Below are 54,072 nucleotides of genomic sequence, written 5' to 3' on the forward strand. Positions count from 1 at the left end.
TCACGCTGGACATGATGATCGCGCACGGCGCGGCCGTCGTGCGCGGCGCGCAGCAGGCGTGCGTCGTCGTCGACCTGCCGTTCGCGACGTATCAGGAATCGCCCGCGCAGGCGTTCCGTTCCGCCGCGCGCCTGCTCGCCGAAACCGGCGCGCAGGCCGTGAAGCTCGAAGGCGGCCCGGAGATGGCCGACACGATCCGCTTCCTGACCGAGCGCGGCGTGCCCGTGATGGCGCACATCGGGCTCATGCCGCAACAGGCGAACGCGACCGGCGGCTTCAAGGCGCAGGGGCTGGAGCCGCGCACCGCCGAACGCATCTTCGCTGCCGCGCTCGCGGTCGAGCAGGCCGGCGCGTTCAGCGTCGTCATCGAGGGCACCGCCGAAGCGCTCGCGCGCCACATTACGGCCGCGCTCGCGATTCCGACCATCGGCATCGGCGCGTCGCCCGCGTGCGACGGCCAGGTGCTCGTGACCGAGGACATGATCGGCGGCTTCGACACCTACACGCCCCGCTTCGTCAAGCGCTATGCGGACGTCGGCGCCGTGACGCGCGACGCGATCGCGCAATACGCGCACGACGTCCGGCACAACGCGTTTCCCGAAGCGCAGCATTGCTTCGGGGCCGGCAAGCCGCTGCAGTTGGTCGGCGCGACGGACGACGCACGCGCAGCGTGATCCGGACCAACGCGCACCCGCATGCGCCTGCAGCGAGCGTCACTTCTGCCGGCGCAGCGCATGCGCGACCGGCGCATTCGCCTCGAACTTCGCGCGATGCGTCGAGAAGAACGTCCGCACGTTGCGGACGTTCGACGCCTCGGTAAACAGCCGTCTCGCGAACGCGTCGTAGTCGGCGACATCCGCAAGATCGGCGATCACGACGAAGTCCGGCCCCGGCGACACGCGGTAGCACTGCGTGACCGCCGGTTCCGCACACACGTAGCGCTCGAACGCGTCGCAGTCCTCCGCCGTCTGCCGGTCGAGGCTGATCTCGATGATCGCGGTGACCGCCGAGCCGATCATCTGCTGATCGAGGATCGCGATCTGCCGCCGGATCACGCCGGCGTCCCGCAGCCGGCGCACCCGGCGCAGGCAGGTCGGCGGCGACGATAGCGCACGCTCGGCCAGCTCCAGGTTCGACACCGACGCATCGTCCTGCAGGATCGCGAGGATGCGGAGATCGAGATCGTCGAGGGTCACGCTGGCCAAGGGGCCTCCCGTTCTTTCGGTGTGAAATTTAATTTCAGTATGATACGCGACGATCGTCACGTTTCAATATCACCTGTTTTTTGAAATTTAATTCCATTTCATCACCTCTACTATCGCTGTCACTGATCGAAACAGCACCTTCTACGGAGCGCGATATGTGTGGAATTGTCGGGGCGGTGGCCCAGCGGGACATCCTGCCGAATCTCGTCGACGGCCTGAAGCGGCTCGAATACCGCGGCTACGACTCGTGCGGCGTTGTCGTGTACCGCGACCGCGCGCTTGCGCGGGCGCGCAGCGTCGACCGCGTCGCCAACCTGCAGCGCGAGATCGCCGAGCGCGCGCTGTCGGGCTACACCGGCATTGCTCATACGCGCTGGGCGACGCACGGCGCGCCGGTCACGCTCAACGCGCATCCGCATTTCTCGCCGGGCGACGACGACGCGCGCATCGCGCTGTCGCACAACGGCATCATCGAGAACTGCGACGCGCTGCGCGCGGAACTCGAAGCGCACGGCTACGCGTTCGCGAGCCAGACCGACAGCGAGGCAATCGCCCACCTGATCGATCACCTGTACGACGGCGACCTGTTCGATGCCGTCCGGCGCGCGGTCACGCGCCTGCGCGGCAGCTACGCGATCGCGGTGATGTGCCGCGACGAGCCGCACCGCATCGTCGGCGCGCGCAACGGGATGCCGCTCGTGATCGGCGCCGGCGACGGTGAGAACTTCCTCGCGTCCGACGCGATTGCGCTGGCGGGCATCACGGACCGGATCGCCTATCTGGAGAACGGCGACGTTGCCGACGTCCAGCTGCATCGCTACTGGATCGTCGATGCGAACGGCCAGCGCGTGGAGCGCGCCGTGCAGCGCGTCGCCGCGCACAGCGGCGCGGCCGATCTCGGGGCGTACCGCTACTACATGCAGAAGGAGATCTTCGAGCAGCCGCAGGCGGTCGCCGACACGCTGCTCGACGTCACGTCGATCATGCCGGAGCTGTTCGGCGACCACGCGTGGCGCGTGTTCAATGAAGTCGATTCGGTGCTGCTGCTCGCATGCGGCGGCAGCTATCACGCGGCGCTGACCGCGAAGTACTGGATCGAGAGCCTCGCGAAGGTGCCGGCCAGCGTCGAGATTGCCAGCGAGTACCGCTATCGCGACAGCGTGCCGAACCCGAAGACGCTCGTCGTCGCGGTGTCGCAAAGCGGCGAGACGGCCGACGTGCTGGGCGCCGTGCATGCGGCGAAGCAGACGGGCATGCTGCATACGCTCGCGATCTGCAACGTCGCCACCAGCGCGCTGATGCGCGAGTGCGCATTGCAGTTCGTGACGCGCGCGGGCATCGAGATCGGCGTCGCGTCGACGAAGGCGTTCACCACGCAGCTGGTCGCGCTGTTCCTGCTTGCGCTGTCGCTCGCGCAGGTGCGCGGCCGGTTGAGCGACGACGACGAGAAGCAGCATCTGCGTGCGCTGCGTCACCTGCCGGATGCGATCGCGAAGGTGCTGGCGCTCGAGCCGCAGATCATCGCGTGGTCGGAGCTGCTCGCGCGCCGGGACAACATGCTGTTCCTCGGGCGCGGGATGCACTACCCGATCGCGCTCGAAGGCGCGCTGAAGATGAAGGAGATTTCGTACATTCATGCGGAGGCGTATCCGGCTGGGGAGCTGAAGCACGGGCCGCTCGCGCTGGTGAGCAATGAGATGCCGGTGATTGCGGTGGCGCCGAACGACATGCTGCTGGAGAAGCTGCGGTCGAACATGCATGAAGTCAGCGCGCGTAATGGCAGGCTGTTCGTGTTCGCGGACGTCGATTGCGGGCTGGCGCCGGGTGAAGGGATCGACGTGATTCGGCTCAACGAGTACTACGGGCCGCTGTCGCCGATTTTGCATACGGTGCCGATGCAGTTGCTCGCGTATCACGCGGCGATTGCGCGAGGGACGGATATCGATAAGCCGAGGAATCTGGCGAAGTCGGTGACGGTGGAGTGAGCAATCGTCTTGCGGGTCAAGCTGTGGAAACTTTGAATAGTTTCACTTAATACGCTCCCGAGAGGTTTCGCTTAACGTTGCGTGACTTCTCCCAAACCCAAGCGCGGCGGGGCTTAAGCGAAACTAATCGAAGTCCGAATTTTGCCGGTGACGGAACCGGCGCACGTCACGCTTCGGATTTTCTACGATCTCGCCGATACTCCGCCGGCGCCTTGCCCACCAGCTTGCGGAAGTCGCGCGTGAAGTGCGCCTGGTCGAAATAGCCGAGCGCGTGAGCCAGTTCCGCCATATCGATCGGCTCGCCGCTGGCGAGCTTGTCGGCGGCTTCATGCAGGCGGTAGCGGCAGATCACCCACTTCGGCGACACCCCCACATAATCGGCAAAGAGCTGCTGCAGCGTGCGCTCGCTTAGGTCTGCACGTTCGGCCAAGTCGCGCACCTGCGTAAGACCGATGTCCTGCTGCAGCATCTGCAGGATCGCGTGGATGCGCTCGACCTGCGGATCGGGCCGCGGCAGCACACGCAACAGCAGCGACTCCGCGGCCGACACCATGCCGGCATCATCCCGGGCGCCGAGCACGACGTCTTCCGCTTCGGCATCGCTGCAGCCGAGCAGCGTCGACACCGGCAGCACCTTGTCGGTCAGCAGATGCACGGGCTTGCCGAAGAACGCGCGGAAGGCACCGGGTCGAAAGCGCAGGCCGATCACGCGCCCCGCTTCGGCCAGCGTGGTCTCGAACGCACCCGACACCACGCCGAAGATGCCCGTCTGCCGACGGTCGAACACCAGGTTCACGCACGGATACGGCAGCGTGCGCTGCACATACGGCGGCTGGTCGCGCAAATCCCATTCGACAATCCAGTGGTGATCCAGCACACCGGCCAGTTCAGCGCACGGATAGTAGCGATTCAGGCGGAAGCGCTGGTGGAAGGCCCGTGGGCCGACCACGCCCTTGGGTGCGTCGGTGACGTTACGCAAGTCGGTCATGGTGCAGGCGGTGGATGTGATTTCGCGATGATGCACTGCCGCAGCGGATTTTTCCAAGACAACGGCGCGCGGCGGCCCTACATTTGGATCCCTCTTCCCGACCACACTCCGGAGCCCGTGATGCCGCAAGACCGCCACCTGATCCTCTACCACGCTGCGCGCAGCCGTTCGGCTGGCGCCCGCATGCTGCTAGAAGAACTGAACGCCGACTATGAACCGCACGCGTTCGACCTTTCCGGTGGCGAACACCACGAGCCCGATTACCTGGGCATCAACCCGATGGGCAAGGTTCCCGCACTGCGCCACGGCGACGTGGTCGTCACCGAACAGGCCGCCGTCTATATGTATGCGGCGGAACTGTACCCGGAAGCCGGCCTGGCGCCTGCGGTGGGTGACTCCCTGCGCGGACCGTACCTGCGCTGGATGGTGTTCTACGGTTCGTGCTTCGAGCCGGCCGTCGTCGACCGCTCGATGAATCGCCTGCCCGCGACGTACTCGACCTCGCCCTACGGCGACTTCGATACCGTCATCAACGCGGTCTGCGCGCAGTTGGCCAAAGGACCCTATCTGCTGGGCGAGCGCTTTACGGCGGCGGACGTGCTGTGGGGCTCGGCGCTGAACTGGACCACGATGTTCAAGCTGATGCCCGAGACGCCCGTGGTGCGCGCCTATATCGACCGCATCCTGGCACGCCCGGCCATCCAGCGCGCGCAGGCGGCGGATGCGGCGCTGGCAGCGGAGCATGACAAGGCCAGAGCGGCCGCTGCGCCCCGCTCTCCGAGCCGCGAACGCTGACTGCCGCTCAATCCCCGCCACCGCGCACATGAAAGAAAATGCGATCGCCGGATCCGGCGATCGCCAGGCCGCCTACATCGAGCCAATTCTAGATACGCAGGCGGGACGCAAGATCAGGGACTTGCGTCGAAACGTGGTACGCCAACTGCCGCTTAGGTGGATCGTCAATAACCGACGCCAGGCGGGTGTCGATGCGCCCAAACGGGCATCAACTCCCTGCGAGTCGGATTCCTCGCATCCTTCCCGCCTGCCGCCGATTCCTGTTGATTGTTTACAAAACAAATCCGAAAGACCCGAACAGTTTCAAAAAAAATCAACGGCAACAGGGTCGAATTACCTCAATAAATCCCGACTAAAAATCCACCATCCCGGCAAGGTTCGATTGATTTTCCACAGACGGCACCAGTAAGACATCCGCGAAAATTACTGATACAGTACCCGCGTGCGCATGCTAGATCGGAGTGTGGACGACAATTCCCCGAAACTATCCGGTAAATTTTCATTAAATTTGTTCACAATGCGCCCCCTTGCACCTCACCGGGCTACGCCATGAAATGCGACAGCGCAATTGCCAGCCTCATAGAAAACTTTCCGACTTCGGCAAGCCTGAAGGAAGCAGACACCGGCAGATACATAGTCAATAACCTGCACAACTCGCTTCAGTTCGGAATAAAAAACCCAAAGGATCTCCTGGGGCTGACGATACAGGACATCAGATTCAATCAACCCGACTGGGGAACGCAGTACGCAAAGTCGATCGAGCGCCTGGATTTATCCGCGCGCGAAAAGAAATCCCATGTGATCGGCAGACACCAGTTTCTCGACGCTTGCGGAGAGGCGCAGGTCGAGGAAATGGTCAAATTCCCTGTGCTGGGAACTCGCAAAAACATACTTGGAATCGTCACCTATCGGCACGACATTACGCGAACCCTCCCGCCGATCAATGTCTATCTGCTGAACAGGAAGTTTTACAACACGGCAACGTCGATCGAACGAACGCTCGCCTATTTCAAGGTCCACCAGTATTTCATTACTCCGTTGACGGATGCACAGGTCCGCGTTTTTCTTTTTAGGTCGGAGCGGCTCAGCACCAAGGAAATCTCCCGAGTCCTCCGCATCTCGGACAGAACGGTAGAGTGCCATTGCGCCGCGTTGCGCAACAAGGTCATAGACGGAAACCTTCCCTACGTCCTGTCGCTCATGAAGGAAAGCGTTTCATGCGATCAAGATTTGACCCAATTCTGAAAATAGCGCTCACGGCCAATCTGTTTGAATGGTATGAATTTTCACTCACTGCCTTCATGGCATTGGAAATCGGCCGTCTATTTTTTCCGCCCGCAAGCGACAAACTGGCGCTGGCGCTGAGTTTTTCGGTGTTCGCAAGCAGCTACCTGGCACGCCCTTTCGGCAGCCTGTTTTTCGGCGCCTTGGGCAATCGATACGGCACCGGCACGGCGCTCAAGTTCAGCATGCTGGGAATGGCAACGCCGGCGTCACTGATCGCATTCCTGCCGACTTATCAGGCAGCCGGCTATCTTGCGACTTCCCTGCTGCTGACCTTGAAAGTGCTGCAAGGCTTTTGCGCCGGCGGCGAAATGCCATTGAGCGGATATTTCGTGTCGCTCAACGCGAATGACCGGAATCGCGGACCTTATTGTGCGTTCGTCGTGGTCAGCGGATTCATCGGCATGCTGTTGGCGTCGGGCACCACGTTCGGCTTGCCGTATCTTGCCGGCGCATTGCACCCGCTCACGGACCGGCCGACTGCCGGGTACTGGGCCGAATCGTGGCGCTGGCCGTTTTTGCTCTGCATTCCCTTGTCACTCGCGATCTACTCGCTCAGGTCGTCGGTCGGCAAGGGCCTGAGCGCGCAGGAGCGCCGCACTTCGCGCCGGAAGCCGGCCTTGCCGCTGGCGCAGGCGTTCATCCTGGTTGCGTTCATGGAAATCGTCATCTACGCGTTGCTCGTATGGATGCCGAATTATTTACACAGCTATCTCGGCGCATCCAGCTTCGACGCGCATTTTTCCAATGTCGTCACCTTGATCGTCTTCTCTGCGTCGACGATCGCCGCAGGCTATGGCGCGCGCGTCACAAGCGCGGCCAATCTCGTCCTGGCCGGGATCGTCTCGCTGGTCCTCGGCAGCTATCCGCTGTTCCTCGTGTTGCAAACGGGCGATCCCATTTTGCAATTGCTTGCGCAAGCCGCTTTGGCAATCATGGCCGGCTGCATCGTCGGCGTCATTTTTGTCGTCCTGGCGGACTTGTTCAAGGAGAGTTGGGGGGATGTCGGCATGGCCAGCACCTACTCCTTTGCCACTGCGATTTTTGGCGGGACCGCGCCCGTCGTGTGCGCTTACCTGATCGAAGTCACGCATCGGGTGACTGCACCGGCAATCTATATTCTGGTCACGGGTTTGCTGGCCGCTCCCGTTGCGTATAGCCTGGCTTCGACGCAACGAGGCCGGATGCGTTTCCGCGTATCCGACTGATCTCCGACAACGATACTTTTCCGTCGCCTGCCCCCAAGCCCGATGCAGCATTCAACCAAGTTGCCGCTGACCTATCTGGTCACACCGGAACCCCCGGCCGACAAACCGTTAGCCGGTTTTCTCGTGGATCTCGAACGCGCATTGAAGGCGGGCATCCGCCTGGTTCAGCTCCGCGCCAAAACCGTGACTGCTGCGCAGTATGCGTGGCTGGCCGAGCAAGCGTTGACGTATTGCCGGCGCTACGATGCGCGGCTGCTGCTGAACGCGCCGCCTGAAGTGGCAGAGACGCTGCAGGCAGACGGCATGCATCTCACCAGCACCCGCCTGATGGCGTGCTCGAGCAGACCATTGCCCGCCGGGTTCCTGGTTTCCGCTGCATGTCACGACGCCAACCAGATACAGCATGCAAACCGAATAGGGGTCGATCTGTTGACCCTCTCGCCTGTTCTGCCGACTGCAACACATACCACGGCCGAACCGCTTGGCTGGCCGCGTTTTCGCGAACTCGCGGCGCTGACCTCGATTCCGATCTATGCGTTGGGCGGAATGTCCGCCGATACGTTGGCCGAAGCCCGCGACGCCGGTGCGTATGGCGTCGCGGCAATTCGCGCGCTGTGGGGAGGGGTCGTCGAAAAGTCGTAATCGATGAAGCAGAGATTCCTGATGCGCGCTGCTTTCGGTCATCGACTCCCGCGCATCGAAACTACCTGCCTCTGACTTTCAACTTCACCTGAAGCAAGGTCAGCACACCGAGCACGAACACGGCGAGGGTCCACGCGCCGTCATGGTGCAACAGCACGGCGGCAGTCGCGGCGATGCCGGCCAATCCTTGCTGCAGGAATCCGCACAAGGCCATCGCATGCGCGCCGTACTCGTGCGCATCGCTGACGGCCGTCGCCATGCTGTTGGGAAACAGCACCGCCTGGCCGAAAATCGTCAGGCAATACAGCGCGATGAAGATCCACAGCCCGGCGAAATGGTTCAGCAGGCCGCCCAGCCAGGACGCCAGCATCAGCGTAGTCGCGAGCGCCAGCAGCGTGGCGCCGGCATGCATCAATCGCACGCCGCCAAGCCGGCTCACGAGGCGATTGACCAGCATCGCACCGCTGAAATAGGCGACGCCGATCAGCAGGCCGATACTGCCGAAGCCCGTCACGGGCAACTTGAAATGCTCCTGGAACACGAAAGGACTCACTTCCTGCAAGGTCACGGTCGCGGCGAATCCCAACCCTCCCGCGCAGGCCGGCCACAGGAAACCCGGGCGCCGCAGCACGGCCCGGTATGTGCCGGCCATGCCCGACATGACGGCGGTGCGGCGTCCCGCCTTCAACGGCAGCGAATACGAGATGCCGATCGCCAGCGCGGCGGTGACGGCCATCAGCACGAAACCCGCTTGCCAATGGCTGTACTGACCGATCAGCCCGCCGATGAACTGGCCGCCGCCCAGTGCGGTGATGAAGGCGATCGACAGCACGGACAGCCGCCGCGCCAGTTCGTCGCCGCGCCAGTTGTCCCGCACGATGATTCTGGCGATGATCGCCGCGCCGCCGCCCGCGATGCCCTGAATCGCGCGCAACACCAGCAGCGCGAGCGCGGACGTGCAGCTTGCGAGCAGCAGGCTGCTGGCCGCGAACAGCAGCAAGGAGATCAGCAAAGGCGCGCGCCTGCCCCAGCGTTCCGCGGCGGCTCCCCAGAACAGCACGGGCAGCGCCGCGCCGATCACATAGGCGGAGATGGACAGCTCGGCGCTGCCCTGCGTCATCTTCAGCTCGCGCATGACGATGGGCAAGGACGGCAGATAAACCGTCGTCGCCATCTGCGCCATGCATACGATCAGGCACGCCAGCGCCATCGCGCGAAAAGCCGATGTGGCGCTTTCCAGCGGCGCATCGGCGGTGAGAGCCGGTTTGTTACTCATGAGCAGCCTTGGCAGGTCCTTCGCGGAGAAGCGCGCGGTGAACAAAGCATGGAATATCCGGAGTTGGCCAGCCGGTGCCGATCCGCACGCGCAAGAGACGAAATGCGCGTTGCGATATGGCTATTCATCGAACCCGACGGCCGCAAGCGGGGAATCAATTTAAATCAGAATCGCCGGACCCGCACGCAAAAGGCGAAGCAAAATTCGTCGCCATATAGAATGATTATTCTATTGGCGGGTTTCCGCCGCTCACGTGACGCGCGCTACTTTCCATCGGTAGAAGCACATGACCTCACCCATCACGCTACGCGCGGCAACGCCGGCTGACGTCCCGTTCCTCCTGAGACTGCGCAAGCTCACGATGACGGCACATCTGCAACGGGCCGGCGTACCCACCGACGACGACACGCATCACGGCCGCATCCGCGCGAACTTCGAGGACGCGAAGATCATCTGCGGCGGCACCGAAAGCATCGGGCTTCTCAAGTTGAGCCGCGCGCCGGATGAGTGGCACCTTCATCAAATCCAGATATTGCCCGCACACCAGGGCAAAGGCATCGGCAACGCGGTGCTGCGCGACGTATTGGCTGACGCGACACGCGCGGGCGTACCCGTCTCGCTGAGCGTTCTTCAGGGAAATCCGGCGCGGCGCCTCTACGAGCATCTCGGTTTCAGACTCGTCACGGAAACGCCCATCGATGCGAAGCTGACGTGGCATCCGTGATGCGTCGCGTCAGCGCGCTCGCAGCAGCGACGGCGGCACGCCCAGCAGCCGCAGGAAGCTGCGGCGCATGTTCTCGGCGTCGCCGAAGCCGCATTCGTTCGCCACACGCTGCAGCGACGACGCCCCGCTTTCGAGCGCGGCGCGCGCCGCTTCCACGCGCAGTTTTTCCACCGCCTTCGCGGGCGTAAGACCGGTTTCTTCCTGGAACGCCCGCGCGAAATGACGCGGACTCATGCACGCGCGCTCGGCCATGTCGCTGACGCGATGACGCGCGCCGAGGTTGCGGCGCACGTGATCGAGCAGCGGCTTGAAGCGGCCGCGCGCGCAGTCCATCTCGATGAGGGCAGAGAACTGCGACTGTCCGCCGGGGCGCCGGTAATAGACGACCAGCTGCCGTGCCACCGCGCGCGCGACACGCTCCCCCAGATCCTCGCCGATCAGCGCGAGCGCAAGGTCGATGCCGGCGCTGATGCCCGCGCTGGTCCAGAACGGGCCGTCGTTCACATAAATATGGTCGGGCTCCAGATGCACCTGCGGGAACGCGCGGGCGAATTGATCGCTGCGGGACCAGTGCGTGGTGGCGCGCCGGTTGTCGAGCACGCCGGCCGCGGCCAGCAGCAGGCTGCCCGTGCAGACGCTCGTCACGCGCACGCCACGCTTTGCGCAGCGCTGCACGAAGCGATGCAGGCGCACGTCGGCCATCAGCGCGTCCACGCCGTCGCCGCCGGCGATGAGCAGCGTGTCGACCGCGCTTGCCGGAGGCAGTCCTTCGGCTGCCCAGCTCACGCCCGACGAACTGCGCACGAGGCCGGCTTGCGCGGCGATGGTGCGCATCGTGTAGTGGCCGTCGCGATAGTAGCTGGCGACTTCGAACGCGGCCACGGGCCCGGCCGCGTCGAGCAGCTGGAAGTCGGGAAAGACGAGCACGGCGATGCGGTGAGGCATGGCAGAAAAAGCAGGATCAGCGACATTGCTGCCAAAACGATAAGGCGCGACGCTGTGGGGTGTCAATCCACCAGAAGGAGATTCACGACATGACAGCCGCACCCTACGTCGTCGTTTTCGCGCTGTTCGACAACGTGACGCAACTCGATTTCGCCGGCCCTTACGAGGTGTTCCTGCAACTGCCCGGCGCGCAATGCGTGATGGCTTCGTCCCGCGGCGGGACGATCGTCGCCGACGGCGGCCTCACGATCGCGAACGTCAAGCGGCTGGCCGACATCCCGCATGCGGATCTCGTGTGCGTGCCGGGCGGCCTGAGCGTGGTCGACGCGCTGGGCGACGCCGAATACTTGCGCGAGCTGCGCCGGCTCGCGCAGGGCGCGCGATATGTGACGTCGGTATGCACGGGATCGGTGCTGCTTGGCGCGGCGGGGCTGTTGCGCGGCAAGCGGGCGGCTTGTCACTGGTCATGGCGCGACCTGCTGCCGCCGTTCGGCGCGATCGTCGATGAAGCACGCGTGGTGCGCGACGGCAACGTGATCACCGGCGGCGGGGTGACGGCCGGCATCGACATGGCGCTGTCGGTCGTGGCGGAGATTGCCGGCGCGGAGCACGCACAGTCGGTGCAGCTTTGCGTCGAGTATGCGCCGGCGCCGCCGTTCGATTGCGGGCGCCCCGAGCGCGCGGCACCCGAGCTCCTGGAGGCGGTGACGGCGAAGCTGGACCGGATGCGGATCGATCGCTACGCGGCGGTGCAGCGGGCGGCGCAAGCGCTCTGACGCAAAGCCGGCCGCGCTTTCCGCGCGCGCTCGGTCGGGCTCGTTCCTTTGCCGGGCAGGCCCACCGATGTGCGCGCCGAAGGCGCATACGCCACGCATCCGTCACCGCCGCGAACCGCGAACGCCCGCGCATCAATGTTGCGCCGCCCACACCGGTTCGCGCAGGCTGTGGAGTTCCTTGTTTCGCGCAATGGTTTCAGCACTCGGCGGATAGTCGTGGTTGCTCGTCGGCAGCAGACCATCGTGATACGCGCGAATCAGCTCCTGACGGACTTCCTCGCGCGTCTTTCCGGACGGAGCCGAATTCCCGGACGGGCCGGCCGGCGCAACGGCAGCAGCGCCGCGGGTGCTCGACGCGCTACTTGCCGCGTATGCGCCGGGGTAATCGTGACCGCCATCCGCGAAGGCGGACGTGGCAGCGGTGATGGCAACAATCATGGCGACTGCAGTTCGAATGTTCATGTGATCTCTCCGGTTCGAAACCCGGAATCGCGACAGGCGACTCCAATGGTTTGCATTCTGGAGAGCGGGCCCTGAATGGCCCGTGACGCATGCATGATCTTTCGGTCACGCCGCTTTCATCCGCCACGGAGCTCAACCGATGCCTGCCGCCTTCAATGCGTCCGTGGTCATGTGCGCGCCAAGCGCAAGCAGCATCACGCCCATGCTCCAGCGTTGAGCCAGCAGGAGTCGCGGGCGACTGGCGAGGAACGTCGCCATGCCGCCGGAGCAGACTGCCACGAAGCCATTGACCGATGCGAATGCGACGATCAACGACGAACCGAGCACGAGCGACTGCCTGAGAACGCTGCCGTCATGATCGTTGATGAATTGCGGCAGGAGCGACAGAAAGATCATCGCGAGCTTCGGATTCAACAGGCTCGTCGTGGCGCCCATCGCGAAGAGCCGGCGAGGCTGTTCCCGGGGCAGATCGCGAACCTCCAGCGGAGAACGGCCGCCGGGCTTCACGGCCTGCCACGCCAGATAGAACAGATACACGGCGCCCACCGCCCCCAACACACTGCCTGCATAAGGCACGCTCAAGAAAAATGCCGTGATGCCGAATGCAGCGCCAAACATGTAGAAGAGGTATCCGAGCATGACGCCCGCAAGCGAAATGAGCCCGGCCGTGCGGCCTTGCGCAATCGAGCGCGACATCACGTAGACCATGTTCGGGCCCGGTGTCACGGCAAGCATTCCGGCAACCGTCAGAAATCCGTACATCGATGCGGAACCGTACATTGCTGTGCTCCCGAAGTGTTCGTCGATCGCAGTATCGGTTTGATGCAAGCCCCAGTAAAACGAATTAAACTGAATCCATTGATCAGATTTTCTGAAGAAGATGAAGAAGCTCGATCTGGACGTGCTCGAAATGCTCGTGGCGATTGCCGATACGGGGTCGTTTGCTCGAGGTGCGGAGTCCGTGCATCGGTCGCCGTCGGCGGTCAGCATGCAAATCAAGGCGCTCGAGGAAGCGCTGGGCAAGCCGCTTTTCGTGCGAAGCACCCGTAACGTAACGATTACCCCGGAAGGCACGACGCTTTTGGACTATGGCCGTCGCATGCTCGCGATGCGGGATGAAGCGTGGGCGTCGGTCGTTCGCCCCGAAATGAAGGGCCGCGTCACCATCGGCGTTCCCGATGACTACGCGTCGTCGCTGCTGCCGCAGGTTCTGGGAAAGTTCGCGGTGGCGCATCCGCGTGTCGAAATTCGGGTAATCGGCCTGCCTAGCCACGCGCTCGTGCCATTGCTGAAGGACAACACGCTGGACCTCGCCTGCATCACGAAAGCGAAGGGCGTTGCGGGCGAATTCCTCCGTTTCGAGCCCATGGTGTGGGCCGGGGCGCCCGCAAGAAAGGTGTGGAAGGAGCGCCCGCTTCCGATCGCCGTTTTTGCCCATGGCAGTACGGCACGCGCGCATGCCATCAGCGCGCTTCAGCGGGCCAACATCAAATATCGGATGTCCTACGAAAGCCCGAGCCTGATGGGCCTGATCAGCATGGTCGAAGCAGGGCTCGCGATAGCGCCCCTCGCAAAATGCAGCGTGCCGGGGCACCTCGTTCAGCTATCGCAGAACGAAGGGTTGCCGCCGCTGGACGAACTCGAAGTCGTCCTTGCCCGCAGTGCGCGGTCGGGCCGGCCGCCCTGTGATTTTCTCGCTGGGCAGATTCTGGCTGAACTGCGTATTTGAGCGGGTCGCTCGATGGTCTGGCCTGCAAAACCAGATCGCCGACAGACGGCGTGGATGTTGACCATCTTAACGATGCCGATTCGACCGCATGACGCTAGGCGCTTTCGTCCGTCATGCCGAAGACATCCGCAGCGACACCCAACGCGTTGTTCACGGCTGCTCCCCCTGCGTAAAACATCGTCTGGAGAATGGCTTCCACAATCTGCTCACGGGAAGCACCCGCGACGATCACCGCCTCGATATGCGCGCGCAGTTGCGGGAGTGCGTAACCGAGCGTGACGCAGCTCGCAATGGCGACCAGTTCGCGTGTCGCCAGATCAAGCCCGGGGCGGTCCAGCACGCCTGCAAACGCCCACTGCATGGACATCGTCAAAAAATCCGGGCAGAGTTCCTCGCGCGACATGGCGAGTTGCTTGCCGCTGTGTTCGCCGTGCAAGTGCTCGAACAGCGCGAGGCCTCACGCATAGGTTTCGTCTCTGGGAAGCAGTTGTTCTGGCATGTCTATCCTCATCAATCGTTGTCGAACCGTTAGCGGTCAAGCGAAGTCTGCCCGAGCGGGATTTCCGGAAAAATACTGCTGCAGTGGTTTGACTTCCCACTCAGGGTGTGGGATCGACAATGCACTCGTTTTCGGCTGTCATGGGGCTGGTCGACAACGACGGTCAGATCGTCGACAATCCACGCCGACTGGGCGAATCACATTTCACAGCCATCCCAACATGAATGCAGGCATGCTCAGCCCACTGCACGACACCATGAACAATCACCGATTTTCGTCATTTCAATTTTGTATATGGCTGGCATTTGGCGCGCTGATTTATTTCTCTGACCAGCTAGACAGATCGCTGAACCTTTCGTTCTTTTTGATTCCCGTACTCTTCATTCCTGCCGCAATCATCGGCATCATCTGGTTGATTAGTTTCGGCAGGTGCGTATGGAACGGCCAATGGCGAACACTTGCGTCAGTTATCCTGGCCCCCGTGTTGACGTTTGCATTTTTTGGAACATTGTTGAAGTTTAAAATCGATCCGGATTGGATTCATTTTCAGGTCGTGCGGACAGACTATCTCCGGGAAATCCGTGAAAGTCCGGGGCAGTCGCCCAAGCACCATCGATGGTACTGGGGCGATACCGGTTCGGCGATCGGTCCGAATATCTTTCACACGCTTATTTATGACGAGGCCGACGACCCCCTTCGAGGACAAACGATGGCTGAGGAGCAAGACGACTCTACCGATGTACGACCGATGGGTGATCACTTCTTCCTGGTCACCCAGTACCGGTAGCGATCACCCGCTTGCAGCGCGCTGGAAGATCGGCTCACGCTTACGTCGTACCCGGCAGCGCACTCGAGACGAGCACGGCCGCGACCAGCAGCACGCCGGCCAGCAAGAACGATTCGACCTTGAGCACCGCGCCGAAACGGCGCAGCGCACCCGCCGGCGAAGCCGCCGCAGGATGCTTCAACGCGGACAGCAGCTTCGGCATTTCGAAGAACCGGTTGTGCCCCCCGAGCGCCGCGGCAATCAGCACCAGTGCGAGCTTGAGCAGCAGCACCTGCCCATAAGCGGACGCCAGCAGGTTCGAAGGCGTACTGACTCCGCGCCATCCGTTGTACGCGCCCGTACTGAACAGGACGATCAGCGCCCAAGTCGATGCGTCGGAAAGCGACTGCACGAACGACGCGCCGTTCCGGTATTCACTTCCCGGAGCGCGAATCAGAGACGGCATCACCGCATACGTCGTCACCAGCACGAGGCCGACCCACGCGCTGATGGCCAGCAGATGCAGCCAATCCACCCAGACCGGCACGCTGAACAGCCCGGCATCCACCGGATGCCCGCCGTTGCTGCGCGCCAGCGCGACACCCGCCAGCGCAATCCACATCGCGAACGGAACACGCGCGTCGCTTCGCGACGGTAGAAACGACAGCACGACGATACAAAGCGTGAAACCGGCGCCGACCAGCCACGCATGCCCAAAGCCGGTTCCCGCGAGCATCGACCACACGGCCGGACCGGCGTCGAACAGCGTCGACTCGCTCATCAACGCGCAGTGCGCCCAGAACGACAGCATGCTCGCCAGCAGCGACACGACGGATGCGATGCGCATCGTCGTGACCAGACGTCGAGCCATGCCCGCCTGCCAGTCGGATGCGCCGCGAGCGAGCCATCGGTTGCCGAGCAGCGCACCGACGACGACGGCGAAGCCGACGTTCTGCACGGCGACCGCGACCAGCCTCAAGATGCCGAGGAACCCGTCGTTCATCACTTCACCTTGAACACGTAGGTGCCTTTGGTCTTGTGCGCATCCGCGGTCATCGCGGTCCACTGGACCGTGTATGTACCCGACGCCAGCTTCGGCACTGCGACCGTCATCACGCGCGGCGCGGACGCGTCGACCCTGGCCTTCTCCTTCGTGACGGCGGCGCCGCTCGCGTCGGATACCTTGACCGAACTGAAGGTCGGTTCGAGGTCTTCGTTGAAGGCCAGGCGCAACACGTCGGGCGCGGCATCGACCGTGCTGCCCGATGCGGGCACCGCGCTTTCCAGCTTGCCGTGCGCGAGCGCGGCGACCGGCGCAAGCGCCAACGCGCCGGCCGCGGCCAGTCCGGCGAAATGCTTGAGGGTGAATGTCTTCATGTTGAGGCTCGTCTCGTCACTGCTTCTGCAGCTTCGTGACGGTGAGCGCACCGTTCACTTCGTCGGCGACGAAATCGATCTTGTCGCCGGTCTTCACCTGCGACAGCATCGCCGGGTCCTTGACCTTGAAGACCATCGTCATCGCGTCCATGCCGAGGTTCTCCAGCGGGCCGTGCTTGATGGTCAGCTTGCCGGCGGCCGTGTCGACCTTCCTGATTTCGCCGTGCGACATGCCGCTCGCGGCTTCGGCGCCCTGCTTCGCACCGCCGCTCATGTCCATGTTGCCCATCTCGCCGGCGGCATGCGACGCGGCCGAGAACGCGAGGGCCCAGCCCATCGCAATCGAAACAAGTGCTTTTTTCATCGTCTTTCTCCAGGGTTGAGGGGGTGAAGCGGACGGCCGGGTCAGCCCGGCCTTGTCATGTAATTCAGCCGTCCGGCAGCTCGCCGGTGTATTCGTAGGCCACGGTTCCCTTCGGATGCCTGAACCAGCCCGGGTCGCGGTAGTCGTTCCGGCCCAGCCCCTGCCGGACCTTGACGACGGTGAACATGCCGCCCATCTCCAGCGGCCCGAACGGCCCGGTGCCGGTCATCATCGGCAGCGTGTTGTCGGGCAGCGGCATCTCCATCTCGCCCATCGCGCCGCCGGTGCTGCCCATCGCCATGTAGTCGGGCACCAGCTTGTTGATGCGTTTCGCGAGATCCTTCTGCGGCACGCCGATGAGGTTCGGCACCTGATGGCCCATCGCATTCATCGTGTGATGCGACTTGTGGCAGTGGAACGCCCAGTCGCCGGGGCGGTTCGCGGTGAACTCGATCGCGCGCATCTGGCCCACCGCGACGTCGGCCGTCACCTCCGGCCAGCGCGCGGCCGGCGGAATCCACCCGCCGTCCGTGCCGGCCACCTCGAAGCTGTAGCCGTGCAGGTGGATCGGGTGATTCGTCATCGTCAGGTTGCCGAACCGGATGCGCACGCGGTCGCCCGCGCGCACCGGCAGCGGGTCGATGCCCGGGAACACGCGCGAATTGAACGTCCACATGTTGAAGTCCGTCATCTCGTTGACGCGCGGCGTGTAGCTGCCCGGGTCGATGTCGTAGGCCGCCAGCAGGAACACGAAGTCCCGGTCGACCGGCATCACGCCGCGGTCCTTCGGGTGCACGATGAACATGCCCATCATCCCCATCGCCATCTGCACCATCTCGTCGGCGTGCGGGTGATACATGAAAGTCCCGTGCTTCTCCAGCTCGAACTCGTAGACGAACGTCTTGCCGGGCGGGATGTGCGGCTGCGTGAGCCCGCCGACGCCGTCCATCCCGCTGGGCAGCAGCATGCCGTGCCAGTGAACGGTCGTATGCTCGGGCAGCCGGTTCGTGACGAAGATGCGGACCTTGTCGCCCTCGACCGCCTCGATGGTCGGGCCGGGCGATTGCCCGTTGTAGCCCCACAGGTTCGCCTTCATGCCGGGCGCCATCTCGCGCACGACCGGCTCGGCCGTCAGGTGGAATTCCTTCCAGCCGTTCTTCATCCGCCACGGCAGGCTCCAGCCGTTGAGCGTCGAGACCGGCGTATACGGGCGTCCGCTGGGCGGCACGAGCGGCGGCTGCGTCGCCGCCTTCGCCATCGTCGGTGCTTCGGGGAGCGACGCGGCGCCCGCCTTGCTGACCATCGCGGCGCCAAGGAGTGCGGCCCCGGAGCCGCTGAGGAATTGTCGACGGGACACCATGTTATTGACCTTCCGAATGCGTTGCCGGCGCCGGTTGCGCCGTGTTGGCCGAAGCGGGCTGCGCCGCGCCCGCGCGGGGCAGATGGCCGCCGACCGCCTGCTGGAGATCGGTTTGCGCGAGCCAGTAGTCCTTCAGCGAGTCGATGTAGCTGTTGACCGCGCCGACCTGTTCGCGCGAATCCGCGAGCAGCTCGAAGACGCTGGCGAGCATGCCGTTGTAGCGGAGCATCAGCTCGTCCGAGATGGTCTTGCGCAGCGGCACGACCTCGTCGCGATAGTGCTTCGCGACGTCGTAGCTGGTCACGTACGCCGAGTACGACTCGCGAACCTCCGAGCGCGCATCGATCGCGGTCCGGGCGAGCTGGTTCGCCGAGCGCATGTAGATGGCTTCCGCCCGGGCAACCTTCGCGCCGCCCCAGTCGAACACGGGAATCTCGATGCTGATCTCGTAGCCGTGCTCATGCCCCTTGTCGGTCTCGTAGTTGTTCACGTAGCCGACATCGAGCGCATTGATGAAGCGCGTCGCCTTGGTGAGCCCCAGCGATGACGCGACGCCCTGCGTTTGCAGCTTCGCCGCCTGAATGTCCAGGCGGTTCTGCATCGCGTAGCTTTCGAGGTCGCCGAGATTCGGGCGCGCCTTCGGCAAGTCCGGCAGGCGCTCGGGAAGCGCGTACTGCGCGCCCGCTCCCCACAAGCCCATCGTGCGCGTCAGCTTTTCGCGCGCGGCGACGGCCTGCTGCCGCGTCCTGGCGAGCTGTGCGACCGAATCGGCATAGAACGCCTGCTCGCGTGCGTAGTCGAGCTTGCTGAAGTTGCCGGCCTGACGCATGCGTGAGGCCAGTTCGGCGCCGGCGTCCGCGGAGTCCTTCACCTGCTCCGCGTACCGGGCGGCCTGCTCGGCCGCAACCGCGTTGACGTACGCGCGGCGAGCGTCGGCGGCGACCTTGAGCATGCCGTCCGCCGTCTCCAGCTTGGTCTGCTCGAAGCGGCGCCCTTCGATGCGCGTGGCGAACGGCAACGTCAGCAGGCCGAGCACGTTCGCCGAGAACGTGCGGCCGATACTCAGGTCGCCGTTTCCCGCGCGGGTCCGGCTGAACGTGAATCCTGGATTCGGGAGGCGGCCGGCCTGCACCAGATCGGCCTCGGACAGGCCCAGTTCCGCGTAGGACGCCTGAAGGCCGCGATTGTTCAGCAGCGCGACCTGCACCGCGTCGTCCATCGTGAGCGGGCCGGCGAGCAGCTCCTGCGTCCGTTTTGCCACGGTATTCCGGTCGTCGTCCGTCCTGACGATGACCGCGTCCTTGCCGAGCCGCTCCCTGGCGGTAGAGGACACCGTATCGAACCCGCCGTCCTTTGAGAACGTGGTGCAGCCGGCGAGCAACGCCATCACCGCGATGCCCGCCCCCATTCGAGCGGAAAGGAATCGTCGCATCATTTGGCAGCTTCCTCGTGCTTCGCGTGGTTCGAACGGTTGTCGCCCGGTTGGGCCGGCGCGCCGCCGTGCTTCATGCCGCCTTTGGCCGGTTTGTCGACGACGGCCTTGTTCAGTTGCAGCCACGTCGGTCCATCGCCGTCGCGGTAAGGCTGATAGCCGTCGAACGCAGAGGGAATGGTCATCGCCGGCACCGGGGCCGCTGCGTCGGTCGGATCGGGAAAGGTTGTCGCGGCTTGCGCGAGCGACGGCAAGGTGGCCGCCGCGCCAAGCAGCGCTACAGAAATCAGTCGCATACGTGTTCTCGTCGTGAATCAACGGACAGGCGCGAATCAGCGCGCCGGGTCGAATGGCGTGCGCGGTTCATCAACCGCGAACTAGACCGATAAGCGGCGAGGCGGCCGCTCGATGCCGTCGGTCAGGAACGACACGACGCCGGCGGGAGGCGGAATGGGGCTGGCGACGCGAGCGGCGTCCGGTGCGGCGGCCACGGCAGGCATCGCCGGCAATCCCGTGCCGATGCAGCAGGATGCACAGGTCGAACACGCATGCGCGTGGTGCGCGCCGCCGTGATGTCGCGGGTGATGCGCGTCGTCCGCACGCGCGATGCGTTGCATGTCGGGGTGGTATTCTGGCGCGGCCTGTTCCAGGTGCCGGGGCGCATCGCCCTGCGCGGCGGCGCATTGCGTCGAGACGGCCGCAAACGACTGAACCGGAAGGCTCAGCGCGAGCAAGACGACGATGAAGAATTTGCGCCAGTACGACATGGAAGCGGAATCCGGCAAGCGGCAATCGAGTGAGTCAGGACAGAACGTGGGCCGCAGCTTATCGCCGCGCGCGTGACGCCGGCATGGCCATAAAATGACCGGAATTTCATGCAGGCGCGTTGTCCGGACCGTCGACGGCCGGCGCTTCATGAAAAAAATGTCATCCAGCCGTCATGCCCGGCGCGCCCGCGCCGCCCCAAGCTCGGGCCCTGGACCGACCCGCCTCACTACAGACAGCACGACCCACTCAGCAATGCGGATACTCATAGTCGAAGACGAGCCGAAAATGGCGTCGTATCTCCGGAAGGGATTGATGGAGGCGAGCTACACGGTCGACGTGGCCGAGAATGGCCAGGACGGCCTGTTCCTGGCGCTGCACGAAAACTTCGACCTGATCGTGCTGGACGTCATGCTGCCCGGCATCGACGGCTTCGAGGTGCTCAAGCGCGTGAGGGCACAGAAGCAGACGCCGGTGCTCCTGCTGACGGCGCGGGAAGCCATCGAAGACAAGGTGACCGGCCTCGAATTGGGCGCGGACGACTACCTGCCCAAGCCGTTTGCCTACGCCGAGTTCCTGGCCCGCATTCGCGCGCTGCTGCGGCGCGCGCCGCGCCACGTCCGGGACATCCTGCTCGTCGCCGATCTCGAAGTAGACCTCATCCGGCGGCGCGTGAAGCGCGGCGACACGCGCATCGATCTCACCGCGCAGGAGTTCGCGTTGCTGCAGCTCCTCGCCGAACGCGAAGGCGAGGTGCTCACGCGCACCTTCATCACCTCCCAGATCTGGGACATGAACTTCGACAGCGACACCAACGTGGTGGACGCCGCCGTCAAGCGCCTGCGCGCGAAAATCGACAACGCATACGAGACGAAGCTCATCCACACGATACGCGGGATGGGCTACGTGCTCGAGGACCGCTCGTGACCGACGGCCCCGCACCGTACTCGCTGCTCCGGCGGCTGACGCTCGCATTCGCGCTGGTCGCGGCGCTCGTGTTCGCGTTGACCGGCACCTACCTGTACCGGTCGTTGTCGGCGGAACTGCAGCGGCGCGACGACATCGAGATCGGCGGCAAGCTGAACCAGTTCCTGCAGCTTGCGCGCGCGAGCGGCTCGACCGAGGCCGTCCGCACGAACCCGGCCGTCGTTCACGAAGTGCTGCTGTCCCATCCCGGCGTCTATCTGGGCATCTACGACGGCCGCAACACGCTGCTGGTCGAGCACACCGACAAGCCGGGCGTGAAGCTCGACGCACTCGTCACCGGCCGGCATCCGGGCCGCCGGCCCTTTACCTGCTCGCCCGACGGCATCGGGCCGTCCCGCTGCATCGTCGCCGAAGCGACGCTGCCGTCCGGCGAAGCGATCCGGGTGGCGCTGGTCCGCACGGCGACCGACCGGCAATCGCTGCTCGAAAGCTACCGGGTCGATATCTGGGTCGCGGTTGCCGTCGGCGCGATCCTGGTCGGCGCGCTCGGCTATGCGGTTGCGCGCCGCGGCCTGCGTCCGGTCGAGAGCCTGGGCCGGCAGACCTCCCGCATCGAGGCGCACAACCTGAACGAGCGGCTCGACATCGGCGGCGGCCCGATCGAGCTGCGCGAACTCGCCGTCGCCGTGAATCGCATGCTCGACCGGCTCGAACGCGCGTTCGTCCGCCTGTCGCAGTTTTCGTCGGACCTCGCGCACGACATGCGCACGCCGCTGGCCAACGTGATCAGCTCGTCGCAAGTCACGTTGTCTCGACCCAGGACGACCGACGAATACGAAACGCTGATCGACTCGAACATCGAGGAATGCGAGCGTCTGCAGCGCATGATCGAGAACATGCTGTTCCTCGCGCGCACCGACAACGCGCAACAGCACCTGAAGCTGTCGGACCTCGACGCGGCGAACGAGCTGGGCCGGCTGGCCTCGTACTTCCAGGGCATCGCCGACGAAAAGGACATCAGCATCGTGGTTCAAGGCGACGCGCGAGTGGCGGCCGATGCCACGCTGTTTCGCCGCGCGGTCAGCAATCTCGTGTCGAACGCGCTGGACCATGCGCTGGCCGGCTCGACGATCGAACTGGCTGCGCTTTCGTCCGCGGGTTTTTCCGTCGTCAAGGTGACGAATCGCGGACGCCCGATCGCGCCGGAGCACATCGACCGCATCTTCGAGCGCTTCTATCGCGTCGACGCGTCGCGGCACGGGTCGTCCAGAAATGCGGGCCTCGGTCTCGCCATCGTCAAATCGATCATGGAACTGCACCGCGGCAACGTCGAGGCGGTGAGCGACGACGCAGGCACCACCTTCATCCTGCGCTTTCCCGTTCCGGCCACGGCCTGAACCGTTCGTCACTCGCCTCGCCGCGCGGCATGACATGCACGCCGCGCGGCGAGGCCACCCGGCCGGCGATCAGCGGCCGCCCGGCAGCGCGATGTCGACCAGCACCGGATCGTGATCCGACGAGCGGTACGCGTCGGGCGCGTAGTAGGTCCGTTGCTGCTCGGCGCTCTTGTACGCGAGCGTGTACTGCAGCGCGACCGGCTCGTCCGCGTTGATGTGCCATTCGTGCACGGCCTTCACGTGCGCCGCGAGCGGCAGCGACGCGAGCGCGTGATCGAGATAGCCCGCTTCGCCGTTGTAGACGTAGCTGTACGCATTCGCGCCGATCCAGCGCGACACGAGGTTGCGGTAGCCGCGCGACTCGAGCAGGCGGATCGGGTCTTCATGCGTGTAGCTGTTGAAATCGCCGATCAGCAGCACGCCCTGGCTCGACGCGCCGGTCGGCGTGCCGGCGAGCCAGTCGGCGAGCTTGGCGGCCGCGCGCGTGCGCGTCGCGTTCCAGCAGCCCTGGCCGTCGCCCTGGTCGAGATCGTCGCTCGCCGCGTCCGGGCAATTCTTCGACTTCAGATGGTTCACCGCGACCGTCAGCGCATGCTTGCCGCCGACGCGCCGGAACGTCTGCGCGAGCGGCTGGCGGTTCTTGTCGTCGATCGCGAGCGTCGCCGCGCGGCCGACCGGTTCGACCTTGCTGCCGTCGTAGATCAGCGCGACCGCGATCGCGTCGCCGCCGAGCCGCGCCGTGCCCGGATCGACGACGCGCCAGTTGGCACCTAGCTTCGCCGCGAGCTGGCGCACCGCGCTCAGTTCGCCGTAGCCGTTGTTCTGGATTTCCATCAGGCCGATCACGTCGGCGTCGAGCGCCTTCAGCGCGCTGACGATCTTCGCGTCCTGGCGCTGGAACTCCTGATAGTTCTTCGCGCCGCGGTTGGCCGGATCGTCGAAGCCGCCGCCGAGTCCGTTACCGTTGAAATAATTGAGGACATTGAACGAAGCGACGCGCAGGTTCGCGTGCCGATCGCGCGCGGGCGCCGCGGTGCGCGGATTCGCGCGCGCATCGAACGCGGGCACGGCCGCACCCGGCACCGGCTGCACGCGCCAAGCGCCGTAGCGCATCTCGAGCACGCCTTCGACGTTGCTGACCGTGTAGCCCGCGCGCAGCGTGTTCGCGGCGGAAAGCCCGGGCGCCGGATACGGGACGCTCGCCGGGTTCTGCTTGTTCGAGCCGTCGTCGAGGACCAGCCGGTTGCGCGCGTTCGCGTCGATTTGCGACTGCGCCTGCGCGGGCGGCACGACGCTCGTCGGCGTGCGCAGGCGGCCGTTGCTGAGCAGCACGCTGCCGTAGCGGCCGAGCTCGTAGTTGTCGGTGACGTTCAGCTTCTGCGGCAGCCGCACCAGCATGCCTTCATACGCGGCGAACGTGTTCACGTTGTCGACGGGCAGCGCGAGCGTCGCGGGCGTGACCGACTGGCCGTTCGCGCACACCGCGATGGCGCCCGACAGCGTGAGCTGCGTCTGCCCGTATTTCTCCTCGACCTTGCCCGTCACGTGGACGAGGTCGCCCGCCTTCGCGCGCGCTTTCGGCGCATAGACGAACAGCCCCTCGGAAACGCCCGGCTGGTTGCGCCGCTGCGCATCGGCCTGCTGGACGAAGAAGCCGCCGAAGCCGTCGGCGCCGCCGAAATCGGCGGTGACGACCGCTTCGATCGAGACGTTCTGGCCGGCGAGCGGCGACGGCCCGCCCGGCCCCTGAATTTCGGCGATCGGCGTCGCACTGCCGCCGCAGGTCGCGCTGACGGGCGCGGCGGTGGCCGCGAGCGCCGGCGCGGCGGCAAGGGCGGGCAGGAGCAACAGGAGGGCAGGCACGGGAATCGGAGCACGCATGACGGAGAGTCCGGTTGTGAGGGTGCCGAAAGCTTAGCGGTGCTTGGTGACAGTTTGTAGTAAGCGAACGATGGATGAATGTAATGTCGTCGATCCAGCCGGACGGACTGCCGAGCGGCGGATGCTCCGGGTCGCCGGAAAGCGTTCGCAACCGGCGCGGCCCGACGGCAGCGGGCCCCGCGCCATTCCTTGCGCGATCCCCGGGCCGAAACCCGGCGCCGCCAATTACTACGAAAAATTACATGTGCTATCGTTCGGCCCACTCGTGCCGTGGGTCGCTCATCACTCGCGCACGACTCGCTACGCTACGCCGGCCGCTTTTGGCCCCAGATAAATCACGCCCGGTCCGCCGGCGAATTCCAGACTCATGCAGATCCAGAACGCCCGCCGCTGGGCGCCACGCGGGCCACGGCGATGGGTTGTCGCACTCGCCGCGCTGGGCCTGGCGAGCGGTGCGCGCCTCCTGTTGCACCCGCTGCTCGGTCCCGTCATGCCGGGCACCGCTTTCAGCGTCGCCGCCGTGCTGATCGAGTACTACTTCGGCCTCGCGCCCGCGCTGACCGTGATGCTGGCCGGCCTGTGCATCGCCGACTACCTGTTCGTGCCGCCTTATGGCGTGTTCGACGTCATCGATCGCTCCGACATCCTGTTCGTCGTCTCGTACCCGCTGGTCGCGCTCGTATTGATTACGCTGATCGAGCGCCTGAGGCGCGCGCAATTCCGCGCGGAATTGATCGCCTCCGTCGCGCAGTCGCGCTACGAGATGCTGCTGCGCCATGACAACGAGCGCTTGCTCGCGCGCCGCGCGATCGATGAAACGCACCGGCTGCTGCATCACCTGTCGCAGTACCACCGGACCTTCGTGCTGATGAAGGCGCTCGAACACAACCCCGCATGGAGCGGCAGCGCCGACGCCGGCGGCACGAGCGGCCCGGCGGGCGACGCCCGCGCCGTCCTGCCGCCGCCCGCGGAAATCGCGCCCGGCCCCCGCTTCGACGACGTCGATCCGGACGATCTCCGCCGCCTGTCGAAGACCCTCTCGGCCGGCCGGCACCGCGTGCGGCTGCGCCGGTCCGGCCCGCCCGCCACGCGCGCGGCGGGCGATGCGGCGGGCGACGGCGCCAGGCGCTTCGTCGATTGCGTCTGCGAACGCTTCACGACGCATGCGGGCGATTTCCTCGTGCTGCGCATCGACGACTGACGCAAGGGCCACACATGTCAATCTCCGCCAGAACGGTTTTCAACGAAGGCGACGGCCACGCCGTGCTGATGCTGCACGGGCTGTCCAGCTCGCCGCTCGAATTCCGTTATCTCGCGCGCTTCCTGAACGACGAGGGCTTCACGACGTGCGCGCCGGTGCTGGACGGCTATAGCGCCGGCACGCCGGAACAGGCGATGGAGCAATGGCTCGACGCCGCGACGCGCGAATACGATGCGCTCGCCGCACGCTACGAACGCGTGTCGATCTGCGGGCTGTCGATCGGCGCGGCGCTTGCGCTCGCGCTCGCGCATCGCCGTCCGCAGGCGCAGGCCGTCGCGCTGCTGTCGCTCACCCTCGCGTACGACGGCTGGGCGATTCCGTGGTATCGCTTCCTGCTGAACTGGGCGTATTACTCGCCGATGCGCCACCGCTACCGGTATCGCGAATCGGCGCCCTACGGCCTGCGCAACGAGGCGCTGCGCGCGAAGATCGCGCGTGCGATGAGCCGCGACAACTTCAGCGAAATCGGTCCGTCGACGATCTCGCTCCCCGCGCTGCACGAGGCAAGCCGGCTCGCGGCCTGCGTGCGCCCGAAGGTGCGCGCGATCCGCAACGACTGCCTGATCATCCATGCCATCGACGACGAAACGTCGAGCCCGCGCAATGCGCGCTTCATTGCTTCGTCGATCGGAGCCGGCTTCCTGCGAACCATCTGGCTCGACGACTCGTATCACATGATCACTTCCGACAACGAACGCGAAATCGTCGCGCGGGAAACCGCGCTGTTCCTGCGCGAAAGCGAAATGGCAAGCCGCACGGGCGACGCCGGCGCCAAGCCGGTCGTCTCGAAAGCGCTGGCGCGCCGCCTGCGGCAACTGGCGACACTGGGCAACGGGCGGACGTCGTGATGAAGCTTCCTGCGTTCCTCACCGCGAAACCGGCTGCAAGGCGGGCTGCAAAACGGGCCGCGCTGCTGGCGGCGGGATTGTCGCTGACCGTCTGCGCGCTCGACGCATCGGCCGCCGACGCCGCAACCGCTGCCGACGCGGCCGTCCAGCCCGCCGGCAAATGGAAGATCGCGTTCGGGCCGGGCCTGTTCGTCTCGCCGCAATACCCGGGCTCGCGGGACCTGCGCGTGTTCCCCTATCCCGCGCTCGACATTTCCTACGACGACCGCATCTTCTCGCAAGGCCCCGACGTGCTGGGCGTGAACGTGCTGCGCGGCGACGACTACCACGTCGGCGCGGCCATCACGCTCGATTTCGTGTCGCGCCACGAGAGCGACGATCCGCATCTGCACGGGCTCGGCAACGTGAACGCCGGCCCGAAGCTGAAGCTCTTCGCCGATTACACGGTCTGGATGTTCACGGGCTCCGTCGCGATGTACCAGGACATCGCCGGACACCACCAGGGCAAGACCGTGCTCACCGATCTCTACGCGTCGCTGCCCGTCGGCGGCTGGCTGTTCTCCGCCGGGCCCGGCTTCACGTGGGCGGACGCCGTCTATACGCGCACGTTCTTCGGCGTGTCGAACCAGCAGAGCGCCGCGTCGGGGCTGCCCGTCTACAACACCGGCGCGGGCATCCGCGACGTGCATCTGAACGGCTACGTCAGCTACGACTTCTCGAAGCACTGGGTCGGCTCGGTCGCGGTGACGCTCGGACGCTTGCAGCACCATGCCGCGTCGAGCCCGATCACCGAGCGCAGGACCGAGCTCAATACGCTCGCGTCGGTCAACTACCGCTTCTGACCGCGCGTGCGGCCGCGACTTTGCGGCTCAGCGCCTGGCCTTCGACCGGTTCAGCGCCGCCGCATCGCGAACGAGCGTCTTCAACGCGCGTTCGTTGATCGCTTCGCCTTCGCGAAAATCGATCGCGCGCCGCGTGTTCCCTTCGAGACTGGCATTGAACAGGCCGGCGGGGTCCTGCAGCGCCGCTCCTTTCGCGAAGGTCATCTTCACGACGCTCTTGTAGGTCTCGCCGGTGCAGAGGATGCCCGCATCCGACCACACCGGCACCCCGCGCCACTTCCACTCCTCGACGACGTCGGGATCGGCCTCCTTGACGAGCGCCCGGAGCCGGCCGAGCATCTCGCCGCGCCAGTCGCCCAGCTCCTCGATTCTCGCGTCGATCAGTTGCGAAGGCGACTGGACGTTCTGTTGCTGCGACTCGCTTTTCTTCATGCGCGCTTCTCCATCGGCAAGCGTTCCAAAGAGCACATCGTGTTAATTCGGCATGCCGGATTCGTCACTCGCGAGTAGAAACGACTCGATCGCCGCCACCAGCGCGAGCGGGGTTTCGTTCATCGGATAGTGGCCGGCGTTCGCCAGCACCTCGACCGTGGCAAGAGGATACCGCCGCAGATAGGTCCTGGCCATCAGCGCCGCGTTGAACGTCGGATCATGTTCGCCCACCAGCACCTTCACCGGATGCCGCCCGGCAATCTCGTCGCTGAAGTCCGTATCGGCCCATGCGTGGAAGTAGGCGGCAAACGCTTCCGGCGACGAATGCGATGCCGAATACGCCGCTTTCCATTCGACCCACGACGACGGCAATCGGCCGCCGGTGCTGCGATCGATGATGGCCCGCCGATTGCCCGGATGCTCGGCGGCGCCTTCGAACAGCGCGCGCCTTTCGGCATCGAACGCGATGCCCCCGCACGGAACCGGCGCGACCGGCACCAGCGAACGCACGCGCTCGGGCGCGCATGCGGCAATCTTTTCGATTGCCATGCCGCCCATCGAATGACCGACGAGGCTGAACGTGCGAAAGCCGAGCGCATCCGCGAGCGCCAGCGCATCGGCGGCAATTTCGTCGATCGTGTAGGCGCCGCGCATGTCGCGCCTTTCGCCGTAGCCTCGATGATCGACGAATACGTAGGAGAACTTGTCCTGTGAGAGCCATGCTTCGATCGGCTCGAACGAGCGCGCGTCACCGAACCAGCCGTGCAGCACGAGAACAGCGTGAGGGCCATGTCCCACGCGATGAAAGGGTTGGGGCATATCGACTCCGGAAGAATCACGATCAGGCGTCCGGCGACTTGTTCGATGCGCCGTCGCACTACGCAAGAAACGGATCGTAGGCCGGTCGGCCATGGCCCGCCTTCGACGTCGGGCCATTCGCTATAGAATCCGGGCCATGCGAAATACCCTGCTCGATCCTTACGAGAACATCCCGCGCAGCGTGGTGGTGACCGCGAACGACTATCCGGCCGGCCTGACGTTTCCGCCGCACGCGCATCGACGCGGACAGTTCGCGTTTGCTTCGCGCGGCGCAATCAGCATCGCCACCCCGCAGGGCCGCTGGCTCGTGCCGCCGCAGCGGGCGTGCTGGGTCCCGGCCGGCGTCGAGCATGAAATGACGATGAGCGGCCCGGTCACGATGCTCAATACCTTCGTGTCGGGCGACGCGGCGCATGCAGCGGGACTGCCCGACCATTGCTGCGTGTACGGCGTGTCGCCGTTGCTGAAGCAGTTGCTCGACGGCGCGATCGATCTCCCGGCGCTGTACGACGTCGACGGACGCGCCGGCAAGCTGATGGCTTTGCTCGTCGCGGAAATGGCGGCCATGCCGCGCCTGTCGCTGCATGCGCCGTTGCCGGACGATCCGCGGCTGGCAAGCGTGTGCCGGCGCCTGTTCGAAGCGCCGTCGATCGCGATCGATCTCGACACCGTGGCAGCCGACGCCGGGATGAGCAGGCGGACCTTCACGCGGCTCTTCCGCGCGCAGACCGGCGTGAGCTTCGCCGCATGGCGGCAGCAGGTCTGCCTGCTCGCGGCGGTCTCGCGGCTGAGCCAGGGGCAGCCGGTGACCCGGGTCGCGCTCGACCTCGGCTACGCGAGCCCCAGCGCGTTCACGTCCGCGTTTCGCCGCGTGCTTGGGGAAACGCCGAGCCGGTATCTGGAAGTTCGTCCATCGGGCGAGAACGCGAACGGAACCTAGTCCAGCAGCCCGTCCGCCGCCAGCACATGCTGCACCGACGCGCGGCGCCGGACCCGCTCGTACCATGCCTCGAGATGGCGATACGCGCCAAGGTCGATATCCGCGTCGTACACCGACCGCAGCCACGCCGCCTTGCCCCAGCCCGTCAGCGCGAACAGATACGCGTCCGCGATCGTGAACGTGTCGCCCAGCAGGAAGGTTCGCCCGGCCAGTTGCCGATCGGTCCACGCATAGCGGCTGTCGAGCTTTTTCCGCGCGGGCTCCACGTACTTGCCGGCCAGGCCGGCATACAGCAGCGGGATGAATCCCTTGTGGATTTCCGCCGTCAGGAAATTGAGCCACTCGAGCAGCCGATAGCGTTCCATCGTGCCGTGCGCCGGTGCGAGCCCCGCTTCCGGGCGCTGGTCGGCCAGGAATTGCGCGATGACCGGCCCTTCCCTCAGGTACGTGCCGTCGTCGAGTTCGAGCAGCGGCACGTAGCCGAGCTCGGCGACGTCGTAGTAGTCGCGGCCGTCTTCGGTCACGTGCTTGCGCGGATCGACCTTGACGATGTCGATGTCCAGTCCGAGCTCGCGGAGCACGATTTGAACGGCTTGCGAACAGCTGCCGGGGGCGTGATAAAGCTTCATGGCGTTCCTTGACGTTTCGACGTGAATGTATCGATATGCGACGATGCGGACGCTAATATCACGCATCGAAACGCCGATGAGAAGACGGCAGGTGTTTGTGCCGTAGCCACAAAAATTTCACCGACCGAGCCTGACCGCATGAAAACGAGTGCAACCGGATGTTCCGTTGAGGAAGCGATGCGCCTGCTGGGAGGACGCTGGCGATTGCTGCTGGTGTCGTACCTGCTCGACGGGCCGAAACGCTTCAGCGACCTGCGCCGCGACGTGCCGGGCATCTCGCAGCGGATGTTGACCCTCGATCTCCGGGCGCTCGAAGAAGCCGGGCTCGTGCGGCGGACCGTGTATCCGGAAGTGCCGGTCAAGGTCGAGTACGATCTGACCGCCGACGGCGACCGGCTGCGGCCCGTCGTCGAAGTCATGCGCGACTTCGGTTTGTGGCTGAAGGCGCGCGACGCCGAAGCCGCATGCGTGGAGACGTCATGACGAACCTGCTCGCTGCAATCCCGCCAACTATTCGGCCCAGTGTCATGAACCAGACCGAACGCGCCTGTATCGAGAAAGTGGCAACGCTGTCCGTCGACGAACTGAACGCATGCGACTTCACGCTGGACATTGCGCACGAACTGAATGCGCCGTATCAGGACCTTCTCGATTGCCGCCCTGTTCCGCTGCGTCGAAAGGACTACGGCTTCGATCCCGCCGGATGGGCGCAGGAAGCCACCAGCCGCAACGCGCTGTTTCAGGCGACGACGCGCGGAAGGCTCGCCGGATTCGTCGCGATATCGGAGAGCTGGAACGGCATGGCGGAAATCGCCGAGATCGCCGTCGATCGAGCGCATCGCGGGCGCGGGATCGGGCAATTGCTGCTGTCAGCCGCGGCAACGTGGGCAAGCCGCGAGCGATTCGATTTCATGCGGCTGGAGACTCAGGCCGACAACGTGCCGGCATGCCGCGCGTATGCGCGTGCGGGCTTCGTTCTGGGCGGCCACGATCGCTTCCTTTACGCAGGCGGGGAGAATGACGGCGAGGTCGCGCTGTTCTGGTACAAGGACCTGCGCAACGCAGCCGCCGGGCAAGCCTGACATTCTTGCAGACAGCGTATGCGACAGGCCGACCGGATGCTGCGATCCCGCTCGGCCTTCGACGCTCAGAGTTCCTTGACCATGAACACGCGCGCGGCCCCGGCCGGCTGGCACGGCACTTCGCCGAATACGCGGTAGCCGTGCTTCTCGTAGAACGCGGGCGCCTGGAACGTGATCGTGTACAGCACCGCGCGAGCGCAGCCGCGCTGCTTCGCCTCCGCTTCCGCCGCGTGCAGCAGCTTGCTGCCGAGGCCGTCCTTGCGCAGGGATTCGGGCACGTACAACAGGTCGATGAAGAACAGCCCCAGCGACGTCCGGCCGACCAGCCCGCCGAGGGTCTCCCCGGTCTTCGGGTCGGTCACGTACACGTCGAGCGCCGTGTTGTCGGGCTGGCCGGTTATCGCGTCGTTGTATTCGTTGAGCTTGCGGCTGATCAAGTCTCGGGCCGTCGGCTGTCCGACAGCGGCCAACTGGATTGCAACGTCTGATGGAGCGGTCATATCAATGTAGTTATCGGCGAAAGAATGTCGGGCCGGTTGATCCGGCCCCCTCGGAAACTGCCGTGCCATTCTGCCTGAAATGCACCGCTCCGGGTCGTCCGCCTGCCGCGCCGGAGATGCAGGTCAGTTGTAGCCGAGGATCGCGGACGTCGCGACGTCCGGCCGATCGGTCGTGCTGCCGACGAGCGACGCGGTCGGCTCCTGCAGCACCGCCTGATACGACGACACGCGCGCGTCGTCCCCATTGTCGGCATTACCCGCGTCGTCCCACGCCGGCTCGGCGAAATCGTCGATGCTCGAGAAGAACCCGGGTTGCATTTGCGAAAAAGTCATCTCCACTCCTTACGTTGTCGTTGATTTTCCGAACATCTTCGCCGCACGCGCCGGCTCGCCGTCGCGGCCGGCATCCGCATGCGCCATCTGCGCGCGGGTGCGCCGTGTGATGTGGATCACCGCGAGCACGACCGGCGCGATCAGCAGCCCTTCCGCCAGCTCGGGATCGACCGGCAGGCTCAGCACGTGCAGGGCCTTGAACGCGGCCGCCGCGAGCGACAGCACGTAGTACGAGATCGCGGCAACGGACAGCCCTTCCACCGCATGCTGCAGATGCAGCTGGTTGCGCGCGGTGCGCTCCATGCCGGCGAGCAGCCGCGTGACGTCCTTTTCCTGCGCGAGATTGACGCGGGTGCGCAGCAGGTCGACCGCGCGCGCGATGCGGTCGGCGATCTGCTCGCGACGCGCCCATACGCTGCGGCACGTCTCCATCGCGGGTGCGAAGCGCCGCTCCATGAACTCCGCGATCGTCGGCATCCCCTCGATGCGCTCCTCGCGCAGCTCCTGGATGCGCGCGAGCACGAGCTTCTCGTATGCACGCGACGCGCTGAAGCGTCCGCCGGACCCCGACAGCGATTCGACGCGCACCGCCAGGTGCGTGAGCTCGACCAGCAGCGCCGTGTCGTCGCCCTGCGCGCCGTGCGCGTCCATCCGCTGCATCAGCGCCTGCAGCGACGCGTGGATTTCGTCGAGATCGCGGCCCATCCGGCGCGCGACCGGCAGCGCGAGCAGCGCCATCATCCGGTAGGTTTCGATTTCATACAGGCGCTGCAGCAGGCGGCCGCCCTGCTCTTCGCGGAAGTCGTCGTCGACGACGAGAAAACGCATGAAGCCGTCGTGCCGCACGTGCCAGTCGCAGAACACCTTGCCGCCGCCGAGCACGTTGCCGCCGACCATCATCGGCCCGTCGAACCAGCGCCGCACGTCGCGGCACGCGAGCTGGGCGGCGTCGCCCGACAGCAGCTCCATGCGCACCGCGACGAAGCGGATCCCGGCCAGCCGCGCGAACCACGCGGCCGGGATGCCTTCGATCGCGAGATCGTCGAAATAGCCGGTATCGCGGCGCGGCGCGACGAACGTGAAGGTCGAGAACTCGGTGTGGCGCTCCCACTTCAGATGCCAGCCGCTCGGCGACTGCACCGTGTAATGCGTCGCGCCTTCGTGCGGCGCCGCGATGCCGGCGTCGCGGCACAGCGCGTGCAGCAGCGTGTCGTGAATCGCCGGTTCGCCATCCGAATAGATCGCGTAATGGGTCAGCGCCACGGATTCGGCCAGCCGCAGGAACGGCCGGGCATGCAATTCCGCGGCCAGTGCGGCGCGCAATGGATGGTCCATCATCTGTACACCGGGTTTTCCTCGTTCAACCTCGCGGCTTCGGCATGCCGGCAACCGTGGTCCGGCATGGCCCGACGCACCGGCGGCCGCAGCGGAATCGCTTGCGTGATCGCACTATCGCATGCACGTAGCGACAATAAAAACGCATAATGTTGATCGTTACATTCAGTTTTCCTGATACCTATGAAGATGCTCGATCACGACGTGCTCGCCACCGTTGTCGCGGTTGCCGAGACCGGCAACATGACCCGGGCCGCCGAAGCCGTGAACCGCTCGCAATCCGCCGTCAGCATGCAGATCAAGAGCCTCGAGGACGCGCTGGGGCGGCCGCTGTTCATGCGCCGGCCGCGCAGCATCGTGCTGACGCGCGAGGGCGAGGTGCTGCTGGGCTTCGCGCGGCGCATGCTCGCGCTGCGCGACGAGGCGTGGGCCGCCGTGGTGCGGCCGGAGGTGACCGGCAAGGTGGTGATCGGCGTGCCGGACGACTATGCGTCGTCGCTTCTTCCTTCAGTGCTTAAGAAATTCTCGGCGTCGTATCCGAAGGTCGAGATCCAGGTGATCGGGCTGCCGAGCAGCGCGCTCGCGCCGCTGCTCAAGGACGGCACCGTCGATCTCGTGTGCGGCACGCGCGTGAAAGGGCTGTCCGGCGATTTCGTGCGCCACGAGCCGATGGCGTGGGCCGCGATGACCAACGGGCCGCGCGTGTGGGAAGAGCGGCCGCTGCCGATCGCGGTGTTCATGCCCGGCAGCGTCGCGCGCGAGAACGCGATCCGCAGCCTCGAACGCGCGAAGCTGCCGTACCGGACCTCGTATGAAAGCCCGAGCCTGCTCGGGCTGATCAGCATGGTGGAAGCGGGGCTCGCGGTCGCGCCGCTCGCGCGCTGCGCGATTCCCGCGCAACTGACGGTGCTCGGGCGCTCGCACGGGCTGCCCGATTTGCCGCCGCTCGAGATGATCCTCGCGCGCAGCACGAAATCGAAGCGGCCGCCGTGCGACTTCCTCGCCGAGCAGATCATGGAGGATCTGCAGCGGCAGACGGGGCAGGCCGGCGACGCATAGGCGCCGGCGCGAGTGCGCGGGCGAACGGTGCGCCGGCCGCCGCCGATTCCGCGCGTTCGTTATGTGAGCGTCACGCGGCCGGCTTCATGGCGAGAAGCGCAGACTCCCCTTTCAACGCGGCGACTTTGCCGACCGTGTCGACGCACGCGCGCGCAAGCTCCGCGCCCTTCACGACGAAGTGCTCGTGGAAGAAGTTGGTGTGTTCGCCCGAGCCGTGAAAATGATGCGGGGTCAGCACCGCCGACAGCACGACGACTTCGGTTTCGAGCTGGACCTGCATCAGCCCGGAAATCACGGCTTGAGCGACGAACTCATGGCGGTAGATGCCGCCATCGACGACCAGCCCGGCACAGGCGATGGCCGCATACTTGCCCGTTTTCGCGAGCAGCTTTGCGTGCAACGGAATCTCGAAAGCACCCGCCACTTCGAAGAAGTCGCAGTCCGAACCCATGTTCGCATCGTTCAGTCCCGAGACAAACGCGGCTCGGCACTGGTCCACGATCTCCTTGTGCCAGCAAGACTGGACGAAAGCGATACGACGGGAAGCGGTTTGGGAAATGCTGGGAATCTGGGTCATGAGCTGATCCTGTGTCTGAGTTAAACGGGCGCACAGGGACGAGCCGCGTACCTTGCGTACGCAACCAACCCCGCTCTCTCTCATCCGGACTTTAACCGTCGGCCCCGGAATCACACCGGGTCTGCTGACCTTGCCATCGGGAAACCTCGGCAAGCGCTCGCGGGCTACACGCAACTGCCGTGATTACCGCCGGTGGAGAATTTCACCCCGCCCTGAGAACGTTCGCGGCATGACTGCCGCGCGAGGAATCTACCACAAACCCGGCGCGGAATGGGTCGAGGCCGGGTTGGCGGGGAACCGCCTGCGTGCTACGCGAACGCGTCGACCGACGCGCGCCGCCGCTCGTCCACCATCGCTTCGATCAACGAAACGAGATCGTCGGTCAGCGGATCGCAGATGCCGGGCGAGCGATGCAGTTCGAGATCGGCGGGCGGCAGCGGCGGCAACCCTTCTTCGTCGCCGAGCACGCGCCAGTTCCCGGGCAGCGTGCAGCGATCGATCATCGTCACGGCCGCGCCGTGGTTCACCGCGATCTTGATGCCGGTCGGGCTCTGGCTCGTATAGATGACGTGATACGGCCGCTCGGCCGTCGCCAGCGCATGCAGCCCGCGCTGCCGGTAGCAGCACGTCTCCGGAAACAGCGCGAGCGGCACCGACGCATGCCGGTCGAGCCGGAAATCGCGATGCGCGGCCCACACGACGTCGTCGCGGCCGAGATGCCGGCCGCCCGCTTGCTGCCCGTGCCGCACGACGAGCGCGACGTCGAGCTCGCCGGCCTGCAGCCGCTCCAGCAGTTCGAGCGACATCCGGCACTGCACGTGCAGGCGCGCGCCCGGCCTCAGCGCGTAGAACGATTTCAGCAGGTCCGGCAGCCACAGTTCCGCGTAATCCTCCGGCAGCCCGAAGCGCACCGCGCCGCGTTCGCTGCTGGTCTGCTTCAGCGCGATGATCGCGTCGTTCTGCACCTGGATGATCCGCCTCGCGTGGATCAGGAAGTTCTCGCCGTCGCGCGACAGCTCGAGCCGCCGGCTGTTGCGCAGGAACAGGTGCGTATCCAGCCGCTCCTCGAGCGTGCGGATGCGCAGGCTGATCGTCGACTGCGTGCGGTGCAGTTGCCGGGCCGCCGCCGTGAAGCCGCCGCTTTCGACGACGGCGACGAACGCGCGGATCAGCTCGGGATCGAGCGAACTCAATTTCGACCAATCGGGCCTTTGAATGGCAGCCATCGGAATTACTCGCTTTCGAAAATGGCCGAGCCGACCAAAGATAGGGCTCGGAGTACGCCGATTGTTGTCCAAACGCGCTCGGCCCTCCAAGCCCTGACCGGGTATGACAAACCCGGAGCCGGCGGGCGTTTTCGCGGCCGGATCAGGGCTTTCCCGGAGACGACGAACACGCAGCCCCGATCAGGAACCCGCGATCCACGGGCCGCCGCGCGGCCGCCCGCCATCGCCCCACCCTCTATCGACGAGACATCGCAATGACCGCACCCCAACCCAGAACGCTGTACATCGGCGAAGGCTTCGAAGGCCCCGGCGTCAACCTCGCGCACATCAACGTGCTGATCGGCCCGCGCGACGGCCCCGCGGGCCAGGCGTTCGCCACCGCGCTCGCGACGCCGTCGGCCGGCCATGCGCCGTTCGTCGTGATCGCGCAGCCGGGCGTGCCGACCAAGCCGCTCACGCTGTACGTGAACAAGGCGCAGATCGCGGGCGACTTCCACGGCAACGCGACGTGGGGCGCGTCGCAGGCCGGCATCGCGAAGGCCGTGGCCGAAGCGCTCGAGAACGGCACGCTGCCGCCGGAAGCGGAAAACGACTGGGTGGTCGTGTCGGCGAACTGGGTGAACCCGCAGACCGACGACCTCGACGCCGTGTTCGAGCACAACTACCGCGCGTGCCGCACCGCGATCGTCGCCGCGATGGAGGGGCTGCCGCATCGCGACGCCGTGTTCGCCGCCGCGCGCGACGTGTCGAACCCGTTCTACACGCCGAAAAAATAACTGACGGACAACGAACGGCCGGCAAGGCCGCATCAGGAGGAAGCATGGAATACGTCCGCCTCGGCCAGTCCGGCCTGAAGGTGTCCCGCCTGTGTCTCGGCACGATGAACATGGGCACCCCGCAATGGAAGCCGTGGATCTTCGACGAGGCGCAGAGCGAGCCGATCGTGCGCCGCGCGCTCGACGCCGGCGTCAACTTCATCGATCTCGCGGATTTCTATTCGACGGGCGTCGGCGAGGAAGTGGTCGGCCGCATCCTGAAGCGCAACGCGCGCCGCGAGGAGCTCGTCGTGACGACCAAGGTCGGCTACGACATGGGCGCGTACCCGAACGCGGGCGGCCATTCGCGCAAGCACGTGCTCGACGGCATCGACGGGTCGCTCAAGCGCCTCGGGATGGATTACGTCGACCTCTACATGCTGCACTTCTTCGACGTGAACACGCCCGTCGACGAGACGATGAGCGCGCTGCACGACATCGTGCGCGCCGGCAAGGCGCGCTACATCGGCGTGTCGACGATGTACACGTGGCAGTTCGCGAAGATCATGCAGGCGTGCGAGCGCAACGGCTGGGACAAGCCGATCAACATGCAGCTGCAGCTGAACCTCGCGTATCGCGAGGAGGAGCGCGAGATGGTGCCGTACTGCATCGACCAGGGCGTCGGCGTGTCGGTGTTCAGCCCGCTCGCGCGCGGCCTGCTGACGTGCGAGCCGCAATCGACGCGCAACCAGACCGATTTCTTCACCGCGCAGATGTACGGCGACCCGGCGTCGCGCGCGATCGCCGCGTCGGTTGCGCAGGTCGCGAAGCGGCGCGGCGTGCCGCCCGCGCAGATCGCGCAGGCGTGGGTGCTGGGCCGGCCCGGCATCGCGAGCATGCTGGTCGGCGCGGATTCGGTCGCGCAGTTCGACAGCGCGCTCGGCGCGCTCGAAACGCAGCTCACCGACGACGAGCTGCACGAACTGGAACGCAACTACACGCCGTGCGACCTGATCAACGACTACACGGCCGGCAAGCGCATCGCGCGCGAACCGCGTCCGGCGCAGGGCAGCTTCGCGGCAGACTGAAGGATTGAAGGAACACGACACGATGAGCGAATTTCTGAGGACAGGCCATTACATCGGCGGCGAATGGCATGAACCGCACAGCGCAAGCGACGCCACCTATCCGGTGCTGAACCCGGCGACCGGCGAGACGATCGCGCAGGTCGCGAAAGGCGGCGACGACGATGCGCAGCGCGCGATCGCCGCGGCCGAGCACGCGTTTCCCGCATGGCGCGCGCTGACCGCGAAGGAACGCGGCGCGCGCGTGAAGCGCTGGGGCGAGCTGATGCTCGAACACCGCGACGCGCTCGCCGAGCTGCTGACGCGCGAGCAGGGCAAGCCGCTCGCGGAAGCGCGCGGCGAGGTCGCGTATGCGGCGAGCTTTCTCGAATGGTTCGCGGAAGAAGCGAAGCGGATGTACGGCGACGTGATCCCGAGTCCGAAGCCGGATGCGCGGATCGTCGTCACGCGCGAGCCGGTAGGCGTCGTCGCGGCGATCACGCCGTGGAACTTCCCGCTCGCGATGATCACGCGCAAGGCCGGCCCCGCGCTCGCGGCCGGCTGCACGATGGTACTGAAGCCGTCCGAGGAAACGCCGCTGTCGGCGTTCGCGCTCGCGGTGCTCGCCGAGCGCGCGGGCGTGCCGGCCGGCGTGTTCAACGTCGTATCGGGCGACGCGGTCGCGATCGGCGAAGCGCTGACGCGCTCGCCCGTCGTGCGCAAGCTGTCGTTCACGGGCTCGACGCGCGTCGGCAAGCTGCTCGCGCAGCAATCGGCCGACACGCTGAAGAAGCTGTCGCTCGAGCTCGGCGGTAATGCGCCGTTCATCGTGTTCGACGATGCCGATCTCGATGCGGCGGTGGTCGGCGCGATCGCGTCGAAGTTCCGCAACACGGGCCAGACCTGCGTGTGCGTGAACCGCTTCCTCGTGCAGGACGGCGTCTACGACGCGTTCACGCGCAAGCTGGCCGATGCGGTGCGCACGCTGCGGGTCGGCAACGCGCTCGCGGGCGACGTCGACCAGGGGCCGCTGATCAACGACGCGGCGCTCGCGAAGGTCGAGAAGCACGTCGCGGACGCGACCGCGAAAGGCGCAACCGTCATTACTGGCGGCAAGCGTCATGCGCTCGGCGGCACGTTCTACGAGCCGACCGTGCTGACCGGCATGACGCCCGGCATGCTGATCGCCGAGGAGGAAACCTTCGGCCCGGTCGCCGCGTGCTTCCGCTTCGCGACCGAGGCGGAAGCGGTCGCGGCGGCCAACGACACGCCGTTCGGGCTGTCCGCATACTTCTATACGCGCGACCTCGGCCGCGCGTGGCGCGTGGCAGGCGCGCTCGAAAGCGGGATGGTCGGCGTGAACGACGGGATCATCTCGACCGAAGTCGCGCCGTTCGGCGGCGTCAAGCAATCGGGGCTCGGCCGCGAAGGCTCGAAGTACGGTCTCGATGAATACGTCGAGCTCAAGTACACGCTGATGGCCGGGCTGGGCGGCTGAGCGCCCCGCGCAAGCGACCCGTGCCGATCGCATGGGTGCCGGAGCGAAACATCTGACGCTCGGGGAGGCGTCGGGGCATTGACGACGGAAGGCGGGCGGGTTCCGGCCGACTGGCTCGGCCGCCCCGCCTTCGCGGTGGTCGTTTGGCCGAATGGGGCGGCCGGAACAGCGGTGATACCTGGGTTCTTTCCGCTCCGTATCCGCAGCCATGCCCGCCCCATGCGTCGATCTCAGCCATGTTCTCCCATACGAAACGACGTACTTCGACGATCGGCTGGCGGTCAATCGAAACGATCTGGACATCTCGTCGTTGCTTGGCGTATACGGCGACGTCGGCGCGGTCGCGTGGCGAGCGAAAACCGGCCCATTCGTCTCTCGGAAATCAAACAGCTCATTGGCGAGCTCATCACGAGCGAACGCCACCATCACGGCCAAGCACATGCCATGCTCGCACCGGCCGGCAAGCCGGCATCACCGCCGCAAAGAAAGGTATTTGACGTGGGGCGCATCGATCGCTCAAAGAGCAAGTTGCGCGTCATATCGATGGCCGACGGCGAGGCGCGTTGTCGCCGGCAAACGCTCATGCACTTCGGGCTGAATCCCGATCAGTAACTCGTCGCGGCAACGAGAAGGCCGCAGCCGTCATGCCGTTCGGTCAAGCGACTGAACGGCAGTTTTGTTTGCGGTGGCAACGACGGACAGGGCGATGCGACAACCAATCGAAAAGCTTCCGCATGCGCGACGCCATGCGGCGAAGCCCTTTCCGCACGCCAGATATCAGGTAACCCTCGAACTCATTCAGAAAAGAACGGCCGCATAGTCCCGCGCGCCATGCAGCACGTGAAGAATGTCGATCCGTGTGGGCGGGTCGCCTTCGACCCGATAGAAGATCTGGTAGTTTCCGTACACACGGTGCCGCACGCCGTGACGCTCGAATCGGGGAACCAGCGGAAACGCAAATGGCATCTCGGCAAGGCTGACGCACTTGTCGCGGATCTCCCGCACGAATGTCATGGCCCGTCGCGGGTTGTCCCGCGCAATGTAATCGGCAATCGCTTCGAGTTCGGCAATCGCCAGGTCCGACACGCGGACGATCATGCCTGACGATCCGCCTGTGCCCGATACTTCGCCTCGAGGCGATCGAATACTTCCTCCGCATCGGCGCCGCGTCCTGCTTGCGCATCGGCAAGGCTGCGCGCGATCACGGCGTCCAGCGCATCCAGTTGCGCCTCGCGATCCTGAATCAGACGCACGCCTTCCCGAAGCACTTCGCTCTTGGACCCATAGCGCCCCGATTCGACCAGCTTCGCGACGTAAGTCTCCAGTTGCTGGCCCAGTTCGGCACTGATCATGTCGACCTCCCGACGGCGTTGAACTCAATGCACGTAGGGTAGCCCGGTTATCAACTATTATCAAGGCGACATCTCCAGACGGACCGGCGCAAATGCAGGCATCGCCGATCGAATGAATGGACCGCACGCGACTCGTATTGGGCACATCCCGATAACGCCCGGCCGTCATCGGTCGATCGCTTTCGCTCGTGTTGCCCTGCCGAACCCATGCCGTGCGAACGCCGATCATGATCGAAGACTTCGTCACGCCACAACCCGGCCTGAAGGTCTACCCGTCCGATTCCGACGTCGTCGCCGAGCCCTCTGCCGCGCTCGCGCGGCACTCGTATTCGCTCGTGTCGATCGATCTGTCGGCAGTCGACCTCCCCGCCTTCGATCTGGCCATTCGGCGGACTCGGCCAGCCGGGTTCGGGGCGATATGCTGGGTTTTTCTGCTCCCTGTGCTGCCATGCCCGCCCAATGTGTCGATCTCAGTCATGTTCTGCCATACGAAACGACGTACTTCGACGATCAGCTGGCGGTCAATCGAAACGATCTGGACATCGCCGCGCTGCTTGGCGTGGCGAGCGAAATTTCCAACGCACTGCTCGTCTCGTTATGCGGCGCGCCGGCCGGATCGGACGTTCAAACCTGTCTCGACAGTGCGGGCAGACTGACGTTCGCCGTCACCCACCCAACGTTGATCCGATCCGAGAATCGCGTATCCGTCCTACGATCCCCCGACGTGTCCGTACTCGAACTCGGGACAATCGATCTGGCCGACAACGCTGTCGCCGGACTCGGTGCTGCAATGCTCTGGAGAATCGTTCGAGCATGTGATACGTTGGGGATCGCCCGAATCGGCGCATTGGCAGTGGGTGGCCGCAAGTCAGCGCCGGAACCCGGCGGGCCTCGGCTCTACGGATACTACGCGTGGCCGCGATTCGGCTTCGATGCGCGCATTCCCGCCGCGCACGGCGACGAAGCCGCGCTGTTCCAGTATTTCCAGGGATATCCGATCGGGTTGGCCGACGGGTCGCTTCGATCGCTGCGCGCCCTCTACGCGACGCGATTCGGGCGAGACTTCTGGCGGGCAGCCGGCTCACAACGGTGGGTGACATTCGACGTTGCGCCGCATGGTACGTCGCTGCTGACGTTGCAGGAATACTTGATCGAAAAGGGGATTTACGAATGAGCGAAAGGCACAGTCCGATCACGGGATTCCGGATCGCCCAGCCTGCGGCGAAGCGCGGTCGCACGACAAGCGGGCATCGTCCCATTCGTCTCTCGGAAGCCAGGCAGCTTATCGAAGCGTTCGTCACGAACGAACTCCATCACAGCCTGGCGCGCGTCATGCGCAAGTCCGTCGACGAGCACAACGCACAGCCGGCCGCCGAACCGACACCACTGCCGCAAAGAAAGGTCTTCAACGTAGCGCGCATCGACCACTCGAAGAGCCAGTTGCCTATCATATCGGACGCCGATGCGGAGGCCATCGGGCGCCGGGAAACGCTCATGCACTTCGGGCTGGATCCCGATCAATGATCGATAGCCGGCGGAGTAACCACCTGCTCCCTCAGCCCCGCGCCCTTTCGTGCCGCACTGATCGCCTGTTCGAGCGTCGGGAATTCGATCCCGCCGCCGATCCGTTCGACCGGCCACGCCGGCCCACAGCGTCAAGCGCTTGCCCCCTACAATAAGCATCCCGCACCAACCGAAAACACCGCTCCGTGAGACGCAAGATGCCGGCGCTGAACGCGCTGAAAGCCTTCGAGATGGCCGGCCGCACCGGCAGCTTCACGCGCGCGGCCGAGCTGCTCAACGTGACGCAGAGCGCCGTGAGCCGGCAGGTCCGGCAGCTCGAAAGCCAGCTCGGCGAAACCCTGCTCGAGCGCCGTCATCACCAGCTCGAGCTGACGGCGGCCGGCCGCGTGCTGCTGCGCGCGCTGCGGCAGTCGTTCGACAAGATCGAGCTGACCGTGCGCAGCCTGCAGGAAAAAACCCACCTGAACCGGCTGCGTGTGAACGTGCCGCCGACCTTCGCCGCGCGCTGGCTGATGCCCCGCCTCGGGCGGCTGCGCGACGCGCACCCCGAATTCGAGCTGACCCTCACCACCCGCATCCACGACAGCCTCGGCCAATCTCGCGTGCTCGACTGCGCGATCCGCTTCGGCGACGGCGAATGGGACGGCTTCGACAACGCGCTGCTGATGCAGGAGCAGCACATCGCCGTCTGCTCGCCCGCACTGTATGCGCGGCTGCGGCAGGACGGCGCGCCGATCGACCTGAACCGCTTCACGCTGCTGCACGTGCTCGCGACCGACGAGCAGCGCTACCTGACCTGGCAGCACTGGCTGAAAGCGGCCGGGATCACGGACGTCGACACGCGCGGCGGCTACGAATTCGACCTGCTCGACCACGCGATCCGCGCGGCGATCGACGGCCTCGGGATCACGATCGCCGACCGCCACATGGTCGCGCGCGAGCTCGCCGCCGGCCAGCTGATGCAGGTGCTCAACGTGCACGTCGACGGCCACCAGTCGTACTGGTTCGTCACCCGCCCCGAGCAAACCAGCCTGCCGCACATCGTGCAGTTCCGCGACTGGCTGCAGCAGGAAGTGTGGCTGTCGAAGCGCCACCTCGAACCGTCGTCGCCGCTGCCGCAGCCGCCGCTGCGCTGAGCGGACGACAGCTTGGCCGGCGCGCCGCGCGCCGGCCCCGCCCCATCGGGAAATACCCGCAGGCCGCCGCGCCCCCGCTCGCGCGCCGCCATCGCCCTGCCGTTGCGTGGCGTGCGAAGCCGCCCGACCCACCGACCAACATGCGTTTTTCTCACGCTCCACCCGAAAATAAGTCGTTTGTCGTGCATTAAACGCATGACCAGAATGGCCCCTGTCCCGTGACGCGCGTTTCGCCATCCGAAGCGATCCGCCCGCCACCCATCGGAGGAGCCACTTCATGCGCACCGAACGCAACTACGTGAACGGCCGTTTCGTCGCCCCGGAAAGCGACACGTTCATCGCCGTCCGCAATCCCGCCACCGGTGCGACGTTCGCGCGCGTGCCCGCCGCGTCGCCCGCCGAAGCGCTCGCCGCAGTCGATGCGGCAGCCGCCGCACAGAAAGCGTGGCGCAAGCTGCCGAGCGCCGCGCGCGCCGCGTACCTGCACCGGCTCGCCGACGCGCTGACCGCCCGCGCGCCCGAGATCGGTGCGGCGCTCGCGCAGGAATCCGGCAAGAGCGTCGAGGACGCGTCGAGCGAAGCCGTCTACGCGGGCCAGATCACCCGCTATCACGCGGAATGGGCGCGCCGGATCGAAGGCGAGATCATCCCGAGCGATACGTCCGACGAAAACCTGTTCCTGCACCGCGAGCCGATCGGCGTCGTCGCGTGCCTGATCCCGTTCAACTATCCCGTCTACACGCTGCTGCGCAAGGTCGCGCCCGCGCTGATCGCCGGCAACACGGTGGTCGTGCGCCCGAGCAATCACACGCCGGTGTCCGCATTCGAAATCGCGAAGGCCGTCGACGACGCAGGGTTCCCGGCCGGCGTCGTCAATATCCTGACGATGGACCACGCGACGGCCGAAACGCTGTGCACGCATCCGGCGGTCGGGATGATCACGCTGACGGGCAGCGTGAACGCGGGCCGCACGGTGCTCGACTACTGCAAGGCGAACATCGCGAAGCCGTCGCTCGAACTCGGCGGCAAGACGCCCGCGATCATCGAGCCGGATGCCGATCTCGAACGCGCGGCCGCCGCGTTCGTCGCGTCGAAGACGACGCACTGCGGCCAGCTCTGCACGGCGATCGAGCGCGTGTACGTGCACGACAGCGTGCACGACCGCTTCGTCGCGCTGCTGAAGGAGCAGATGGGCGCGGTGCGCATCGGCGACCGCGCGGCTGATCCGGCGCGGATGGGGCCGCTCGTCAGCGCATCGGCGCGCGAGCACATCCACGGGATGGTCGAACGCGCGATCGCGGCGGGCGCGACGCTCGAAACCGGCGGCGTCGTCCCCGACGGCCCCGGCTTCTTCTACCCGGCCACGCTCCTGACCGGCTGCCGGCAGGACATGGAGATCGTGCAGGAGGAAACCTTCGGCCCGGTCATGCCCGTGCTGCGCTACCGGACGATCGACGAAGCGATCGCGTTCGCGAACGACCACCAGTTCGGGCTGTCGTCCGTGCTCTACACCGAGCACTACCGCACCGCGATGCGGGTCGCGAACGCGATCGAGGCGGGCGAGCTGTACGTGAACCGCACGCCGGCCGATCCGTACCAGGGCTTCCACGCGGGCTGGAAACGCTCGGGCCTGGGCGGCGACGACGGCAAGCACGGGATGCTCGAATTCACGCAGACGCGCCTCGTCGTCATGAAGTACTGACGTTCCCTGCCGGTGCGCGGCGGGAACCCGCCGCGCACCGGCCACGTTCCATCGAGACCAAGACACAAGGAGACGTCCGCAGCGCGGCGATCTCCCGGAGGAAGACATCATGCCGACCCAACCGTCGACGCACGCGCCGTCGCTCGCGTCGCACGCCGATGCGCACACGTCGCACGACGCGCGCGCGCAACGCTACCTGCAACTGCTGCTGCTCGTGATCGCCGCGGGCGCGATCTACCCGATGCTGTACCTGCGGCAGGTGTACCAGCCGACGATGCTGCAGTTCTTCCGCATCGACGACGTGCAGCTCGGCTACCTGTATTCGTCGCTCGGCACGATCTTCCTCGTCAGCTACCTGCCGAGCGGCTGGCTCGCCGACCGCCTGTCGCCGCGCCGGCTGATCTGCTTCTCGCTGCTCGCGACGGGCGCGCTCGGGTTCGTCTACGCAACCGGGCCGTCGTTCCCCGCGCTCGTGCTGATCTTCGGCGGCTGGGGGCTGACCACGGGCCTCACGTTCTGGGCCGCCGTGATCAAGCGCGTGAACACGATCGCGGGCCCCGACGAGCAGGGCCGCTTCTTCGGTCTGCTCGACGGCGGGCGCGGCCTCGTCGAGGCGCTGCTCGCGACGATCGCGATCTCGCTGTTCGCGTACGTGACGCAGACGCACGGCGGCACCGACGCGGCCGGCTTCACGCTCGTCGTGCATCTGTATGCGGGCAGCTGCATCGCGCTCGGCGTGCTGCTCGCGCTCGTGAAGGAGCCGGCGCGCGACGCACGACGCGCTGCCACCGCAAAAGTCCGACGTGGCAACGTGCTGACCGACCTGAAGACGCTCGCGTCGATTCCCGAGCTGTGGCTCGTCGCGGCGATCGTGTTCTGCGGCTACCAGGTGTTCTGGGCGACCTTCAGCTTCTCGGCCTACCTGCACGAAGGCAACTTCGGCCTCAGCGTGACGGCGGCCGGCTTCATCACGACGCTCAAGCTGTGGATGCGCCCGATCGGCGGCATCGGCGGCGGCTACCTCGGCGACCGCGTATCGAAAGTCACCGTGCTGTTCTGGGCGCTCGTGCTCGCGGCGCTGTCGCTCGCCGGCCTGATCGCCGCGCCGCCGCACAGCCCGCAGGCGATGCTCGTCGTGCTCGTGCTGTTCATCGGCATCCTCACCTACGCGGTGCGCGGCCTGTACTGGTCGCTGCTCGACGACTGCCGCGTGCCGCCCCACTGCGCAGGCCTCGCGATCGGCCTGATCTCGGTGCTCGGCTATTCGCCCGACGTGTTCGTGCCGCTGATCAACGGCTACGTGACGCAAACCTGGCCGGGCGCGCACGGCTACCAGCTCTATTTCGGCTACATCGCGGCCATCGCGCTCTGCGGCGCGGGCGCGGCCGCCGCCCTCAAATATCGTCTCAATCGCATCAAGGAGTCCGCATGAAGATCGTCTCGCTCGACACCCACGTCGTCGCCGTGCCGCCGCCGCACGTCGGCGGGATGTACTGGATCTTCGTGAAACTCACGACCGACGACGGCATCGAAGGCGTCGGTGAAATCTATTCGGCGACGTTCCACCCGAAGGCGATGGGCCCGATCATCGACGACGTGTTCGACCGCTACCTGCTGAACCACGACCCGCACCACGTCGAGCGGCTGTTCCGCCAGGCGTATTCGAGCGGCTTTACGCAGCGGCCCGACCTGACGATGATGGGCGTCGTCAGCGGCCTCGAGATGGCGTGCTGGGACATCATCGGCAAGGCCGCCGGCAAGCCCGTGTACGAACTGCTCGGCGGGAAGATCCACGAGCGGCTGCGTTCGTACACGTACCTGTACCCGAAGAACGCGAACGGCGAATACGACTACGACGATCCCGACCTTGCCGCCGAATGCGCGGCCGAGAACGTGAAGCTCGGCTTCACGGCCGTCAAGTTCGATCCGGCCGGGCCGTACACGGCCTATTCGGGCCACCAGCTGTCGCTCGAAGTGCTCGATCGCTGCGAACTGTTCTGCCGTCGCGTGCGCGAGGCCGTCGGCAGCAAGGCCGACCTGCTGTTCGGCACGCACGGGCAGATGGTGCCGTCGTCGGCGATCCGGCTCGCGAAGCGGCTCGAGAAGTACGACCCGCTGTGGTTCGAGGAGCCCGTGCCGCCCGGGCAGGAGGAAGCGATCGCCGAAGTCGCGAAGCACACGTCGATCCCGATCGCGACCGGCGAGCGCCTGACGACCAAGTACGAATTCCACAAGCTGCTGCAGGCAGGCGGCGCGTCGATCCTGCAGCTGAACGTCGCGCGCGTGGGCGGCCTGCTCGAAGCGAAGAAGATCGCGACGCTCGCCGAGGTGCACTACGCGCAGATCGCGCCGCACCTGTACAACGGGCCGGTCGGCGCGGCCGCGAGCATTCAGCTCGCGACCTGCACGCCGAACTTCCTGATCCAGGAAAGCATCATGACGTGGGGCGGCTTTCATTCGGAAGTCGTGAAGACGCCGATCCGCTGGGAAAACGGCTACATCGTTCCGTCGAACGAGCCGGGCCTCGGCATCGAGCTCGACATGGACGTCGTGAAGCGCCATTCGCCGTATACGGGCGAGCGGCTGCACCTGCAGATGGGCACGCAGCCCGTCGACGTGAAGGACCTCGCCCCCGCGAAGGGCTGACCGCGAAGGACGCGACATGACCTATGACTACATCATCGTCGGCGCGGGCTCGGCCGGCTGCATTCTCGCGAACCGCCTGAGCGAATCGGGCCGGCACTCGGTGCTGCTGCTCGAAGCGGGCGAGCGCGACGCATCGTTCTGGTTCAAGGTGCCGGTCGGCTTCACGAAGACCTATTACAACCGCCGCTACAACTGGATGTACTACAGCGAGCCCGAAGCGCAGCTCGCCGACCGCAAGCTGTACTGCCCGCGCGGCAAGGTCGTCGGCGGGTCGGGCTCGATCAACGCGATGGTCTACGTGCGCGGCCAGCGTGGCGACTACGACGACTGGGCCGCCGCCGGCAATCCGGGCTGGGCGTACGACGACGTGCTGCCGTATTTCCGCAAGCTCGAAACGCACGCGGCCGGCGCGGCCGATCCGCAATACCACGGGACGACCGGGCCGATCCACATCACGTCGATGCAGGCCGACGTGCATCCGATCGTCCACGAGTTCCTGACGGGCTGCGACCAGCTGAACCTGCCGCGCACCGCCGACTTCAACGGCGCGCAGTTCGAAGGCGCGGGCATCTACGACCTGAACACGAAGCACGGCGAACGCTGCTCGAGCAGCTTCGCGTACCTGCGGCCCGCGCTGGGCCGCGCGAACCTCACGCTGCGCTCGGGCGTGCTGGTACGGCGCGTGACGTTCGACGGCACGCGCGCGACGGGCGTCGTCGTCGCGGGCCCGAACGGCGACGAGACGATCGCCGCCGCGCGCGAAGTGATCCTCGCGGCGGGCGCGGTCGATACGCCGAAGCTGCTGCAGTTGTCGGGCGTCGGTGATCCGGCGCTGCTCGCGCGGCACCGGGTGCCGGTCGTGCATGCGTTGCCGGCCGTCGGCCGCAACCTGCAGGACCACCTGTGCGTGAGCTTCTACTTCAAGGCGAACCGTCCGACGCTCAACGACGAGATGGGCACGCTGTTCGGCAAGCTGAAGATCGGCCTGCGCTACCTGCTGACGAAGCGCGGCCCGCTCGCGATGAGCGTGAACCAGGCGGGCGGTTTCTTCCGCGGCGCGCGCGATGCGCGAGAGCCGAACCTCCAGCTCTACTTCAACCCGCTGTCGTACCGGATTCCGAAGAGCGACCGCGCGAGCATCAAGCCCGAGCCGTATTCAGGTTTCCTGATCGCATTCAACCCGTGCCGGCCGACGAGCCGCGGCACGATCGAGATCGCATCGAACCGCGCGGAGGACGCCGCGACGATCCGCATCAATGCACTGACGACGCGGAAGGATCTCGACGAAGCCGTGCAGGGCAGCAGGCTGATCCGCGCGCTGATGCAGGCGCCGGCGCTGAAGGCGATGACCGTCGAGGAGATTTCGCCGGGGCCGCAGGTCGACTCCGACGAAGCGATGCTGCGGTATTTCCGCGAGCAGTCGGGTTCGATCTACCACCTGTGCGGGTCGTGCGCGATGGGGCCCGATGCGGCGACGTCGGTCGTCGACGTGTCGCTGCGCGTGCACGGGCTGCAGGGGCTGCGCGTCGTCGATGCGTCGGTGTTCCCGAACATCACGTCGGGCAACATCAACGCGCCGACGATGATGGTCGCGGAGAAAGGCGCGGATCTGATTCTGGCCGATGCGCTTCGCGAGGAAACGGCCGATGCACGAACCGGCGAGCGTGAAACCGTCGCGCACTGACGCGGCGGCCGCGCACGGCGAACGGATACGCGAACGGACAAAAGGCAAGAGGGCGCGCAAGCAAGGTCTGTTGCATCGCGTCGCCACCGATCAAGCCAAGGCGGTCGAAGTCATCCAGGATGTTTTTCGGTCAGCTTGAGTTCGCCGCAGTGCGCGTACGGCGGTTGGCGCTCGCTCAGGCGTCGGCGACCTGATTCGCCGTCAACGCCTTGCCCAGAAAATTCGCCACGCGCGTCAGCACGCTGAGCAATTCGAACGCGACCTCGGCCGTCCACGCGTCGCTGAAGTCGAAGTGCGCGGTCTCGACGTTGCGCAACCACGCGTTGGGCCCCGGCTCGTCGCGCAACACGCACACGGCCGTCACCTGGAAATATCCCGAGCCGCGTGCGGGCATCCCCGTCTCGAGGACGAAGCCCAGCAGGGACGCCAGGCGAAAACGGAAGCATGCGTCGCGCCACCGGAAGCCGGCCCACTCGGCGTCGCGCGAACGGAACACGAAGAAGTGCGCATCGTCGTCGGTCGACGCGACCCATTGCCACGACGCGAATCCGTTGAATTCGGCGTCGTTCGTCATCGACGCCGGCGAGCCCATCGGCCCCTCTTCGATTTCGGTGATCGAGCCGAACACCTTCTTCAATCCCGCGAACATTTCTCCATTGAGACGTCCGCCGAAGCTCTGCCACTCGCTGATGGCGCGAGTGCGAATGTTCGGACGCAGCCCGATGTGCTCGAACACGGCCTGGTCGCCCAGCAACCCGTAAAGACGGTTGTCGCCGGCGGGGTCGTCGGCGCGGCGGCTGCCGAGCGGATACGGCAGATCCTCGACCGGCATGCGCTTGTCGGTGGTCCGGGGGAGCGGTCGGCCTGGCGGCACAGTCGGGTTGGAGTTCATCTGGCGAAGGGGGTCGGCGTAGCGTCGGGATCGATGGTATGCGCATGCCGGCACGAACCGGCCGTGCGGAATGCTTGCGCGCCGACATACTGCCAGAAAACCGACGCAGCGAACGACGACAGCGAACGCGAAACGCGGTCGTCAGCCGACGAACGGCAGGCGCACACACAAAAACAACGCGCGCCCCACAGGCGCGAAACATGCATGCGGTTTTGACGGAAGACCCCGCGAAACAGGTGCGCCCGTGTCGCCGCCGTACGCGATCAAGGGTTTGTCTGATTGGCTTTCGAAGTCTGCCTGAACTAGCCTCGTGAAGTCTGCCGCTGCGTGGTTCGGGTGGCGGCAACTGACGTCGTGGTGATGTTGTGCACATGACAATCCTGCGTCGGCGCGCGGCCTCGCTGCCGAAGTTTCATTGCGCTCGATCGCACGCGCATCGACGCCGCCGGAGAGACATTCTTTGGCCTGCCGTCGGTGCACATTGGGGTGAATCTGCAAGCCTGATCATGGAGACGCACCGTGAAGCGCATGCCATTTCGCCACATCCGTGCCATCACCTACGCAAGCGTGCTGCTCTTTCAAGCCGAGGCGCAGGCGCAGTCGCTCGACACCCAGTCGACCCAGGAGAACATCTCCGCGCTGCGCCAGGAAGTCGATCACCATCTGAAGGAACTGGACGCGCTCAAGCGCAAGCTTGCCGATGAAGAAGCGAATCTCACGCGCCTGAGCCGGGCGCTGGACAACCGGGAACTCGCGGCCAAACGTGGGGCGGGCACCGGCGACACCGGCGGCGCAGCGCCAACCGACGCCGGCACAGCAAGCACCGGCGGCGCAATGACAGCCGGCGCCCCCAGCCCTGAGCCCAGCCCCGGCAACGTGCAATCCGCGGCCACCCCCGCGCCGAGCCAGCCGGTCGGCCAGGCCCCCGTGCCGGACACCGCGCCGCCGCCCGTCGCGCCGATCTTCGATCAGCCCGGCGTGCTGACGCCCAAGCACAAGTTCGTCGTCGAGCCGTCGTTCCAGTTCGGCTATTCGTCGTCGAACCGCGTCGCCCTCGTCGGCTACACGATCATCCCGGCGCTGCTGATCGGCCTGGTCGACGTGCGGGAAGTCAAGACGACCACGCTGACGGCCGCGGTCGCGGCGCGCTACGGGATCACCAACCGGATGGAAGTCGAAGTCCGCATCCCCTACGTGTACTCGACGAACGACACGGTCAGCCGCGAGATCTTCACCGGGTCCGCCCAGGACAACGCGTTCAACAGCCACGGCAAGGGGCTCGGCGACGTCGAAATGACGCTGCGCTACCAGTTCAACACCGGCGGCCCCGACAAGTTCTATTACATCGGCTGGCTCCGCTTCAAGACCGCCACCGGCAAGAGCCCGTTCGACGTCGTCACCGACTGCGTCACGCGCTGCGTCGGCAACACCACCGGCACCGGCCTGCCGCTCGAACAGCCGACCGGCTCCGGCTTCTACGCGATCCAGCCGGGCCTCACGTGGCTCTTCCCGTCCGACCCGGTGGTGTTCTTCGGCAACGTCAGCTACCTGCACAGCTTCGGCCGCGACAACCTCAGCCTCACGATCCGCAACGGGCAGAAGGACTTCGTCGGCAGCGTGCAGCCCGGCGACATCTGGGGCTTCAACATCGGCATGGGTCTCGCGCTGAACGAGAAGGCGTCGGTGAGCCTCGGCTACGACCAGAGCATCGTGCTGCCCACGAAGGAGAACGGCCAGACGGTGCCGGGCTCGGTGCGCGTGATCCTCGGCACGCTGCTGGTCGGCTACTCGTACCGGCTGTCGCCGAAGACCACGCTGAACCTGTCGATCGGCGCGGGCCTCACGCGCGACACGCCGGACGTCGCCATGACGCTGCGCGTGCCGATCGCGTTCTGAGGCCGGGCGCGCGCCTGCCCGCTCATCTGCCGGGCAGCACGCCGGTCAGCGCGTTGTTGAGCGTCGACATGATGTTCAGGTTCTTGAACATCGACAGCGTGTTGACGGACGTATCGATCGTGGTCAGCGCCTGAATGTGCTGGTTGCTCAACGTATTCTGGATCACCGCGCCGGTCAGCCCCGGCAGCGCGCCGGGCTGCGCGGCGTTGCCGGGCCCGACCTGGATCAGCGCGCCCAGGTTCGCGGCCGCCAGCGCCTGCGCCTGCTGCGCGGTGATCTGGCTCACGTCCGGAATGTCGAAGTTGGTCGTCGTGACCAGGTTGCCGTTCACGAATGCGACACGCGAGATGCCGAACGAGACCTGCAGGCCGCCCGGCAGATCGAAGCCGCCGCGCATCGCGTCGAGGCGCGCGTCGCTGAGCGCGACCGCGCCGCCCGCCGGCCAGCTCCGCTCGTCCCGCTCATCCTGCGCGTGACCGGACGCCGGAAGCCACGACGCCGCCCCGCTCGTCTGCGTGACACATTCGACGGTCGCGGCCGGCGTTCCGTCCGGCATCGCCGCCGCGCCCATGGACGCCATCCCGCCGCACACCATCGCGGCCAAGCCGGCGATCTTCCTGGTCTCGGATCTCATGACGGTCCTCAAAAGTCGCTCGGTCCGTGCTTCGGCATCACGACGTTGTACAGGCCGTCGCGGTTGATGCCGGTGTAGAGCGGCGCGCTGGGCGCGACGCGCCAGTCGCGCGGGTCGTTGAACACCGCAAGCTCGGGCTTGTTGTGGATCACGAAAATGACATGGTCTTCCCATTTCTGCTCGAAACTCGCGAGCGAGACCGGCCGCGTGCCGGTGGCCGGATCGCCGACGAGCACGCGCCCGTTGCGCAGCCCCTTCACGACCACGAAATGGTGATAGCCGTGCTCGGTGATCAGCACGATCGCCGGCGTGTGCGTCTTCGCGAGCGTCTGCAGCGGCAGTTCGTAGCCGTCCGCGACGAAGCCGTGCGCTTCGAGAAAGCGCCGGATGTCGAGCAGCGAGAATCCCTGCCGGCGGATCTTCTCCTGATTGCCGTTCTCCCACATCTGGGTGAACGCGGTCTGCTCGGTCATCGGATAGCCGTACTGGTAAGTGAGCAGCGTCGCGACGGCGGCCGACCCGCAGCTGAAGTCGTACTGCTGCTTGACGGTCCGCTTGAAGCGCGCTTCCTTGAGACTCGTGACGTGCATCGCGTAGCCGGCGCCGGCCGGATCGACCA

Annotated in this window: 61 protein-coding genes and 1 riboswitch (2 of these 62 running past the window's edge); of the genes, 33 read left to right on the forward strand and 28 right to left on the reverse strand. The window is 65.8% G+C overall.

What is annotated here, in order from left to right; genetic code table 11:
- A protein-coding gene (gene panB, locus HWX31_RS02480) for a 3-methyl-2-oxobutanoate hydroxymethyltransferase (protein ID WP_174962685.1) crosses the window boundary here: on the forward strand, window positions 1–674 show its 3' portion. Its footprint begins 190 nt before the window's first position; 674 of the gene's 864 nt are visible here — the last part of the coding sequence; its start codon lies off the left edge, out of view; its stop codon occupies window positions 672–674.
- A gap of 39 nt (window positions 675–713) precedes the next feature.
- Here panB and HWX31_RS02485 read toward each other — a convergent pair whose 3' ends face one another.
- Window positions 714–1,205: an Lrp/AsnC family transcriptional regulator gene (locus HWX31_RS02485; RefSeq protein ID WP_174962687.1), complete on the reverse strand. Its 492-nt coding sequence runs from the start codon at window positions 1,203–1,205 to the stop codon at window positions 714–716.
- A 155-nt stretch (window positions 1,206–1,360) separates the two neighbouring features.
- Between HWX31_RS02485 and glmS the strand changes: the two genes are divergently transcribed.
- Entirely contained in the window at window positions 1,361–3,190 is a 1,830-nt protein-coding gene (gene glmS / locus HWX31_RS02490; RefSeq protein WP_174962689.1) for a glutamine--fructose-6-phosphate transaminase (isomerizing), read from the forward strand.
- A gap of 166 nt (window positions 3,191–3,356) precedes the next feature.
- On the opposite strand, the gene HWX31_RS02495 is transcribed toward glmS, so the two are convergent.
- Window positions 3,357–4,178, reverse strand: coding sequence for an AraC family transcriptional regulator (locus tag HWX31_RS02495; protein ID WP_174962778.1), 822 nt, complete (start codon window positions 4,176–4,178; stop codon window positions 3,357–3,359).
- Between the two features lie 120 nt (window positions 4,179–4,298).
- Here HWX31_RS02495 and HWX31_RS02500 point away from each other — a divergent pair, with 120 nt between their 5' ends.
- From HWX31_RS02500 to HWX31_RS02520, 5 genes are all read left to right on the forward strand, one after another.
- Window positions 4,299–4,973, forward strand: a complete 675-nt coding sequence (locus tag HWX31_RS02500; protein WP_174962691.1) for a glutathione S-transferase family protein — start codon at window positions 4,299–4,301, stop codon at window positions 4,971–4,973.
- Window positions 4,974–5,001: 28 nt separating this feature from the next.
- Complete coding sequence (locus tag HWX31_RS02505) at window positions 5,002–5,382, forward strand: hypothetical protein (RefSeq protein WP_174962693.1); 381 nt, start codon at window positions 5,002–5,004, stop codon at window positions 5,380–5,382.
- A gap of 140 nt (window positions 5,383–5,522) precedes the next feature.
- Complete coding sequence (locus HWX31_RS02510) at window positions 5,523–6,218, forward strand: helix-turn-helix transcriptional regulator (protein WP_174962695.1); 696 nt, start codon at window positions 5,523–5,525, stop codon at window positions 6,216–6,218.
- A complete protein-coding gene (locus HWX31_RS02515; RefSeq protein WP_174962697.1) occupies window positions 6,191–7,465 on the forward strand; it encodes an MFS transporter in 1,275 nt (424 codons plus the stop codon). The genes HWX31_RS02510 and HWX31_RS02515 overlap by 28 nt, the downstream gene beginning before the upstream one ends.
- A 42-nt stretch (window positions 7,466–7,507) precedes the next feature.
- Window positions 7,508–8,107, forward strand: a complete 600-nt coding sequence (locus HWX31_RS02520; RefSeq protein WP_174962698.1) for a thiamine phosphate synthase — start codon at window positions 7,508–7,510, stop codon at window positions 8,105–8,107.
- Window positions 8,108–8,168: 61 nt separating this feature from the next.
- On the opposite strand, the gene HWX31_RS02525 is transcribed toward HWX31_RS02520, so the two are convergent.
- The gene (locus tag HWX31_RS02525) at window positions 8,169–9,428 is read right to left on the reverse strand and encodes an MFS transporter (RefSeq protein WP_244143625.1); all 1,260 of its coding nucleotides are present in this window, start codon (window positions 9,426–9,428) and stop codon (window positions 8,169–8,171) included.
- Window positions 9,429–9,669: 241 nt separating this feature from the next.
- On the opposite strand from HWX31_RS02525, the gene HWX31_RS02530 reads away from it, so the two are divergent.
- The gene (locus HWX31_RS02530) at window positions 9,670–10,107 is read left to right on the forward strand and encodes a GNAT family N-acetyltransferase (protein ID WP_059714848.1); all 438 of its coding nucleotides are present in this window, start codon (window positions 9,670–9,672) and stop codon (window positions 10,105–10,107) included.
- A 9-nt stretch (window positions 10,108–10,116) separates the two neighbouring features.
- Here HWX31_RS02530 and HWX31_RS02535 read toward each other — a convergent pair whose 3' ends face one another.
- Window positions 10,117–11,052: a GlxA family transcriptional regulator gene (locus HWX31_RS02535; RefSeq protein ID WP_174962700.1), complete on the reverse strand. Its 936-nt coding sequence runs from the start codon at window positions 11,050–11,052 to the stop codon at window positions 10,117–10,119.
- Between the two features lie 89 nt (window positions 11,053–11,141).
- On the opposite strand from HWX31_RS02535, the gene HWX31_RS02540 reads away from it, so the two are divergent.
- Window positions 11,142–11,828 (forward strand): DJ-1/PfpI family protein, encoded by a 687-nt coding sequence (locus HWX31_RS02540; RefSeq protein WP_174962702.1) that lies wholly within the window; start codon window positions 11,142–11,144, stop codon window positions 11,826–11,828.
- A 132-nt stretch (window positions 11,829–11,960) separates the two neighbouring features.
- Here the strand turns inward: HWX31_RS02540 and HWX31_RS02545 are convergent, their stop codons facing one another.
- Window positions 11,961–12,290 carry a DUF4148 domain-containing protein gene (locus HWX31_RS02545; RefSeq protein WP_174962705.1) on the reverse strand — a complete coding sequence of 110 codons (330 nt, stop codon included), beginning with the start codon at window positions 12,288–12,290 and terminating at the stop codon, window positions 11,961–11,963.
- Window positions 12,291–12,422: 132 nt separating this feature from the next.
- On the reverse strand, window positions 12,423–13,070 hold the full coding sequence (locus HWX31_RS02550) for a LysE family translocator (protein WP_174962707.1): 648 nt from the start codon (window positions 13,068–13,070) through the stop codon (window positions 12,423–12,425).
- Between the two features lie 100 nt (window positions 13,071–13,170).
- Between HWX31_RS02550 and HWX31_RS02555 the strand changes: the two genes are divergently transcribed.
- The gene (locus HWX31_RS02555) at window positions 13,171–14,019 is read left to right on the forward strand and encodes a LysR substrate-binding domain-containing protein (protein WP_174962710.1); all 849 of its coding nucleotides are present in this window, start codon (window positions 13,171–13,173) and stop codon (window positions 14,017–14,019) included.
- A 94-nt stretch (window positions 14,020–14,113) separates the two neighbouring features.
- Here the strand turns inward: HWX31_RS02555 and HWX31_RS02560 are convergent, their stop codons facing one another.
- On the reverse strand, window positions 14,114–14,455 hold the full coding sequence (locus HWX31_RS02560) for a carboxymuconolactone decarboxylase family protein (protein WP_208456068.1): 342 nt from the start codon (window positions 14,453–14,455) through the stop codon (window positions 14,114–14,116).
- 295 nt (window positions 14,456–14,750) lie between these two features.
- Between HWX31_RS02560 and HWX31_RS02565 the strand changes: the two genes are divergently transcribed.
- Window positions 14,751–15,305, forward strand: coding sequence for a hypothetical protein (locus tag HWX31_RS02565; protein ID WP_174962712.1), 555 nt, complete (start codon window positions 14,751–14,753; stop codon window positions 15,303–15,305).
- A 40-nt stretch (window positions 15,306–15,345) separates the two neighbouring features.
- On the opposite strand, the gene HWX31_RS02570 is transcribed toward HWX31_RS02565, so the two are convergent.
- From HWX31_RS02570 to HWX31_RS02600, 7 genes are all read right to left on the reverse strand, one after another.
- On the reverse strand, window positions 15,346–16,287 hold the full coding sequence (locus tag HWX31_RS02570; RefSeq protein ID WP_174962714.1) for a copper resistance D family protein: 942 nt from the start codon (window positions 16,285–16,287) through the stop codon (window positions 15,346–15,348).
- Entirely contained in the window at window positions 16,287–16,661 is a 375-nt protein-coding gene (gene copC, locus HWX31_RS02575; RefSeq protein ID WP_174962716.1) for a copper homeostasis periplasmic binding protein CopC, read from the reverse strand. Before copC ends, HWX31_RS02570 begins: the two co-directional genes overlap by 1 nt.
- Before the next feature lie 16 nt (window positions 16,662–16,677).
- Entirely contained in the window at window positions 16,678–17,025 is a 348-nt protein-coding gene (locus HWX31_RS02580) for a copper-binding protein (protein ID WP_059714837.1), read from the reverse strand.
- Window positions 17,026–17,089: 64 nt separating this feature from the next.
- Window positions 17,090–18,385 (reverse strand): multicopper oxidase family protein, encoded by a 1,296-nt coding sequence (locus HWX31_RS02585; protein ID WP_174962718.1) that lies wholly within the window; start codon window positions 18,383–18,385, stop codon window positions 17,090–17,092.
- A gap of 1 nt (window position 18,386) precedes the next feature.
- Complete coding sequence (locus tag HWX31_RS02590; RefSeq protein ID WP_174962721.1) at window positions 18,387–19,820, reverse strand: TolC family protein; 1,434 nt, start codon at window positions 19,818–19,820, stop codon at window positions 18,387–18,389.
- The gene (locus HWX31_RS02595; protein ID WP_174962723.1) at window positions 19,817–20,113 is read right to left on the reverse strand and encodes a hypothetical protein; all 297 of its coding nucleotides are present in this window, start codon (window positions 20,111–20,113) and stop codon (window positions 19,817–19,819) included. The genes HWX31_RS02590 and HWX31_RS02595 overlap by 4 nt, the downstream gene beginning before the upstream one ends.
- Window positions 20,114–20,194: 81 nt before the next feature.
- On the reverse strand, window positions 20,195–20,734 hold the full coding sequence (locus tag HWX31_RS02600) for a hypothetical protein (protein ID WP_244143626.1): 540 nt from the start codon (window positions 20,732–20,734) through the stop codon (window positions 20,195–20,197).
- Window positions 20,735–20,837: 103 nt separating this feature from the next.
- Between HWX31_RS02600 and HWX31_RS02605 the strand changes: the two genes are divergently transcribed.
- Together HWX31_RS02605 and HWX31_RS02610 are read left to right on the forward strand one after the other, a co-directional pair.
- Window positions 20,838–21,509 carry a heavy metal response regulator transcription factor gene (locus HWX31_RS02605; RefSeq protein WP_059613164.1) on the forward strand — a complete coding sequence of 224 codons (672 nt, stop codon included), beginning with the start codon at window positions 20,838–20,840 and terminating at the stop codon, window positions 21,507–21,509.
- Entirely contained in the window at window positions 21,506–22,906 is a 1,401-nt protein-coding gene (locus tag HWX31_RS02610) for a heavy metal sensor histidine kinase (protein WP_174962725.1), read from the forward strand. Before HWX31_RS02605 ends, HWX31_RS02610 begins: the two co-directional genes overlap by 4 nt.
- Before the next feature lie 69 nt (window positions 22,907–22,975).
- On the opposite strand, the gene HWX31_RS02615 is transcribed toward HWX31_RS02610, so the two are convergent.
- A complete protein-coding gene (locus tag HWX31_RS02615) occupies window positions 22,976–24,787 on the reverse strand; it encodes an ExeM/NucH family extracellular endonuclease (protein WP_174962727.1) in 1,812 nt (603 codons plus the stop codon).
- 367 nt (window positions 24,788–25,154) lie between these two features.
- Between HWX31_RS02615 and HWX31_RS02620 the strand changes: the two genes are divergently transcribed.
- From HWX31_RS02620 to HWX31_RS02630, 3 genes are read left to right on the forward strand one after another with little or no spacing between them, the layout of a single operon-like run.
- Window positions 25,155–25,988 (forward strand): DUF4118 domain-containing protein, encoded by an 834-nt coding sequence (locus tag HWX31_RS02620; protein ID WP_174962729.1) that lies wholly within the window; start codon window positions 25,155–25,157, stop codon window positions 25,986–25,988.
- Between the two features lie 14 nt (window positions 25,989–26,002).
- Window positions 26,003–26,896 carry an alpha/beta hydrolase gene (locus HWX31_RS02625; RefSeq protein WP_029226925.1) on the forward strand — a complete coding sequence of 298 codons (894 nt, stop codon included), beginning with the start codon at window positions 26,003–26,005 and terminating at the stop codon, window positions 26,894–26,896.
- Window positions 26,896–27,738, forward strand: coding sequence for a MipA/OmpV family protein (locus tag HWX31_RS02630; RefSeq protein WP_244143627.1), 843 nt, complete (start codon window positions 26,896–26,898; stop codon window positions 27,736–27,738). Before HWX31_RS02625 ends, HWX31_RS02630 begins: the two co-directional genes overlap by 1 nt.
- Window positions 27,739–27,765: 27 nt before the next feature.
- Here the strand turns inward: HWX31_RS02630 and HWX31_RS02635 are convergent, their stop codons facing one another.
- Complete coding sequence (locus HWX31_RS02635; protein WP_174962731.1) at window positions 27,766–28,170, reverse strand: DUF1801 domain-containing protein; 405 nt, start codon at window positions 28,168–28,170, stop codon at window positions 27,766–27,768.
- Window positions 28,171–28,212: 42 nt separating this feature from the next.
- Complete coding sequence (locus HWX31_RS02640; RefSeq protein WP_174962733.1) at window positions 28,213–28,989, reverse strand: alpha/beta fold hydrolase; 777 nt, start codon at window positions 28,987–28,989, stop codon at window positions 28,213–28,215.
- A gap of 136 nt (window positions 28,990–29,125) precedes the next feature.
- Here HWX31_RS02640 and HWX31_RS02645 point away from each other — a divergent pair, with 136 nt between their 5' ends.
- Window positions 29,126–29,929 carry an AraC family transcriptional regulator gene (locus HWX31_RS02645; protein ID WP_174962735.1) on the forward strand — a complete coding sequence of 268 codons (804 nt, stop codon included), beginning with the start codon at window positions 29,126–29,128 and terminating at the stop codon, window positions 29,927–29,929.
- Here HWX31_RS02645 and HWX31_RS02650 read toward each other — a convergent pair.
- Complete coding sequence (locus HWX31_RS02650; protein ID WP_174962737.1) at window positions 29,926–30,558, reverse strand: glutathione S-transferase N-terminal domain-containing protein; 633 nt, start codon at window positions 30,556–30,558, stop codon at window positions 29,926–29,928. The two genes, HWX31_RS02645 and HWX31_RS02650, sit on opposite strands and share 4 nt — an antisense overlap.
- A 138-nt stretch (window positions 30,559–30,696) precedes the next feature.
- Between HWX31_RS02650 and HWX31_RS02655 the strand changes: the two genes are divergently transcribed.
- Together HWX31_RS02655 and HWX31_RS02660 are read left to right on the forward strand one after the other, a co-directional pair.
- A complete protein-coding gene (locus HWX31_RS02655; RefSeq protein WP_174962739.1) occupies window positions 30,697–31,041 on the forward strand; it encodes a winged helix-turn-helix transcriptional regulator in 345 nt (114 codons plus the stop codon).
- A 44-nt stretch (window positions 31,042–31,085) separates the two neighbouring features.
- Entirely contained in the window at window positions 31,086–31,640 is a 555-nt protein-coding gene (locus tag HWX31_RS02660; protein WP_174962788.1) for a GNAT family N-acetyltransferase, read from the forward strand.
- Window positions 31,641–31,705: 65 nt separating this feature from the next.
- Here the strand turns inward: HWX31_RS02660 and HWX31_RS02665 are convergent, their stop codons facing one another.
- The 3 genes from HWX31_RS02665 to HWX31_RS02675 form a co-directional block, all read right to left on the reverse strand.
- Window positions 31,706–32,140, reverse strand: coding sequence for a GNAT family N-acetyltransferase (locus HWX31_RS02665; RefSeq protein WP_174962741.1), 435 nt, complete (start codon window positions 32,138–32,140; stop codon window positions 31,706–31,708).
- 123 nt (window positions 32,141–32,263) lie between these two features.
- On the reverse strand, window positions 32,264–32,473 hold the full coding sequence (locus HWX31_RS02670; protein ID WP_174962743.1) for a hypothetical protein: 210 nt from the start codon (window positions 32,471–32,473) through the stop codon (window positions 32,264–32,266).
- A gap of 9 nt (window positions 32,474–32,482) precedes the next feature.
- Window positions 32,483–33,811, reverse strand: coding sequence for a DUF3422 family protein (locus tag HWX31_RS02675; RefSeq protein WP_174962744.1), 1,329 nt, complete (start codon window positions 33,809–33,811; stop codon window positions 32,483–32,485).
- Between the two features lie 180 nt (window positions 33,812–33,991).
- Here HWX31_RS02675 and HWX31_RS02680 point away from each other — a divergent pair, with 180 nt between their 5' ends.
- Window positions 33,992–34,867: a LysR family transcriptional regulator gene (locus tag HWX31_RS02680; protein WP_059613140.1), complete on the forward strand. Its 876-nt coding sequence runs from the start codon at window positions 33,992–33,994 to the stop codon at window positions 34,865–34,867.
- A gap of 70 nt (window positions 34,868–34,937) precedes the next feature.
- Here the strand turns inward: HWX31_RS02680 and HWX31_RS02685 are convergent, their stop codons facing one another.
- Together HWX31_RS02685 and HWX31_RS02690 are read right to left on the reverse strand one after the other, a co-directional pair.
- Entirely contained in the window at window positions 34,938–35,444 is a 507-nt protein-coding gene (locus HWX31_RS02685; RefSeq protein WP_059613138.1) for a 6,7-dimethyl-8-ribityllumazine synthase, read from the reverse strand.
- 68 nt (window positions 35,445–35,512) lie between these two features.
- Window positions 35,513–35,668: riboswitch (FMN riboswitch) on the reverse strand.
- Window positions 35,669–35,752: 84 nt separating this feature from the next.
- Window positions 35,753–36,670: a LysR family transcriptional regulator gene (locus HWX31_RS02690; RefSeq protein WP_174962746.1), complete on the reverse strand. Its 918-nt coding sequence runs from the start codon at window positions 36,668–36,670 to the stop codon at window positions 35,753–35,755.
- A 254-nt stretch (window positions 36,671–36,924) separates the two neighbouring features.
- Between HWX31_RS02690 and fae the strand changes: the two genes are divergently transcribed.
- The 4 genes from fae to HWX31_RS02710 all read left to right on the forward strand — a co-directional run bounded on the left by fae (window position 36,925) and on the right by HWX31_RS02710 (window position 40,599).
- Window positions 36,925–37,446: a formaldehyde-activating enzyme gene (fae, locus tag HWX31_RS02695; RefSeq protein ID WP_059651808.1), complete on the forward strand. Its 522-nt coding sequence runs from the start codon at window positions 36,925–36,927 to the stop codon at window positions 37,444–37,446.
- A gap of 44 nt (window positions 37,447–37,490) precedes the next feature.
- Window positions 37,491–38,513 carry an aldo/keto reductase gene (locus HWX31_RS02700; protein WP_059614318.1) on the forward strand — a complete coding sequence of 341 codons (1,023 nt, stop codon included), beginning with the start codon at window positions 37,491–37,493 and terminating at the stop codon, window positions 38,511–38,513.
- A 22-nt stretch (window positions 38,514–38,535) separates the two neighbouring features.
- A complete protein-coding gene (locus tag HWX31_RS02705; protein WP_174962748.1) occupies window positions 38,536–39,987 on the forward strand; it encodes an NAD-dependent succinate-semialdehyde dehydrogenase in 1,452 nt (483 codons plus the stop codon).
- Between the two features lie 345 nt (window positions 39,988–40,332).
- Complete coding sequence (locus HWX31_RS02710) at window positions 40,333–40,599, forward strand: hypothetical protein (protein ID WP_174962750.1); 267 nt, start codon at window positions 40,333–40,335, stop codon at window positions 40,597–40,599.
- 186 nt (window positions 40,600–40,785) lie between these two features.
- On the opposite strand, the gene HWX31_RS02715 is transcribed toward HWX31_RS02710, so the two are convergent.
- On the reverse strand, window positions 40,786–41,085 hold the full coding sequence (locus HWX31_RS02715; RefSeq protein WP_174962751.1) for a type II toxin-antitoxin system RelE/ParE family toxin: 300 nt from the start codon (window positions 41,083–41,085) through the stop codon (window positions 40,786–40,788).
- Window positions 41,082–41,339 (reverse strand): type II toxin-antitoxin system ParD family antitoxin, encoded by a 258-nt coding sequence (locus HWX31_RS02720; protein WP_059613127.1) that lies wholly within the window; start codon window positions 41,337–41,339, stop codon window positions 41,082–41,084. The genes HWX31_RS02715 and HWX31_RS02720 overlap by 4 nt, the downstream gene beginning before the upstream one ends.
- A 418-nt stretch (window positions 41,340–41,757) precedes the next feature.
- Here HWX31_RS02720 and HWX31_RS02725 point away from each other — a divergent pair, with 418 nt between their 5' ends.
- The 8 genes from HWX31_RS02725 to HWX31_RS02760 all read left to right on the forward strand — a co-directional run bounded on the left by HWX31_RS02725 (window position 41,758) and on the right by HWX31_RS02760 (window position 50,170).
- Window positions 41,758–42,513 carry a hypothetical protein gene (locus tag HWX31_RS02725; protein WP_174962753.1) on the forward strand — a complete coding sequence of 252 codons (756 nt, stop codon included), beginning with the start codon at window positions 41,758–41,760 and terminating at the stop codon, window positions 42,511–42,513.
- Window positions 42,510–42,863, forward strand: coding sequence for a hypothetical protein (locus HWX31_RS02730; RefSeq protein WP_059633738.1), 354 nt, complete (start codon window positions 42,510–42,512; stop codon window positions 42,861–42,863). The genes HWX31_RS02725 and HWX31_RS02730 overlap by 4 nt, the downstream gene beginning before the upstream one ends.
- Window positions 42,864–43,060: 197 nt before the next feature.
- Complete coding sequence (locus HWX31_RS02735) at window positions 43,061–43,999, forward strand: LysR substrate-binding domain-containing protein (protein WP_059613120.1); 939 nt, start codon at window positions 43,061–43,063, stop codon at window positions 43,997–43,999.
- A gap of 277 nt (window positions 44,000–44,276) precedes the next feature.
- A complete protein-coding gene (aldA, locus tag HWX31_RS02740) occupies window positions 44,277–45,701 on the forward strand; it encodes an aldehyde dehydrogenase (protein ID WP_174962755.1) in 1,425 nt (474 codons plus the stop codon).
- Window positions 45,702–45,810: 109 nt separating this feature from the next.
- Window positions 45,811–47,133: an MFS transporter gene (locus tag HWX31_RS02745; RefSeq protein ID WP_174962757.1), complete on the forward strand. Its 1,323-nt coding sequence runs from the start codon at window positions 45,811–45,813 to the stop codon at window positions 47,131–47,133.
- Window positions 47,130–48,347 carry a mandelate racemase/muconate lactonizing enzyme family protein gene (locus HWX31_RS02750; RefSeq protein ID WP_174962759.1) on the forward strand — a complete coding sequence of 406 codons (1,218 nt, stop codon included), beginning with the start codon at window positions 47,130–47,132 and terminating at the stop codon, window positions 48,345–48,347. Before HWX31_RS02745 ends, HWX31_RS02750 begins: the two co-directional genes overlap by 4 nt.
- Window positions 48,348–48,363: 16 nt before the next feature.
- A complete protein-coding gene (locus tag HWX31_RS02755) occupies window positions 48,364–50,031 on the forward strand; it encodes a GMC family oxidoreductase (protein ID WP_174962762.1) in 1,668 nt (555 codons plus the stop codon).
- Window positions 49,994–50,170 (forward strand): hypothetical protein, encoded by a 177-nt coding sequence (locus tag HWX31_RS02760; RefSeq protein WP_174962763.1) that lies wholly within the window; start codon window positions 49,994–49,996, stop codon window positions 50,168–50,170. The genes HWX31_RS02755 and HWX31_RS02760 overlap by 38 nt, the downstream gene beginning before the upstream one ends.
- A 36-nt stretch (window positions 50,171–50,206) precedes the next feature.
- On the opposite strand, the gene HWX31_RS02765 is transcribed toward HWX31_RS02760, so the two are convergent.
- Window positions 50,207–50,863, reverse strand: a complete 657-nt coding sequence (locus tag HWX31_RS02765; protein ID WP_174962765.1) for a hypothetical protein — start codon at window positions 50,861–50,863, stop codon at window positions 50,207–50,209.
- Between the two features lie 579 nt (window positions 50,864–51,442).
- Between HWX31_RS02765 and HWX31_RS02770 the strand changes: the two genes are divergently transcribed.
- On the forward strand, window positions 51,443–52,819 hold the full coding sequence (locus HWX31_RS02770; protein ID WP_174962767.1) for an acetate kinase: 1,377 nt from the start codon (window positions 51,443–51,445) through the stop codon (window positions 52,817–52,819).
- 22 nt (window positions 52,820–52,841) lie between these two features.
- Here HWX31_RS02770 and HWX31_RS02775 read toward each other — a convergent pair whose 3' ends face one another.
- On the reverse strand, window positions 52,842–53,453 hold the full coding sequence (locus HWX31_RS02775) for a hypothetical protein (RefSeq protein ID WP_174962769.1): 612 nt from the start codon (window positions 53,451–53,453) through the stop codon (window positions 52,842–52,844).
- A gap of 8 nt (window positions 53,454–53,461) precedes the next feature.
- Window positions 53,462–54,072, reverse strand: the 3' portion of a protein-coding gene (locus tag HWX31_RS02780; protein ID WP_244143628.1) for a C39 family peptidase. Its footprint extends 82 nt past the window's final position; the window shows 611 of its 693 coding nt (coding positions 83–693); the start codon falls outside the window, past its right edge — the gene reads right to left on this strand; the stop codon is at window positions 53,462–53,464.

The organism is Burkholderia ubonensis (assembly GCF_902833085.1).
Classification (GTDB): Bacteria; Pseudomonadota; Gammaproteobacteria; order Burkholderiales; family Burkholderiaceae; genus Burkholderia; species Burkholderia ubonensis.

Bases quoted from the DNA above. Each gene is read 5' to 3' on its own strand.
- glmS (WP_174962689.1), top strand. From the start codon at position 1,361: ATGTGTGGAATTGTCGGGGCGGTGGCCCAGCGGGACATCCTGCCGAAT.
- HWX31_RS02495 (WP_174962778.1), bottom strand. From the start codon at position 4,178: ATGACCGACTTGCGTAACGTCACCGACGCACCCAAGGGCGTGGTCGGC.
- HWX31_RS02500 (WP_174962691.1), top strand. From the start codon at position 4,299: ATGCCGCAAGACCGCCACCTGATCCTCTACCACGCTGCGCGCAGCCGT.
- HWX31_RS02505 (WP_174962693.1), top strand. From the start codon at position 5,002: ATGAAAGAAAATGCGATCGCCGGATCCGGCGATCGCCAGGCCGCCTAC.
- HWX31_RS02510 (WP_174962695.1), top strand. From the start codon at position 5,523: ATGAAATGCGACAGCGCAATTGCCAGCCTCATAGAAAACTTTCCGACT.
- HWX31_RS02515 (WP_174962697.1), top strand. From the start codon at position 6,191: ATGCGATCAAGATTTGACCCAATTCTGAAAATAGCGCTCACGGCCAAT.
- HWX31_RS02520 (WP_174962698.1), top strand. From the start codon at position 7,508: ATGCAGCATTCAACCAAGTTGCCGCTGACCTATCTGGTCACACCGGAA.
- HWX31_RS02530 (WP_059714848.1), top strand. From the start codon at position 9,670: ATGACCTCACCCATCACGCTACGCGCGGCAACGCCGGCTGACGTCCCG.
- HWX31_RS02535 (WP_174962700.1), bottom strand. From the start codon at position 11,052: ATGCCTCACCGCATCGCCGTGCTCGTCTTTCCCGACTTCCAGCTGCTC.
- HWX31_RS02540 (WP_174962702.1), top strand. From the start codon at position 11,142: ATGACAGCCGCACCCTACGTCGTCGTTTTCGCGCTGTTCGACAACGTG.
- HWX31_RS02545 (WP_174962705.1), bottom strand. From the start codon at position 12,290: ATGAACATTCGAACTGCAGTCGCCATGATTGTTGCCATCACCGCTGCC.
- HWX31_RS02550 (WP_174962707.1), bottom strand. From the start codon at position 13,070: ATGTACGGTTCCGCATCGATGTACGGATTTCTGACGGTTGCCGGAATG.
- HWX31_RS02555 (WP_174962710.1), top strand. From the start codon at position 13,171: ATGAAGAAGCTCGATCTGGACGTGCTCGAAATGCTCGTGGCGATTGCC.
- HWX31_RS02565 (WP_174962712.1), top strand. From the start codon at position 14,751: ATGCTCAGCCCACTGCACGACACCATGAACAATCACCGATTTTCGTCA.
- HWX31_RS02570 (WP_174962714.1), bottom strand. From the start codon at position 16,287: ATGAACGACGGGTTCCTCGGCATCTTGAGGCTGGTCGCGGTCGCCGTG.
- copC (WP_174962716.1), bottom strand. From the start codon at position 16,661: ATGAAGACATTCACCCTCAAGCATTTCGCCGGACTGGCCGCGGCCGGC.
- HWX31_RS02580 (WP_059714837.1), bottom strand. From the start codon at position 17,025: ATGAAAAAAGCACTTGTTTCGATTGCGATGGGCTGGGCCCTCGCGTTC.
- HWX31_RS02585 (WP_174962718.1), bottom strand. From the start codon at position 18,385: ATGGTGTCCCGTCGACAATTCCTCAGCGGCTCCGGGGCCGCACTCCTT.
- HWX31_RS02590 (WP_174962721.1), bottom strand. From the start codon at position 19,820: ATGATGCGACGATTCCTTTCCGCTCGAATGGGGGCGGGCATCGCGGTG.
- HWX31_RS02595 (WP_174962723.1), bottom strand. From the start codon at position 20,113: ATGCGACTGATTTCTGTAGCGCTGCTTGGCGCGGCGGCCACCTTGCCG.
- HWX31_RS02600 (WP_244143626.1), bottom strand. From the start codon at position 20,734: ATGAAGCGCCGGCCGTCGACGGTCCGGACAACGCGCCTGCATGAAATT.
- HWX31_RS02605 (WP_059613164.1), top strand. From the start codon at position 20,838: ATGCGGATACTCATAGTCGAAGACGAGCCGAAAATGGCGTCGTATCTC.
- HWX31_RS02615 (WP_174962727.1), bottom strand. From the start codon at position 24,787: ATGCGTGCTCCGATTCCCGTGCCTGCCCTCCTGTTGCTCCTGCCCGCC.
- HWX31_RS02620 (WP_174962729.1), top strand. From the start codon at position 25,155: ATGCAGATCCAGAACGCCCGCCGCTGGGCGCCACGCGGGCCACGGCGA.
- HWX31_RS02625 (WP_029226925.1), top strand. From the start codon at position 26,003: ATGTCAATCTCCGCCAGAACGGTTTTCAACGAAGGCGACGGCCACGCC.
- HWX31_RS02630 (WP_244143627.1), top strand. From the start codon at position 26,896: ATGAAGCTTCCTGCGTTCCTCACCGCGAAACCGGCTGCAAGGCGGGCT.
- HWX31_RS02635 (WP_174962731.1), bottom strand. From the start codon at position 28,170: ATGAAGAAAAGCGAGTCGCAGCAACAGAACGTCCAGTCGCCTTCGCAA.
- HWX31_RS02640 (WP_174962733.1), bottom strand. From the start codon at position 28,989: ATGCCCCAACCCTTTCATCGCGTGGGACATGGCCCTCACGCTGTTCTC.
- HWX31_RS02645 (WP_174962735.1), top strand. From the start codon at position 29,126: ATGCGAAATACCCTGCTCGATCCTTACGAGAACATCCCGCGCAGCGTG.
- HWX31_RS02650 (WP_174962737.1), bottom strand. From the start codon at position 30,558: ATGAAGCTTTATCACGCCCCCGGCAGCTGTTCGCAAGCCGTTCAAATC.
- HWX31_RS02655 (WP_174962739.1), top strand. From the start codon at position 30,697: ATGAAAACGAGTGCAACCGGATGTTCCGTTGAGGAAGCGATGCGCCTG.
- HWX31_RS02660 (WP_174962788.1), top strand. From the start codon at position 31,086: ATGAACCAGACCGAACGCGCCTGTATCGAGAAAGTGGCAACGCTGTCC.
- HWX31_RS02665 (WP_174962741.1), bottom strand. From the start codon at position 32,140: ATGACCGCTCCATCAGACGTTGCAATCCAGTTGGCCGCTGTCGGACAG.
- HWX31_RS02670 (WP_174962743.1), bottom strand. From the start codon at position 32,473: ATGACTTTTTCGCAAATGCAACCCGGGTTCTTCTCGAGCATCGACGAT.
- HWX31_RS02675 (WP_174962744.1), bottom strand. From the start codon at position 33,811: ATGATGGACCATCCATTGCGCGCCGCACTGGCCGCGGAATTGCATGCC.
- HWX31_RS02680 (WP_059613140.1), top strand. From the start codon at position 33,992: ATGAAGATGCTCGATCACGACGTGCTCGCCACCGTTGTCGCGGTTGCC.
- HWX31_RS02685 (WP_059613138.1), bottom strand. From the start codon at position 35,444: ATGACCCAGATTCCCAGCATTTCCCAAACCGCTTCCCGTCGTATCGCT.
- HWX31_RS02690 (WP_174962746.1), bottom strand. From the start codon at position 36,670: ATGGCTGCCATTCAAAGGCCCGATTGGTCGAAATTGAGTTCGCTCGAT.
- fae (WP_059651808.1), top strand. From the start codon at position 36,925: ATGACCGCACCCCAACCCAGAACGCTGTACATCGGCGAAGGCTTCGAA.
- HWX31_RS02700 (WP_059614318.1), top strand. From the start codon at position 37,491: ATGGAATACGTCCGCCTCGGCCAGTCCGGCCTGAAGGTGTCCCGCCTG.
- HWX31_RS02705 (WP_174962748.1), top strand. From the start codon at position 38,536: ATGAGCGAATTTCTGAGGACAGGCCATTACATCGGCGGCGAATGGCAT.
- HWX31_RS02715 (WP_174962751.1), bottom strand. From the start codon at position 41,085: ATGATCGTCCGCGTGTCGGACCTGGCGATTGCCGAACTCGAAGCGATT.
- HWX31_RS02720 (WP_059613127.1), bottom strand. From the start codon at position 41,339: ATGATCAGTGCCGAACTGGGCCAGCAACTGGAGACTTACGTCGCGAAG.
- HWX31_RS02725 (WP_174962753.1), top strand. From the start codon at position 41,758: ATGCTGGGTTTTTCTGCTCCCTGTGCTGCCATGCCCGCCCAATGTGTC.
- HWX31_RS02730 (WP_059633738.1), top strand. From the start codon at position 42,510: ATGAGCGAAAGGCACAGTCCGATCACGGGATTCCGGATCGCCCAGCCT.
- HWX31_RS02735 (WP_059613120.1), top strand. From the start codon at position 43,061: ATGCCGGCGCTGAACGCGCTGAAAGCCTTCGAGATGGCCGGCCGCACC.
- aldA (WP_174962755.1), top strand. From the start codon at position 44,277: ATGCGCACCGAACGCAACTACGTGAACGGCCGTTTCGTCGCCCCGGAA.
- HWX31_RS02745 (WP_174962757.1), top strand. From the start codon at position 45,811: ATGCCGACCCAACCGTCGACGCACGCGCCGTCGCTCGCGTCGCACGCC.
- HWX31_RS02750 (WP_174962759.1), top strand. From the start codon at position 47,130: ATGAAGATCGTCTCGCTCGACACCCACGTCGTCGCCGTGCCGCCGCCG.
- HWX31_RS02755 (WP_174962762.1), top strand. From the start codon at position 48,364: ATGACCTATGACTACATCATCGTCGGCGCGGGCTCGGCCGGCTGCATT.
- HWX31_RS02760 (WP_174962763.1), top strand. From the start codon at position 49,994: ATGCACGAACCGGCGAGCGTGAAACCGTCGCGCACTGACGCGGCGGCC.
- HWX31_RS02765 (WP_174962765.1), bottom strand. From the start codon at position 50,863: ATGCCGGTCGAGGATCTGCCGTATCCGCTCGGCAGCCGCCGCGCCGAC.
- HWX31_RS02775 (WP_174962769.1), bottom strand. From the start codon at position 53,453: ATGAGATCCGAGACCAGGAAGATCGCCGGCTTGGCCGCGATGGTGTGC.